This is a genomic window from Pseudoalteromonas sp. R3, from assembly GCF_004014715.1.
Lineage (GTDB): Bacteria > Pseudomonadota > Gammaproteobacteria > Enterobacterales > Alteromonadaceae > Pseudoalteromonas.
This window is the reverse complement of sequence record NZ_CP034835.1, coordinates 2,710,561-2,768,231: the sequence shown is the minus strand read 5'-3', so window position 1 is coordinate 2,768,231 and position 57,671 is coordinate 2,710,561. Positions and strand designations below refer to the sequence as shown.

The 57,671-nt window shown below is 46.1% G+C and carries 46 protein-coding genes, 5 tRNA genes, 3 rRNA genes and 4 pseudogenes; 39 read left to right on the top strand and 19 right to left on the bottom strand.

Going from position 1 to position 57,671, the window contains the following annotated elements; all coding sequences use genetic code 11:
* Positions 1 to 86: 86 nt before the first annotated feature.
* The 4 genes and pseudogenes from ELR70_RS17055 (at position 87) to ELR70_RS17040 (ending at position 5,534) form a co-directional block, all read left to right on the top strand.
* Complete coding sequence (locus tag ELR70_RS17055; protein ID WP_054017033.1) at positions 87 to 569, top strand: GNAT family N-acetyltransferase; 483 nt, start codon at positions 87 to 89, stop codon at positions 567 to 569.
* A gap of 141 nt (positions 570 to 710) precedes the next feature.
* The gene (locus ELR70_RS17050; protein ID WP_128064647.1) at positions 711 to 1,031 is read left to right on the top strand and encodes a hypothetical protein; all 321 of its coding nucleotides are present in this window, start codon (positions 711 to 713) and stop codon (positions 1,029 to 1,031) included.
* Between the two features lie 194 nt (positions 1,032 to 1,225).
* Complete coding sequence (locus ELR70_RS17045) at positions 1,226 to 2,395, top strand: efflux RND transporter periplasmic adaptor subunit (RefSeq protein WP_054017031.1); 1,170 nt, start codon at positions 1,226 to 1,228, stop codon at positions 2,393 to 2,395.
* 11 nt (positions 2,396 to 2,406) lie between these two features.
* Positions 2,407 to 5,534: pseudogene (locus ELR70_RS17040) on the top strand (CusA/CzcA family heavy metal efflux RND transporter).
* 70 nt (positions 5,535 to 5,604) lie between these two features.
* Here ELR70_RS17040 and ELR70_RS17035 read toward each other — a convergent pair.
* Positions 5,605 to 6,522 (bottom strand): DMT family transporter, encoded by a 918-nt coding sequence (locus ELR70_RS17035; RefSeq protein ID WP_054017029.1) that lies wholly within the window; start codon positions 6,520 to 6,522, stop codon positions 5,605 to 5,607.
* A 229-nt stretch (positions 6,523 to 6,751) separates the two neighbouring features.
* Here ELR70_RS17035 and ELR70_RS17030 point away from each other — a divergent pair, with 229 nt between their 5' ends.
* From ELR70_RS17030 to rrf, 7 genes are all read left to right on the top strand, one after another.
* Positions 6,752 to 7,216, top strand: coding sequence for a nuclear transport factor 2 family protein (locus ELR70_RS17030; protein WP_054017028.1), 465 nt, complete (start codon positions 6,752 to 6,754; stop codon positions 7,214 to 7,216).
* Positions 7,217 to 7,403: 187 nt separating this feature from the next.
* On the top strand, positions 7,404 to 7,646 hold the full coding sequence (locus tag ELR70_RS17025) for a hypothetical protein (RefSeq protein ID WP_128064646.1): 243 nt from the start codon (positions 7,404 to 7,406) through the stop codon (positions 7,644 to 7,646).
* A gap of 679 nt (positions 7,647 to 8,325) precedes the next feature.
* Positions 8,326 to 9,858: ribosomal RNA gene (locus tag ELR70_RS17020) — 16S ribosomal RNA — on the top strand.
* A gap of 76 nt (positions 9,859 to 9,934) precedes the next feature.
* Positions 9,935 to 10,011 (top strand) — tRNA-Ile (locus ELR70_RS17015).
* A gap of 114 nt (positions 10,012 to 10,125) precedes the next feature.
* A tRNA-Ala gene (locus tag ELR70_RS17010) sits at positions 10,126 to 10,201 on the top strand.
* A gap of 294 nt (positions 10,202 to 10,495) precedes the next feature.
* Positions 10,496 to 13,378: ribosomal RNA gene (locus ELR70_RS17005) — 23S ribosomal RNA — on the top strand.
* Positions 13,379 to 13,494: 116 nt separating this feature from the next.
* A 5S ribosomal RNA gene (gene rrf, locus ELR70_RS17000) occupies positions 13,495 to 13,609 on the top strand.
* Together the 16S, 23S and 5S rRNA genes with 2 tRNA genes alongside form the textbook arrangement of a ribosomal RNA operon.
* 1,084 nt (positions 13,610 to 14,693) lie before the next feature.
* Here the strand turns inward: rrf and ELR70_RS16995 are convergent.
* Positions 14,694 to 15,614 (bottom strand): S41 family peptidase, encoded by a 921-nt coding sequence (locus ELR70_RS16995; RefSeq protein WP_054016748.1) that lies wholly within the window; start codon positions 15,612 to 15,614, stop codon positions 14,694 to 14,696.
* A 1,079-nt stretch (positions 15,615 to 16,693) separates the two neighbouring features.
* Between ELR70_RS16995 and ELR70_RS16990 the strand changes: the two genes are divergently transcribed.
* Complete coding sequence (locus ELR70_RS16990; protein ID WP_054016749.1) at positions 16,694 to 18,553, top strand: S8 family peptidase; 1,860 nt, start codon at positions 16,694 to 16,696, stop codon at positions 18,551 to 18,553.
* Between the two features lie 63 nt (positions 18,554 to 18,616).
* Here ELR70_RS16990 and ELR70_RS16985 read toward each other — a convergent pair whose 3' ends face one another.
* Positions 18,617 to 19,807 (bottom strand): class I SAM-dependent methyltransferase, encoded by a 1,191-nt coding sequence (locus ELR70_RS16985; RefSeq protein WP_054016750.1) that lies wholly within the window; start codon positions 19,805 to 19,807, stop codon positions 18,617 to 18,619.
* 83 nt (positions 19,808 to 19,890) lie between these two features.
* Between ELR70_RS16985 and ELR70_RS16980 the strand changes: the two genes are divergently transcribed.
* Positions 19,891 to 20,538: an HD domain-containing protein gene (locus tag ELR70_RS16980; RefSeq protein ID WP_054016751.1), complete on the top strand. Its 648-nt coding sequence runs from the start codon at positions 19,891 to 19,893 to the stop codon at positions 20,536 to 20,538.
* Here the strand turns inward: ELR70_RS16980 and ELR70_RS16975 are convergent.
* Complete coding sequence (locus ELR70_RS16975) at positions 20,535 to 21,515, bottom strand: ion channel (protein WP_054016752.1); 981 nt, start codon at positions 21,513 to 21,515, stop codon at positions 20,535 to 20,537. The two genes, ELR70_RS16980 and ELR70_RS16975, sit on opposite strands and share 4 nt — an antisense overlap.
* Positions 21,516 to 21,587: 72 nt before the next feature.
* On the opposite strand from ELR70_RS16975, the gene ELR70_RS16970 reads away from it, so the two are divergent.
* Positions 21,588 to 22,073, top strand: a complete 486-nt coding sequence (locus tag ELR70_RS16970; RefSeq protein ID WP_128064645.1) for a YgjP-like metallopeptidase domain-containing protein — start codon at positions 21,588 to 21,590, stop codon at positions 22,071 to 22,073.
* A gap of 378 nt (positions 22,074 to 22,451) precedes the next feature.
* On the opposite strand, the gene ELR70_RS16960 is transcribed toward ELR70_RS16970, so the two are convergent.
* The 3 genes from ELR70_RS16960 to ELR70_RS16950 form a co-directional block, all read right to left on the bottom strand.
* A tRNA-Tyr gene (locus ELR70_RS16960) sits at positions 22,452 to 22,536 on the bottom strand.
* Between the two features lie 23 nt (positions 22,537 to 22,559).
* Positions 22,560 to 22,644, bottom strand: a tRNA-Tyr gene (locus tag ELR70_RS16955).
* Positions 22,645 to 22,666: 22 nt separating this feature from the next.
* Positions 22,667 to 22,751, bottom strand: a tRNA-Tyr gene (locus ELR70_RS16950).
* A 112-nt stretch (positions 22,752 to 22,863) separates the two neighbouring features.
* Here ELR70_RS16950 and ELR70_RS16945 point away from each other — a divergent pair.
* Positions 22,864 to 23,385, top strand: a complete 522-nt coding sequence (locus tag ELR70_RS16945) for a VC2046/SO_2500 family protein (RefSeq protein WP_054016754.1) — start codon at positions 22,864 to 22,866, stop codon at positions 23,383 to 23,385.
* A 263-nt stretch (positions 23,386 to 23,648) separates the two neighbouring features.
* Here ELR70_RS16945 and ELR70_RS16940 read toward each other — a convergent pair whose 3' ends face one another.
* From ELR70_RS16940 to ELR70_RS16930, 3 genes are all read right to left on the bottom strand, one after another.
* Positions 23,649 to 24,104: a YchJ family metal-binding protein gene (locus ELR70_RS16940; protein ID WP_082353291.1), complete on the bottom strand. Its 456-nt coding sequence runs from the start codon at positions 24,102 to 24,104 to the stop codon at positions 23,649 to 23,651.
* A gap of 16 nt (positions 24,105 to 24,120) precedes the next feature.
* Positions 24,121 to 24,546: a SulA-like leucine-rich domain-containing protein gene (locus ELR70_RS16935; protein WP_054016755.1), complete on the bottom strand. Its 426-nt coding sequence runs from the start codon at positions 24,544 to 24,546 to the stop codon at positions 24,121 to 24,123.
* 117 nt (positions 24,547 to 24,663) lie between these two features.
* Entirely contained in the window at positions 24,664 to 25,128 is a 465-nt protein-coding gene (locus ELR70_RS16930) for an SEL1-like repeat protein (RefSeq protein ID WP_054016756.1), read from the bottom strand.
* Positions 25,129 to 25,246: 118 nt separating this feature from the next.
* Between ELR70_RS16930 and ELR70_RS16925 the strand changes: the two are divergent.
* Positions 25,247 to 26,532 (top strand): annotated as a pseudogene (locus ELR70_RS16925) (NCS2 family permease).
* A gap of 6 nt (positions 26,533 to 26,538) precedes the next feature.
* Here ELR70_RS16925 and ELR70_RS16920 read toward each other — a convergent pair.
* Positions 26,539 to 27,300 carry a hypothetical protein gene (locus ELR70_RS16920; protein ID WP_054016758.1) on the bottom strand — a complete coding sequence of 254 codons (762 nt, stop codon included), beginning with the start codon at positions 27,298 to 27,300 and terminating at the stop codon, positions 26,539 to 26,541.
* Between the two features lie 276 nt (positions 27,301 to 27,576).
* Between ELR70_RS16920 and cysB the strand changes: the two genes are divergently transcribed.
* Positions 27,577 to 28,554, top strand: coding sequence for an HTH-type transcriptional regulator CysB (gene cysB / locus ELR70_RS16915; RefSeq protein ID WP_054016759.1), 978 nt, complete (start codon positions 27,577 to 27,579; stop codon positions 28,552 to 28,554).
* A gap of 57 nt (positions 28,555 to 28,611) precedes the next feature.
* Here cysB and ELR70_RS16910 read toward each other — a convergent pair.
* From ELR70_RS16910 to pabB, 3 genes and pseudogenes are all read right to left on the bottom strand, one after another.
* A pseudogene (locus ELR70_RS16910) lies at positions 28,612 to 29,986 on the bottom strand (L-serine ammonia-lyase).
* A 195-nt stretch (positions 29,987 to 30,181) separates the two neighbouring features.
* Positions 30,182 to 30,739 carry a CoA pyrophosphatase gene (locus ELR70_RS16905; protein WP_054016761.1) on the bottom strand — a complete coding sequence of 186 codons (558 nt, stop codon included), beginning with the start codon at positions 30,737 to 30,739 and terminating at the stop codon, positions 30,182 to 30,184.
* Positions 30,736 to 32,075: pseudogene (gene pabB / locus ELR70_RS16900) on the bottom strand (aminodeoxychorismate synthase component I). Before pabB ends, ELR70_RS16905 begins: the two are co-directional and overlap by 4 nt.
* Positions 32,076 to 32,300: 225 nt before the next feature.
* On the opposite strand from pabB, the gene ELR70_RS16895 reads away from it, so the two are divergent.
* The 10 genes from ELR70_RS16895 to ELR70_RS16850 all read left to right on the top strand — a co-directional run bounded on the left by ELR70_RS16895 (position 32,301) and on the right by ELR70_RS16850 (position 42,565).
* On the top strand, positions 32,301 to 33,827 hold the full coding sequence (locus ELR70_RS16895; RefSeq protein ID WP_054016763.1) for a fumarate hydratase: 1,527 nt from the start codon (positions 32,301 to 32,303) through the stop codon (positions 33,825 to 33,827).
* Positions 33,828 to 34,235: 408 nt separating this feature from the next.
* On the top strand, positions 34,236 to 35,276 hold the full coding sequence (locus ELR70_RS16890) for a Glu/Leu/Phe/Val dehydrogenase (RefSeq protein WP_054016764.1): 1,041 nt from the start codon (positions 34,236 to 34,238) through the stop codon (positions 35,274 to 35,276).
* 53 nt (positions 35,277 to 35,329) lie between these two features.
* Positions 35,330 to 35,977, top strand: a complete 648-nt coding sequence (locus ELR70_RS16885; RefSeq protein ID WP_054016765.1) for a CatA-like O-acetyltransferase — start codon at positions 35,330 to 35,332, stop codon at positions 35,975 to 35,977.
* Between the two features lie 393 nt (positions 35,978 to 36,370).
* Positions 36,371 to 37,141, top strand: coding sequence for a DUF3450 domain-containing protein (locus ELR70_RS16880; RefSeq protein WP_054016766.1), 771 nt, complete (start codon positions 36,371 to 36,373; stop codon positions 37,139 to 37,141).
* A 6-nt stretch (positions 37,142 to 37,147) separates the two neighbouring features.
* Positions 37,148 to 38,512 carry a MotA/TolQ/ExbB proton channel family protein gene (locus ELR70_RS16875; protein ID WP_054016767.1) on the top strand — a complete coding sequence of 455 codons (1,365 nt, stop codon included), beginning with the start codon at positions 37,148 to 37,150 and terminating at the stop codon, positions 38,510 to 38,512.
* Positions 38,512 to 39,036, top strand: coding sequence for a MotA/TolQ/ExbB proton channel family protein (locus ELR70_RS16870; RefSeq protein ID WP_010381817.1), 525 nt, complete (start codon positions 38,512 to 38,514; stop codon positions 39,034 to 39,036). Before ELR70_RS16875 ends, ELR70_RS16870 begins: the two co-directional genes overlap by 1 nt.
* Positions 39,037 to 39,050: 14 nt before the next feature.
* Positions 39,051 to 39,455 (top strand): biopolymer transporter ExbD, encoded by a 405-nt coding sequence (locus ELR70_RS16865; RefSeq protein ID WP_010381814.1) that lies wholly within the window; start codon positions 39,051 to 39,053, stop codon positions 39,453 to 39,455.
* Positions 39,455 to 40,069 carry a TonB family protein gene (locus ELR70_RS16860; protein WP_021032687.1) on the top strand — a complete coding sequence of 205 codons (615 nt, stop codon included), beginning with the start codon at positions 39,455 to 39,457 and terminating at the stop codon, positions 40,067 to 40,069. The genes ELR70_RS16865 and ELR70_RS16860 overlap by 1 nt, the downstream gene beginning before the upstream one ends.
* A 12-nt stretch (positions 40,070 to 40,081) precedes the next feature.
* A complete protein-coding gene (locus ELR70_RS16855; protein WP_054016768.1) occupies positions 40,082 to 41,344 on the top strand; it encodes a tetratricopeptide repeat protein in 1,263 nt (420 codons plus the stop codon).
* A gap of 201 nt (positions 41,345 to 41,545) precedes the next feature.
* The gene (locus ELR70_RS16850; protein ID WP_128064644.1) at positions 41,546 to 42,565 is read left to right on the top strand and encodes a hypothetical protein; all 1,020 of its coding nucleotides are present in this window, start codon (positions 41,546 to 41,548) and stop codon (positions 42,563 to 42,565) included.
* On the opposite strand, the gene ELR70_RS16845 is transcribed toward ELR70_RS16850, so the two are convergent.
* Positions 42,552 to 42,905 (bottom strand): TraR/DksA C4-type zinc finger protein, encoded by a 354-nt coding sequence (locus ELR70_RS16845; protein ID WP_054016770.1) that lies wholly within the window; start codon positions 42,903 to 42,905, stop codon positions 42,552 to 42,554. The genes ELR70_RS16850 and ELR70_RS16845 overlap by 14 nt on opposite strands.
* A gap of 35 nt (positions 42,906 to 42,940) precedes the next feature.
* Positions 42,941 to 43,933: a tRNA-dihydrouridine synthase gene (locus ELR70_RS16840; RefSeq protein ID WP_054016771.1), complete on the bottom strand. Its 993-nt coding sequence runs from the start codon at positions 43,931 to 43,933 to the stop codon at positions 42,941 to 42,943.
* A 165-nt stretch (positions 43,934 to 44,098) separates the two neighbouring features.
* Here ELR70_RS16840 and ELR70_RS16835 point away from each other — a divergent pair, with 165 nt between their 5' ends.
* The 10 genes from ELR70_RS16835 to ELR70_RS16795 all read left to right on the top strand — a co-directional run bounded on the left by ELR70_RS16835 (position 44,099) and on the right by ELR70_RS16795 (position 52,103).
* Positions 44,099 to 44,572, top strand: coding sequence for a hypothetical protein (locus ELR70_RS16835; RefSeq protein ID WP_054016772.1), 474 nt, complete (start codon positions 44,099 to 44,101; stop codon positions 44,570 to 44,572).
* A gap of 25 nt (positions 44,573 to 44,597) precedes the next feature.
* Positions 44,598 to 45,434 (top strand): DUF692 domain-containing protein, encoded by an 837-nt coding sequence (locus ELR70_RS16830; protein WP_054016773.1) that lies wholly within the window; start codon positions 44,598 to 44,600, stop codon positions 45,432 to 45,434.
* The gene (locus ELR70_RS16825) at positions 45,434 to 46,180 is read left to right on the top strand and encodes a putative DNA-binding domain-containing protein (protein ID WP_054016774.1); all 747 of its coding nucleotides are present in this window, start codon (positions 45,434 to 45,436) and stop codon (positions 46,178 to 46,180) included. The genes ELR70_RS16830 and ELR70_RS16825 overlap by 1 nt, the downstream gene beginning before the upstream one ends.
* A 148-nt stretch (positions 46,181 to 46,328) precedes the next feature.
* Positions 46,329 to 46,451 carry a hypothetical protein gene (locus ELR70_RS25725; RefSeq protein ID WP_268795172.1) on the top strand — a complete coding sequence of 41 codons (123 nt, stop codon included), beginning with the start codon at positions 46,329 to 46,331 and terminating at the stop codon, positions 46,449 to 46,451.
* Between the two features lie 176 nt (positions 46,452 to 46,627).
* The gene (apt, locus tag ELR70_RS16820; RefSeq protein WP_054016775.1) at positions 46,628 to 47,173 is read left to right on the top strand and encodes an adenine phosphoribosyltransferase; all 546 of its coding nucleotides are present in this window, start codon (positions 46,628 to 46,630) and stop codon (positions 47,171 to 47,173) included.
* Positions 47,174 to 47,179: 6 nt separating this feature from the next.
* Positions 47,180 to 49,669 carry a DNA polymerase III subunit gamma/tau gene (dnaX, locus tag ELR70_RS16815; protein WP_054016776.1) on the top strand — a complete coding sequence of 830 codons (2,490 nt, stop codon included), beginning with the start codon at positions 47,180 to 47,182 and terminating at the stop codon, positions 49,667 to 49,669.
* 67 nt (positions 49,670 to 49,736) lie between these two features.
* The gene (locus ELR70_RS16810) at positions 49,737 to 50,063 is read left to right on the top strand and encodes a YbaB/EbfC family nucleoid-associated protein (RefSeq protein ID WP_054016777.1); all 327 of its coding nucleotides are present in this window, start codon (positions 49,737 to 49,739) and stop codon (positions 50,061 to 50,063) included.
* An 87-nt stretch (positions 50,064 to 50,150) separates the two neighbouring features.
* On the top strand, positions 50,151 to 50,732 hold the full coding sequence (locus tag ELR70_RS16805) for a rhomboid family intramembrane serine protease (protein WP_054016778.1): 582 nt from the start codon (positions 50,151 to 50,153) through the stop codon (positions 50,730 to 50,732).
* A gap of 249 nt (positions 50,733 to 50,981) precedes the next feature.
* Positions 50,982 to 51,785: an alpha/beta hydrolase-fold protein gene (locus ELR70_RS16800; protein WP_235577133.1), complete on the top strand. Its 804-nt coding sequence runs from the start codon at positions 50,982 to 50,984 to the stop codon at positions 51,783 to 51,785.
* A gap of 15 nt (positions 51,786 to 51,800) precedes the next feature.
* On the top strand, positions 51,801 to 52,103 hold the full coding sequence (locus tag ELR70_RS16795) for a DUF1330 domain-containing protein (protein WP_054016779.1): 303 nt from the start codon (positions 51,801 to 51,803) through the stop codon (positions 52,101 to 52,103).
* 299 nt (positions 52,104 to 52,402) lie between these two features.
* Here the strand turns inward: ELR70_RS16795 and ELR70_RS16790 are convergent, their stop codons facing one another.
* Positions 52,403 to 52,633 carry a hypothetical protein gene (locus ELR70_RS16790; RefSeq protein ID WP_054016780.1) on the bottom strand — a complete coding sequence of 77 codons (231 nt, stop codon included), beginning with the start codon at positions 52,631 to 52,633 and terminating at the stop codon, positions 52,403 to 52,405.
* 377 nt (positions 52,634 to 53,010) lie between these two features.
* Here ELR70_RS16790 and ELR70_RS16785 point away from each other — a divergent pair, with 377 nt between their 5' ends.
* The gene (locus tag ELR70_RS16785) at positions 53,011 to 53,616 is read left to right on the top strand and encodes a DUF998 domain-containing protein (protein ID WP_054016781.1); all 606 of its coding nucleotides are present in this window, start codon (positions 53,011 to 53,013) and stop codon (positions 53,614 to 53,616) included.
* 41 nt (positions 53,617 to 53,657) lie between these two features.
* Here the strand turns inward: ELR70_RS16785 and ELR70_RS16780 are convergent, their stop codons facing one another.
* Positions 53,658 to 54,242: a class I SAM-dependent methyltransferase gene (locus tag ELR70_RS16780; RefSeq protein WP_054016782.1), complete on the bottom strand. Its 585-nt coding sequence runs from the start codon at positions 54,240 to 54,242 to the stop codon at positions 53,658 to 53,660.
* 216 nt (positions 54,243 to 54,458) lie between these two features.
* Between ELR70_RS16780 and ELR70_RS16775 the strand changes: the two genes are divergently transcribed.
* A complete protein-coding gene (locus ELR70_RS16775; protein WP_054016783.1) occupies positions 54,459 to 55,298 on the top strand; it encodes a DUF6279 family lipoprotein in 840 nt (279 codons plus the stop codon).
* Positions 55,299 to 55,346: 48 nt separating this feature from the next.
* Here the strand turns inward: ELR70_RS16775 and ELR70_RS16770 are convergent, their stop codons facing one another.
* The gene (locus ELR70_RS16770) at positions 55,347 to 57,524 is read right to left on the bottom strand and encodes a DUF6359 domain-containing protein (protein ID WP_054016784.1); all 2,178 of its coding nucleotides are present in this window, start codon (positions 57,522 to 57,524) and stop codon (positions 55,347 to 55,349) included.
* Positions 57,525 to 57,671 lie beyond the last annotated feature (147 nt).

The following is a 57,671-nucleotide window of genomic DNA, read 5'->3' as shown; positions in this document are numbered from 1 at the left end:
ACGCAAGTTCGGGTAGTTAAGATCACAAAGCCTGATCCCATCCATGCAATTACCCAAGTGCGCCAGCACACCAAACAGGAGAGAATATGATAAGAAAAATGACACAAAGCGATTTTCAACAATTCTGGCCAACCTTCAAGACGGTGATTGAGCAGCAGGAGACTTACGCTTTTGACCCTGACATGTCGCAACAAGCAGCTTATGCGCTATGGTGCGAAAAAGTAGACTGCGCTTATGTTATGGTTGAAGAAGGTGAGATACTGGGAAGCTACTATTTGAAACCCAATGCGATGGGTCCGAGTAATCATATTTGTAACTGTGGTTATATGGTTGCGACCCGGGCAAGAGGCAAAGGGGTTGCCCGGACTTTGTGTGAACACTCGCAAAATGAGGCTAAAGCACGAGGCTACCTGGCTATGCAGTTCAATTCTGTGGTTGCGAGTAATCAGGTAGCGGTACAGTTGTGGCAGCGCCTGGGGTTTAAAATAATTGGCACAATTCCAAAGGCTTACCGCCATCCTGACCTGGGTTTCATTGATAGCCATATCATGTATAAATGGCTCGACTAAAAATAATAATGTTATTTCATATCAACATGATAGGGTAACAAGAGGCATTGACATCGCCTCCTGGCCAGCCTATATTGCTGGCAACTTAATAAACCGTGAGAAGGTAAGTTGCGTTTACTACAGGGTCTGCTCAGCATAATTATGATGTTACTGATTGGCGTGCAATCGGTGACTGCTGCTGTCGATCCCGGCAACTTTCATCAACCTGATCAGGAACACCTGCAAACTAAACATGTTCATGATGACGCCTATTCTGCTTCAGACAGGCTTATTTTTGATGAGCAGGGACATGTGATCTCCGATTGTCACCATTGTGGCCATTGTAGTGGCAGCCATACTATCTGGATGTCAGCCAGGCTTGCTATGGTGTCCGGTCTCATCAATTCCGACCCTGCCTTTTTACCCAGCGACACTCAGGTTCGCCGACGAATTGAATCTCAGTTTAGACCTCCCATCGCATAACTCTGTTTCTCTCTGATCGTATTCAGATCAGCCTTATTTTTTGTCGTTTGACGGATTGCTTCCGTGTGCCTGTTGCTATGTGACAACGGGGCGGTGCAATGAGTCAGTCTCACTTTTGCCTGAAACAGACAGGCTGTGGCTTGCAGGCAGTTTCAGATGCGTGACAAGCCACGCGTTAAGAGGTTTAGATAACCATGAACAAACGTATTTTTAGCTATGCAGCTGGATTACTATTGATATCACTGAGGGTCAATGCTGGATTAAGCGCCGATCCGGACCACAACCATGCCGAACAACACCGGCCTGCCGGCACTGCTGATGCTGCGCAGCCTCATGCACAAAGTGTGATGCTTAATCAGGCCCAGCAGACAAAGATCAACCTTAAGCTGGAGACAATCCAGCCAGCGTATGAACACATTCCACTTTATGCGCCGGGCGAGCTCAAAGCCAACAGTTACACCAGCTACGTGGTGACACCGCGGATTGACTCCGTGATTGAGCGCCGTCATGCCGTGTTGGGTCAGATAGTTGAACCGGGCGATAAGCTGGTTACCTTATTTAGCCAGGATATGGCACAGGCGCAGGCTGACTACCTGATAGCAGCCAGTGAGTGGCAACGGGTAGCGCGTTTGACCAGTGCGAGTCTGAGCGAAAGCCAGCAGGTTGTCGCGAAGGCCCAGTTTAAGGCCACGCAGGGCAAGTTGCTGGCGATGGGGATGAGCCTGTCTGATATCAGCCGGTTACAAGAGACTGAGGCTCACTCACTGGGTATCTATACCTTGTCCGCACAGCGCAGCGGGATTGTCCTGGCGGATAACTTTGAGCAGGGCCAACGCTTTGAGCCGGGCGAGGCCATCATGCAGCTCGCCGATGAATCAACTTTATGGGTTGAAGTCAGGTTAGCAGCCACACAGCAGGACCCGATCAATACCCATACGCGTGTTGAGATTGAACACAATCTTCGTCGCTACCCGGCAAAGGTGATCCAGCAAGGGCATACACTGGATCCACTTACGCGTACTCGAATTGTTCGCCTGCAAGTAGACAATCCGGACGATACGTTACATGCAGGGATGTTTGTCAGTGCATTTTTTATGTTTAACACTGCCAGCCCAGTTATTACTGTGCCTGAATCAGCTCTGGTGCGCGACACTGCGGGCAAGTGGCAGGTGTTTGTGGAGCATGAGGCAGGTGAGTTTGTTGCTACTCCTGTTGTACGTGGCGAGTTGATCGAGGGTAGGGTGATAATTGAACCTGCGTTGCCCTCGCAAGCGATTGAGGCGGGCACACGGGTGGTTATTGAAGGTGCATTCTTTGTTGCCTCCGAATTGGCAAAAAGTGGCTTTGACCCACATAACCACTAAGGACGCACAAGATGTTAGACAAGCTAATAAAAGGTGCAATTATACACCGTGCCCTGGTGCTATTTTTAGCACTCATTATTCTGACTGGGGCGCTTTGGCAAATACCTCGCCTGAATCTGGATGCTTTTCCGGATGTAACCAATGTTCAGGTAACCGTAAACACTGAAGCGCCAGGGTTGGCGGCACAGGAAGTTGAGCAGCTGATCACTTACCCTATTGAAGCCGTAATGTATGCGCTGCCGGATGTTGAACAGGTACGCTCAGTGTCGAAAACCGGATTGTCTGGAGTGACAGTGGTCTTTAAAGAAGGGACTGATATTTACTTTGCCAGGCAGTTGGTGTTTGAACGGCTGCAGGCCGCCCGTTCACTGATCCCTGACTCTGTGGGTATCCCAGATATGGGCCCGAATACCTCTGGCTTGGGTCAGGTTTATCAATATCTGCTGGTGGCTGAACCCGATTCAGGCCTTGATGAAATGGCGCTGCGTGGAATCAACGATTGGGTGGTTAAACTTTTACTGATGCCGGTAGAAGGGGTGACAGACGTGCTGTCATTTGGAGGGCAGGTTAAACAATATCAGGTGGATCTGGACCCTGCGCGCTTGTTGGCATATGAGTTAACTCAGGCTCAGGTGCAGCAAGCCTTAATGGACAATAATCGCAATGTAGGTGGCTGGTATCTCGACCGAGGTCAGGAGCAACTGGTGATCCGTGGAGTTGGTTGGTTTGCAAGTGGCGAGCCAGGCTTGGCACAAATTCGGCAGGTCCCCGTCAAGACAGAGCATGGGACTGTGGTTCGAGTAAGTGACGTTGCACAGGTCAAATTGGGGGTGAGATCCGTCAGGGAGCGGTGACCATGACACAGCGTGATCATACAGGTAAGCAACAGCCCCTGGGTGAAGTAGTCAGTGGTATTGTGCTTAAACGTATCGGGGCCAATACCAAAGCGACAATTGATGGGATCAACAAAAAAGTAGTGCAGATCAACCGAGTGCTGCCTCCGGGTGTGAAATTTGTGCCTTTTTACGATCAGAGTATGTTGATCGAAAAGGCTGTTAGCACAGTAACCCAGGCGCTTTTGCTGGCATTTGTGTTTATTGCAGCGGTGTTAATCTTATTTCTACTTAATCTGCGCGCGGCAATCCTGGTGATACTCTCGGTGCCTGCGGCAATTGTTCTGGCGCTAGGGCTTATGTCTGTGCTGGGAATGTCGGCAAACTTGATGTCGTTGGGTGGGCTGGCAGTAGCCATTGGTATGCTGGTGGATGGCTCAGTGGTTATGGTCGAGCGCATTTTGCAACGACATTCCTGCCAGTTGGCACCCTCCGGTGGGGAGAACAGGTCGTTTCATGAACTGGTGACCTTAGCTGCAATGGATGTCGCCAGACCTATCTTTTTTGCTTCCTCGATTATCCTGCTGGTTTTTTTGCCTTTGTTTTCCTTCGAGGGCGTTGAAGCCAAGCTCTTCGTACCCATGGCTATCAGCATTATGCTGGCCATGGTTTGTGCCGTTGTGATTGCTCTGCTGGTGGTGCCGCCTTTAGCCTGCTATTTGTTGCAAAGCCGCAAACCGGGACGGCACAATGTGATGTTAGCAAAAGTGGAAGGGCACTATCGACAGTTACTGACACAAGCACAGCGAAACGGAAAAGCATTGCTTATGGCCACCTCGGCTCTATTTATATTTGCAGTATATACATTGGGACAAATTGGCACTGAGTTTGTTCCTGAGCTGGAAGAAGGGACCTTGAATTTACGTGTAACGCTGGCACCGTCTGCCAGTCTGGAAACGGCTTTGTCTGTTGCGCCTAAACTGGAGCAAACGTTATTAGAGTTTGAAGAAGTCACTTATGCATTGAGCCGAATTGGTCGTGCGGAGGTCGGTGGCGATCCCGAGCCGGTCAACAACATTGAAATCTATGTTGGGCTCAGGCCTGTTGAACAGTGGAAAAATGCGCACACAAGGACTGCTCTACAAGAAAAAATGGCAGCAGCACTTGCCGTTCACCCTGGTTTGCTTTTCAACTTCTCTCAGCCGATAGCAACTCGCGTTGATGAGTTGCTATCGGGCGTTAAAGCTCAGCTAGCTATTAAACTGCTCGGTCCGGATTTAACCGTGTTGATGCAAAAAGGAGAGGAGCTTGAACATTTAGTTCAGGGCGTAACTGGCACAGTGGATGTTGCGTTGGAGCAGCTAAGTGGAGAGGCTCAATTAGTGATCACACCAAACAGGCAAGCTTTGTCGCGTTTTGGACTCTCTGTCAGAGATGTAATGGAGTTGGTCAGCAGTGGCTTAGGGGGTAATACGGCGGGTCAGGTTGTAAAAGGGAATGAAAGATATGATATTTACGTCAGACTGACTGAACCTGCCAGACGCAATCCTGCTGTAATAGAATCTTTGAGACTTCTGTCCCCCTCAGGTGCCTGGGTCAGCCTAAAAGAAGTGGCAAATGTAGAGTTTGCGTCAGGCCCGGTACAGATCCGCCGCGATGATGTGCAGCGCAGAATAGTTGTGCAGGCCAATGTGTCTGGCAGGGATATGGGCAGCGTTGTCGAAGATATCAGAGCAAAGATTGACGGTGCGTTATCACTTCCTCCAGGTTACAGTATTGAGTTTGGCGGTCAGTTTGAAAGTCAGCAACGTGCCCAAAAAAGGTTAGCGCTCGTTATTCCCTGTGCCCTGTTGTTAATGGCCCTGTTGCTGTTCGTGACCTTTAATTCCGCAGGTCAGGCTGCTCTTGTAATGATGAGCATTCCGTTGGGCGTGATTGGTGGTGTCTTTTCTTTATATTGGTCAGGGCAATACTTATCCGTACCGGCTTCTGTAGGGTTTATTACTTTGTTTGGTGTGGCAGTATTAAACGCGGTGGTACTCGTGGAGAGCATTAATCGGCGCATTGCCTCAGGAGAGGACCTATCTACTGCAATACAAGAAGGTGCCGTGTCTCGATTACGCCCGGTACTGATGACTGCGCTCACCTCTGCATTGGGATTAATGCCAATTCTGTTGTCCACGGGGGTAGGCTCAGAAGTTCAGAAACCTTTAGCTAGCGTTGTTATCGGTGGCCTGTTTACTTCAACCTTGCTCACGTTGTTTGTATTACCCATCTTATTTGAACGATTCAGTACCAAACCGTAACGAGTGAGGCTGACTAAGGTTAGTCATGGTTAGAAAGCCGATACAGAGGGTCGGCTTTCCTTATAACGTTCTAGCTTGACGCTTTTTTATTGAGCAAATAAACGGCACACAAAGCACACGCACCGCCCACTGCAACGCCTACGCTGAGCCGTTCACCAAAGTACCAGGCAGACAGTCCCATTGCAGTGACGGGTACCACGAAGACGAAAGAGCTCGAACGGTTGGGACCAAGCTTTTGTGTTGCCAGAAAGAATACACTGGTGGCGATGCTTACTACGACAATCGATAAAAACAGCAAGTGATGCCAGTAATACGCCGGAAACTTTGCTGCACCGATGAAAGGGTCATGTTTATAAGCAAAGGTATAGCTTAATAACGAAGCCCAAAAATACATGAGCGTACTAAATGTAATGAAGTCAGCATATCGGGTTCCGCGTTGGCTGATCAGGGTCAAAAAGGCCCAGGTGAGTGATGCAAGGATAAAGTACAGATTACCTGCAGAAAGTATCTGATCAAGGTCGAAATGCCACACTTCAATCATCATTAGTCCACCGCCCAGGCCCAGAGCCAACCCAATTCCCTGGCGCCGATTGATGGCTTGCCCCAATAATATGGCACTCAAAATAAAGGTAAACACGGGATTGGAGGTGGTGACCAGCATGCCACCCTTACCTGGCAATCCATCGGCCAGGCCAAGAAAAAACAACTGATTGTAAAAAGCGAGAAAAAAGCCTGCTGGCAGTGACCAAGCCAAAGCATGTTTGTTAAATCTTAGGTTTAGTAGGTTGAATTTTTTCATAGCCCACATAATAGGCAACATACTGATGGCTGCCAGAAACAGTCGGTAAAACACGGTGACCTGAGCGGGGGCGATATCAGCAATAATCTTTCCTGAGATCCAACTCATCCCCCAAAATAACATGGCTGAAACCAGAGCAAATACAATCGCTGAATCGTTGGGTTGGTCGTTGCACGTTGTGGTCGACATGGCAGTCCTTTGTGGTTTTATCGTTTCGCGAAGGTGCTAGCGTAGCAAATCTTGACAAAAGTGGGGAGAGGATTAATCAATCTACCTATTTGAAATAAACAGTTTTAATTATTCAAACTGTTGGATCAGAAAACCTTAAGTTGTGTGGCTGAGCTAATTCTTTAACTTTGGTAGCACGGATGCCGTATCTGGCTACCGGTATGACAACAGTTTTGAGAAGGAGCCAATAATGGCGATATATATTCAACTTATTCTTGCTTGTTTTGTTTTGGTGTCGGGGTGCAGTAATGCAACAACAGACATTGAGAAGAAAGCGATAGAGACAGCTGCAAAGAGCTATTTGATTGCGCAGATTGAAGCGCGGCCTGAATTGATGGAAAAAGTGACAGATGATGAACTGATAAAGCGAACTTACTGGCAGGATCAGCAAGGTAAGGAGTTCGTCATGGCGATGGACAAGCAAGGTTTGATTAAGCTAGCTGCGGAATACAACCTCTCGGGTACTCGCTTTTCAGCGCAACCGAAAATTGAACTAAGGATCTTAGATGTCGATAAACGGGTAGCCACAGTGAAACTGATCACTGACGAGTGGATAGACTATATGCATTTATATAAAACTGCGTCTGGTGAATGGCGGATCCTAAATGTGTTGTGGCAGTTTCATCAGATACAAAAGCATAAGAGCGTGAGGTAATATGCAAGACGCAAGACTGTAATGGCCCGTAATTGCTTTTATCTGTCAGAAATCTATAGTTTGCACATAGATTATTCAGTCAGAGAATGCCACTGTGATTACAAATATTGCTGTTACATACGAGAACAAAACATCCAAGCCAATTTTTGCATTTCTATGTCAAAAAGGAGATATCAAAGCGCTTACCTTGACGCAGATTTTTCCAGGCTCTTGTTACAAGCTATCTGCCGAGTTCGAGGATTTACAAGATTTAGAAGTTGGCTTTGGTGATTCCTGGTCCAACCCTAAGTTAGTAATGCCTTTGAGTGCGTCTGCAGGACACAGTGAATTCCATGTTTGCCTTGACGACAACAATATGATGGAAGTTGAGCAGTCGGGTACTTCGGTAAAAAAGCACAAGCGATACTTTTATGACGCAGTTTGTATCTAAACAAATAGGTGTTCTTTAATATAGCAATTTGGCTCATTACCTATAGTGTCTATAGTTGGCGTTCTCTAGTTGACACAGGCTATTACTTCCAGGCTGAAATAAAATGAGCATAATAAAAAAGGTTTCCAAGTACAGCTGGAAACCTTTTTTATTTGGATGAAATTTAGCCTCAAACTAAAAGTATTTGGACTTTTTGTGTGTTATTTGTTCGAATGAGTCGGTTTGAGTATTTTTCTTTAAAAAAAGGGGTTGCGCTGAGTTTTGATTTCCCTATAATGCGCATCCACCGACACGGGGGCAACGCTGAAAAGCAACGAGCCAACGAGTTGGAAGTCAAATAAAACTTGATTCTGAAAATTTCAAAATTAAGTGTTGACATAAAGTGGGAAGTGATTAGAATTCACGACCCTCAGCGCTAACAGCGCGGCGACATTAAGTCGCACCGGGTAACCGGATTATGTTCTTTAAAAATATGAAGCAATCATCTGTGTGGGCACTCGTGCAGATTGAGTCCTAACAGCAGATTCTAGTTCGCTAGATGACGCAAACAAATTTAGAGTCTCAATTGAACTGAGTGACCAACGGAATAAACATAGTTTATTCAGCGCAGTCAATTCGATACCGACAGGTATCAAAATCAGAATTCAATGAGCACGAAACTTCGGTTTCAAAAAACTTTTAATTGAAGAGTTTGATCATGGCTCAGATTGAACGCTGGCGGCAGGCCTAACACATGCAAGTCGAGCGGTAACATTTCTAGCTTGCTAGAAGATGACGAGCGGCGGACGGGTGAGTAATGCTTGGGAACATGCCTTTAGGTGGGGGACAACCATTGGAAACGATGGCTAATACCGCATAATGTCTACGGACCAAAGGGGGCTTCGGCTCTCGCCTTTAGATTGGCCCAAGTGGGATTAGCTAGTTGGTGAGGTAACGGCTCACCAAGGCGACGATCCCTAGCTGGTTTGAGAGGATGATCAGCCACACTGGAACTGAGACACGGTCCAGACTCCTACGGGAGGCAGCAGTGGGGAATATTGCACAATGGGCGCAAGCCTGATGCAGCCATGCCGCGTGTGTGAAGAAGGCCTTCGGGTTGTAAAGCACTTTCAGTCAGGAGGAAAGGTTAGTAGTTAATACCTGCTAGCTGTGACGTTACTGACAGAAGAAGCACCGGCTAACTCCGTGCCAGCAGCCGCGGTAATACGGAGGGTGCGAGCGTTAATCGGAATTACTGGGCGTAAAGCGTACGCAGGCGGTTGATTAAGCGAGATGTGAAAGCCCCGGGCTTAACCTGGGAACTGCATTTCGAACTGGTCAACTAGAGTGTGATAGAGGGTGGTAGAATTTCAGGTGTAGCGGTGAAATGCGTAGAGATCTGAAGGAATACCTATGGCGAAGGCAGCCACCTGGGTCAACACTGACGCTCATGTACGAAAGCGTGGGGAGCAAACAGGATTAGATACCCTGGTAGTCCACGCCGTAAACGATGTCTACTAGGAGCTGGGGTCTTCGGACAACTTTTCCAAAGCTAACGCATTAAGTAGACCGCCTGGGGAGTACGGCCGCAAGGTTAAAACTCAAATGAATTGACGGGGGCCCGCACAAGCGGTGGAGCATGTGGTTTAATTCGATGCAACGCGAAGAACCTTACCTACACTTGACATACAGAGAACTTGCCAGAGATGGTTTGGTGCCTTCGGGAACTCTGATACAGGTGCTGCATGGCTGTCGTCAGCTCGTGTTGTGAGATGTTGGGTTAAGTCCCGCAACGAGCGCAACCCTTATCCTTAGTTGCCAGCGATTCGGTCGGGAACTCTAAGGAGACTGCCGGTGATAAACCGGAGGAAGGTGGGGACGACGTCAAGTCATCATGGCCCTTACGTGTAGGGCTACACACGTGCTACAATGGCATATACAGAGTGCTGCGAACTAGCGATAGTAAGCGAATCACTTAAAGTATGTCGTAGTCCGGATTGGAGTCTGCAACTCGACTCCATGAAGTCGGAATCGCTAGTAATCGCGGATCAGAATGCCGCGGTGAATACGTTCCCGGGCCTTGTACACACCGCCCGTCACACCATGGGAGTGGGTTGCTCCAGAAGTGGATAGCTTAACCTTCGGGAGGGCGTTCACCACGGAGTGATTCATGACTGGGGTGAAGTCGTAACAAGGTAGCCCTAGGGGAACCTGGGGCTGGATCACCTCCTTATCGACTTAGAACTGATTTGTTCGAAGTGTCCACACAGATGATTGTTGATTAGAATTAGAGAACAAAAACATTGTTTGGGTCTGTAGCTCAGCTGGTTAGAGCGCACGCCTGATAAGCGTGAGGTCGGTAGTTCAAGTCTACTCAGACCCACCACTTCTTCCCGATGCTGCGTTATTAAGCTCGTCGTTTAGAAAACACTAAACGTCCTCACTTAATGCCTGGCCTCGAAAAGAAGCTTGGTTCAGAACAATGTTATCCTAGTAATGTGGGGCTATAGCTCAGCTGGGAGAGCGCCTGCCTTGCACGCAGGAGGTCAGCAGTTCGATCCTGCTTAGCTCCACCACTTTACTACCTACTCCTCATAGATAAACACTCTTAAGACAGTGACTTTAGATAAGAAACTGAGAGTTTTTAACTCTGAGAAGTAATTCTCTTGCTCTTTAAAAATTTGGAAAGCTGATATTAAATTCTCGGAATGACAATGAAAATTGTTGTTCTATAGAGTTTTCGAAAGAAAAATGCCGATTAATCATTCTTTGATTAATTAGCGTCTACTTTAGTATTACTTAACTTCTGGCGAAGTTAAAACTGTCTTTGACACATACACCTCAAAGTAATAAACCACTTCGGGTTGTATGGTTAAGTGACTAAGCGTACACGGTGGATGCCTTGGCAGTTGGAGGCGATGAAGGACGTACTAACTTGCGATAAGCCTAGTCAAGCCAGTAAGAGGCGCTTGAGACTAGGATTTCCGAATGGGGAAACCCGGCCCTTTGGGTCATCGTTAACTGAATACATAGGTTAACGAAGCGAACGCGGAGAACTGAAACATCTAAGTACCCGTAGGAAAAGAAATCAACCGAGATTCCGAAAGTAGCGGCGAGCGAAATCGGATTAGCCCTTAAGCTTTAATGTAGTTAGTGGAACATTCTGGAAAGTATGACGATACAGGGTGACAGTCCCGTACACGACAACTTATTTAAAGTGAAATCGAGTAGGTCGGAGCACGTGAAACTTTGACTGAATATGGGGGGACCATCCTCCAAGGCTAAATACTCCCAACTGACCGATAGTGAACCAGTACCGTGAGGGAAAGGCGAAAAGAACCCCTGTGAGGGGAGTGAAATAGAACCTGAAACCGTGTACGTACAAGCAGTAGGAGCATACTTGTTATGTGACTGCGTACCTTTTGTATAATGGGTCAGCGACTTATATTCTGTAGCGAGGTTAACCATTTAGGGGAGCCGTAGCGAAAGCGAGTCTTAACTGGGCGCTTAAGTTGCAGGGTATAGACCCGAAACCCGGTGATCTAGCCATGGGCAGGTTGAAGGTCAGGTAACACTGACTGGAGGACCGAACCCACTAACGTTGAAAAGTTAGGGGATGACCTGTGGCTAGGAGTGAAAGGCTAATCAAACCGGGAGATAGCTGGTTCTCCCCGAAATCTATTTAGGTAGAGCCTCGGACGAATACTTACGGGGGTAGAGCACTGTTAAGGCTAGGGGGTCATCCCGACTTACCAACCCTTTGCAAACTCCGAATACCGTAAAGTACTATCCGGGAGACACACGGTGGGTGCTAACGTCCATCGTGGAGAGGGAAACAACCCAGACCGTCAGCTAAGGTCCCAAAGTGTATGTTAAGTGGGAAACGATGTGGGAAGGCTAAAACAGCTAGGAGGTTGGCTTAGAAGCAGCCATCCTTTAAAGAAAGCGTAATAGCTCACTAGTCGAGTCGGCCTGCGCGGAAGATGTAACGGGGCTAAACATACCACCGAAGCTACGGCTGCGAACTTATGTTCGCGGGGTAGGGGAGCGTTCTGTAAGCGGCTGAAGGTGAACTGTAAGGTTTGCTGGACGTATCAGAAGTGCGAATGCTGACATGAGTAACGATAATGCGGGTGAAAAACCCGCACGCCGGAAGACCAAGGGTTCCTATCCCATGTTAATCAGGGTAGGGTGAGTCGACCCCTAAGGCGAGGCTGAAGAGCGTAGTCGATGGGAAACGGGTTAATATTCCCGTACTTGGTATAAATGCGATGGGGGGACGGAGCAGGCTAGGCAAGCATGGCGTTGGTTGTCCATGTGAAAGGCTGTAGGCTGGTGACTTAGGAAAATCCGGGTCGCTAAGGCTGAGAGTCGAGACGAGCCACTACGGTGGTGAAGTTGTTGATGCCCTACTTCCAGGAAAAGCCTCTAAGCTTCAGTTTATATCGAATCGTACCCTAAACCGACACAGGTGGTCAGGTAGAGAATACTAAGGCGCTTGAGAGAACTCGGGTGAAGGAACTAGGCAAAATTGTACCGTAACTTCGGGAGAAGGTACGCTCTTGTTTGTGAAGGACTTGCTCCGTAAGCAGACGAGAGCCGCAGTGACCAGGTGGCTGGGACTGTTTATTAAAAACACAGCACTGTGCAAAATCGTAAGATGACGTATACGGTGTGACACCTGCCCGGTGCCGGAAGGTTAATTGATGGGGTTAGCTTAGGCGAAGCTCTTGATCGAAGCCCCGGTAAACGGCGGCCGTAACTATAACGGTCCTAAGGTAGCGAAATTCCTTGTCGGGTAAGTTCCGACCTGCACGAATGGTGTAACCATGGCCACGCTGTCTCCACCCGAGACTCAGTGAAATTGAAATCGCAGTGAAGATGCTGTGTACCCGCGGCTAGACGGAAAGACCCCGTGAACCTTTACTACAGCTTGGCACTGAACATTGACCCTACATGTGTAGGATAGGTGGGAGGCTTTGAAGCAGGAACGCTAGTTTCTGTGGAGCCGACCTTGAAATACCACCCTTGTAGTGTTGATGTTCTAACTTAGGCCCCTAATCGGGGTTGAGGACAGTGCCTGGTGGGTAGTTTGACTGGGGCGGTCTCCTCCCAAAGAGTAACGGAGGAGCACGAAGGTTGGCTAAGTACGGTCGGACATCGTACGGTTAGTGTAATGGTAGAAGCCAGCTTAACTGCGAGACAGACACGTCGAGCAGGTACGAAAGTAGGTCATAGTGATCCGGTGGTTCTGAATGGAAGGGCCATCGCTCAACGGATAAAAGGTACTCCGGGGATAACAGGCTGATACCGCCCAAGAGTTCATATCGACGGCGGTGTTTGGCACCTCGATGTCGGCTCATCACATCCTGGGGCTGAAGTCGGTCCCAAGGGTATGGCTGTTCGCCATTTAAAGTGGTACGCGAGCTGGGTTTAGAACGTCGTGAGACAGTTCGGTCCCTATCTGCCGTGGGCGTTTGAGAATTGAGAGGGGCTGCTCCTAGTACGAGAGGACCGGAGTGGACGAACCGCTGGTGTTCGGGTTGTCATGCCAATGGCATTGCCCGGTAGCTACGTTCGGAATCGATAACCGCTGAAAGCATCTAAGCGGGAAGCGAGCCTCGAGATGAGTTCTCACTTTAACTTAGAGTTAACTAAAGGGCCGTTGAAGACTACAACGTTGATAGGCGAGATGTGGAAGTGGTGTGAGCCATTGAGCTAACTCGTACTAATTACCCGTGAGGCTTAACCATACAACGCCAAAGTGGTTTTGTTTGTTAGAAGTTAAGAAATAAAGTAGACGAAGAATTTAATACGCTTTTCCAGATTTTAGTGAGATGTTGAGAGACGTCTTGCGCAACAGTTTATGCTTGGTAACCATAGCGTTTTGGAACCACCTGACTCCATGCCGAACTCAGTAGTGAAACGAAATAGCGCCGATGATAGTGTGGGGTTTCCCATGTGAAAGTAGGACATTGCCAAGCTCCTAATTAGAGGTCGACGAAAGACATTCATCCATGAATATCATCGACATTCGTACCTCCTTGTACATCAAAGCCCGATTCGAAAGAGTCGGGCGTTTTTGCGTTTGGACTTAAAAATATTTAAGTTGAGAACGCTGGCATTTCTCTATTCAAGCAGGTCTACACTACCGCCATCCCGCACTTGATGCGGGCTCTATCAACAGACCACGCCGTACGTATGACAAATGCGTCGGAACAAACGTACTCAGCACCGAGAGAAAGGTTTGAACAGATCCCGCATCGAGTGCGGGATGACAACGGAGTTGTTGAGGGCGGAGCAGAACTGGACCAATATTGAGTCGCTGCTGGAATGGGTTAAAAGTACTGTTTGTTCAGATTCTTTATAGACCGAGTGCTTTTTGAAGAAGTCGCTTATATTGCGATTCTTACAGCCCACACTACCGTCATCCCGCACTTGATGCGGGATCTTCTAACAGGCCACACCGTGAGCATGAGCTGCACTGAGATCCGACAATCATTACTAGGCTCCAAACAATAAAAGCTCGAATCGAACGAGTTAGGCTTTTTTGCGTTTTGAGTAAAGTACTTCCATGTAGTATCTCCCCTTTGCGCATCTCGATAATTGCTCCTGCATTATTCTACTTCCTATCATCCATGTGGGTCCTTGCGCTCATTTCCTCGAACTGCGAAGCGTTGCTTCGGTTCCTCGTCACCCTCGCGTTCATTGCGCAAAGTAAATGTACTCGCGTTGCCCGCTGTCATTGTACTTTACACTTAATACAATTTTGCTTAATTAAGTGTTCTATTTTGAGGCGAAAATATCGTCGATAACACCGCTCACGCGTCCAGCTATCGCTGGGGACCTATGTCCATATAGGCGAGGCAAAAACTTGCGAACTTTTACCTTAGGTAAAGTGAAATTGGTATAAACGACTGTGCCGATATAGCGTCCACCTTCTTTGACTATTTAGTGGTTCGCGTCAAACCACACAAAAGAATAAATGGCTTCAAGTGAGCGTTGTAGCCACTATCGCACTGATGGTCTCTACGTTTCCAATATACTGACGACACTCCAAGATGTGTCTTACAACTGGTTTTTGACGCCGGACAAATACTCCAGGGCCGCTGAAAGAGCTGGATCTTGGCCCTGCCTAATGTCTTCCCAAATTAGATATCTAAATTCCTTATCTGCAGGAATCCCGCGGCTTTCATAATGAACACCACTCGAGTCTAGGTATTGTTCATTTGAGAGCGCGAAAATCCAGCCATTTGGGAGTTGTTTAACAAGTGTATCGCTAAATGAACCATTTGTAGACTCACCGAATAACTTTACATGGTCACGTGCTTTTAGTCCGAGAACAAATACTTCTGCCGCACTGATGGTCAGCGGACTGGTTAATACGACAATAGGTCCTAAGTACGGCTGTTCGTGACTTGGTTTTACTGTAATTGTGTTCTCAGGCAAAAAGCCAGAATAGGTCTTTGTTCGTTTGGAGCCTATCGATAAAGGCTGATTAATTAAGTGGGAGAGCAAGTGTAAGCCTAGCTGGTCTTTGCCTCCTGCATTCCATCGAAGGTCTATTATGAGCCCATCAGCTTGCCTTAGCCGTGGTAGAAAAGCCGCCATTACTTCATCGACTACACCTAAGTCATCTTCTAACGTGTTCCCATCTGAAAATTCACTGAGATGATCTATGCTGAGATATTGGATGTTGTTAGATAGTGGGGCGCTTAAAAAAGCGTCATGCATTTGTTTTGAAGCATCGAGAAACTGTTGCTCGATGACCCTTCGGTGTAAATGGGTTAGATATTGGTGAAAGGACTTAGGGCTTTCAATCTTTGGAAGTGCGGTAGATGCTAAGTATGTTTTGTATGGTATTTCTATGCGTTCGGTTCTGAATGTATTCCATTTATGTCCGTACGCGGCCAGAATCTCACCGTCATCATTTGCGATATAGGCATGCCCATCTTGTAGTGTGGCGATTAAATCGGTTAGTACAGGCAATAGGTCTTCACTACTACTGTTCTTTTCAAGCTTATTACGCCATTCAGAGTATTGTGTTTTTCAATCCCACTGTGTTTCCTGGCTAAACGCAAAGTGTTCGGCAAATGTATGCCAAAACACATCGAAATTATCGAGTACATTTGTTGTCATGCCATTGCTAAGGCAAATATTTGGTAAGTTGTCTAAAGGTCTAAGGTTGACTGGATGCAACGTTTCCCAGTGAAGTTCAGCCCCCTGTGCTACTTGGATTAAATTGGCAGGCTCATAGTCCCCAGACTCTTCTTGGTTATAAAGGCAGTGAGATCTTGTAACGTCCTAGAATGTCAACTCTGTAAGAGACTTTTTAATGACGTAACCGTACCCCTCTGACTCCCAATACGTTATGTCAGTAGCAGGGGAGGCGCTCTTTGCGTAAACAAATAGGCAAAATAAATAAGCAATAACAGCTTGATAAGGTTTGTTCATTTAAATCCTTTAATTAAAAGTGTCAAGACGAATAAAGTTCAAAGTACGGGAGTTTTAAAATAAGGCTGATTTCGGTGTGTGACTATGTACTCAAAACCAGCTCTGCTGAAGTCGCATAAGCTATAACTCTATAACATCGTACCTCATTTGGATATTACGGATAAGTCATTTCTGAAGGGGCGTTTCGCAAGTGATATGGTTAACCGAGTTGTTACTTATGCGTTTGAGTAAATTGAAAATTACGCTATGAGCGCATCACAAACTCCTTATGATAAAAAATGACAGATCGAGAAAATAGAAATTTGTCCAAAGGTGTAATGTTCAATTGAGAGCTGGTAATCGGGAGTGGATGATCAATTCTCATTTAGCATAAAATAAAAACTTTGAGATGAAATTTCTTTCATTCTATCAAGGCTATTAGACTTGGATTTCGCTTAATATATAATAATCAAAGCCTTACGATGAAGGGGTGAAATTGAAAAAAATACATGTAAAATAAAGCTTACAAAAAATGTAAAGATAGTTAAATAAATGTTCCATTTTGTTGTTTATTTTCTCTGCAATTGAGCTACATTTTGATTGGAAATTAACCAAACAACAAAAAAGGAACAAGTATGCGTAAACTAAACACACTCGCTTTTGCCATTCTGGCGGGCATTTCTGGACAGTCGATGGCTCAGGCTGAGTTACTGACTGCAGACCAGAGTAAGGCCATTCCAGGCAAATATATCGTCGTGTTTAAAACGCCAACTGTACTTAATACACAAAGTGCAATGGCTATCTCAGACTATGCTACAACGCAGGCACAGGCATTAAGCAATGCTTATAATGTAAACGTTGCTAAAAGCTTCAATGGTGTGCTTAACGGTGTTGTGGTAAACGCGTCTGAAGGTGATGTAAAAGCAATGCTGAAAGACCCTAACATTGCTTATATTGAGCAAGATCAAATAGTCACAGTGACACCCCAAGCGTCAGGCGATCAGAGCAACGCGATTTGGGGCCTTGACCGTGTGGATCAGCGCGCATTGCCTCTGAATTCAAACTATCACTATGACTTTGATGGTTCAGGCGTAACGGCTTATGTTATTGATACTGGTGTTCGTATTTCGCATAGTGAATTCGGTAACCGCGCAAGCCACGGTTATGACTTTGTAGATAATGATGCAGACTCTTCTGACTGTAACGGTCATGGTACACACGTTGCTGGTACCATCGGCGGTTCACAGTATGGCGTTGCGAAAAATGTCAATGTCGTCGGTGTTCGTGTATTAGGCTGTAATGGCTCTGGTTCATATTCTGGTGTGATTTCAGGTATTGATTGGGTTAAAAACAACGCTTCAGGTCCATCTGTTGCGAACATGAGCTTAGGTGGTGGTGTATCTCAGGCAGTTGATGATGCCGTTAATGCGGCCGTTGCTTCTGGTGTTACCTTCGTTGTAGCTGCAGGTAATGATAATAGCGATGCTTGTAACTACTCTCCAGCTCGAGCTGCCGACGCGATAACTGTTGGCTCGACAACTAGCAGCGATGGCCGTTCAAGCTTCTCAAACTATGGGTCTTGTCTTGATATCTATGCGCCAGGCTCTAGCATCAAGTCTGCATGGTATAATTCCGACAGTGCAACCAACACAATCAGTGGTACCTCGATGGCTGCACCTCATGTTGCTGGTGCAGTAGCATTGTATCTAGACCAGGACCCAACGCTTACTCCAGCGCAGATAGATTCATTGCTCAGTAGTAGAAGTACTAAAGGTGCGGTATCCGATGCCAAAGCAAGTTCACCGAATGAACTGCTTTATACTCTTGAAGGTGATGCGCCGCCTCCACCACCACCCCCAGGCCCAACTGAGCTAGTTTCTGGTGTCGGTGTTGATGCATCTGGTGCAGCAGGCTCTGAGACTTACTATAAGCTGTCTGTTCCTGCTGGAGCTGCGTCAGTTTCATTCACGCTTGCTGGCGGTTCAGGCGATGCTGACCTTTATGTTCAGCAAGGCTCTCAGCCTACGCAGAGCAGCTATGCATGTCGCCCGTATAAAAATGGCAACAACGAATCTTGTGAATTCTCGAACCCAGCTGCAGGTGACTGGTATGTCATGCTACATGGTTATAGCCAATATGCCGGTGCGACGTTGACTGGTACATTTGGAGATTCGTCAGGTTGTGGCGCTAACTGCCTAGAAAATGGCGTGCCAGTAACAGGGTTGTCTGGCGGGACAAATACAGACACACGTTACACAATCGAAGTGCCAGCAAATGTTACGTTGAATGTGAGCATCTCTGGTGGCTCAGGTGATGCTGACCTGTATGTACGTAAAGGGACTCAGCCCACGACAAACAACTATGATTGTCGTCCATACCGTTCTGGCAACAATGAAACTTGTACTCTGAGTTCAGGTACGGATGGTGGTACATACCACATCATGGTTCGAGGCTACAGCAGCTATTCAGGCCTTACGCTGCAAGGCAGTTTCTAACTTAATACTTAGAAATATGAGAAAGGCCGGTCTAAACCGGCCTTTCTACTTCATTGAGCTCGATTAATACACTTTACAGATCAGGCCTTTCAGGTAAAACCCCTCAGGGTAACAGCCTGCAATAGGGTGATCTGCTGCCTGATTAAGGCGCTCCATAATTAACAAGTCTTTACCTGCGTCCAAAGCTGCATCTGCCACTACTTTTTGGAACAAGTTCTGTTCCATCAGACCCGAACAAGAGAAGGTTAGCAAAGTACCACCTGGCTTAAGTAATTGCATAGCCAGCATATTAATGTCTTTATAGCCACGGCAGGCACCATTAAGCTGTGCTTTACTCTCGGCAAATTTAGGCGGATCCATGACAATGGTGTCAAACTGACGGCCTTCCTCGCGGTACTGCCTTAGCAACTTGAACACATCCTGCTTTACAAACTGAGCCCGCGACAAATCTAGTTCATTGTGTTCTACATTACGCTTAGCTGTATCCAGCGCGGGCTGAGAGACGTCGACATTGATTACTTCTTCACACTCACCACGGAGCGCATACAGACCGAACGTGCCTGTATAGCAAAAGCAGTTAAGCACTGACTTACCTTTTGAGAAACGCTCGAGTGCCGCACGGCTGTCTCTTTGGTCCAGGTAGAAGCCGGTTTTGTGACCAGATTTAATATCGACTTCAATTTTCAAGCCGTTTTCCATGATCACAACTGGCGCTTCAGGTTCGTCTCCCCACAGTACACCGGTGGTTTTCTCAAGTCCTTCCTTTTTTCGTACATCTACATCGGATCGCTCATAGATATGACATTCGGGAAAAAGAGTTCTGAGTGCTTGCACGATTTCGCCTTTGTGGCGCTCTGCACCGGCACTTAACAGCTGACAAACCAAATAGTTGTCAAACTTATCAATCGTTATGCCGGGCAAACCATCTGACTCGGCAGCACATAGCCTGAAGCCGGTTAACTGTCCTTCTTCAATGACCTGTTCACGTGCTGCGAGTGCTCGCGCTAGTCGTCGTTCAAAAAATGACTGATCGATTTGTTCAGACTGATCAAAGCTCCAGATCCGCGCTCGGATCTGAGAGTCTGGACTATATGCGGCTGTGGCCAGGTATTGACCGTCGTGACTATAAATAATCACTGTATCGCCAAGTGCAGGCTTACCTTTGACTTTTTTAATCGCCTTAGAAAAGATCCAAGGGTGCTTTCTTTTTAAAGATTTTTCACGGCCAGGTTGTAAATACAGCGCGCAAGACATATAAATTCCTTACAGTAGATTATGGTGACATTTTAGTGAAGCCAATAACAACATACAATCAGAACCACGAGGTTAAGGGATAAATGACATTAAATACGATGGAATTTGAGGCAGCATGTAGAGATTTTATGCTAACAACTGAGTTTGCCGATACTGCTCACGATTTATCGCACATATTGCGGGTAGTCAAAACCGCTAAGCAACTGTGTGAGGTAGAAGGTGCTGACCTCGAAGTCGTCTTGCCAGCAGCCTGGCTGCACGACTGTGTGGCAGTGGCTAAAAACCATCCGGATAGGCCAATTGCTTCAAAACTGGCTGCTGACAGGGCTGTTGCCTTTTTATCAACGCTAGACTATCCAAATGACAAGTTACCCTTAGTACACCATGCAATTGTTGCACACAGCTTTAGTGCCAATGTGACCCCAGATACTTTGGAAGCTAAGGTTGTTCAGGATGCTGATCGTATGGACGCGTTAGGGGCAATAGGGGTTAGTCGCTGTATGAAGGTTGGCGGAGCGATAGCAAGGCATATGTATCATATCGGTGACCCTTTCTGTCAGGAGCGCGATCCGGATGATAAGAAATATACTTTAGATCATTTTTACATTAAGTTGCTAAATATTGCAGAGCAAATGCATACCCAGTCAGCAAAACAAGAAGCGCAGAGACGCACAGAATTTATGCGCGGATTTTTGCAAGAGTTGGGGAGAGAGATTGGTACCTCTGATTAGCGGGTCATGCGCTTTACAAATACGACAACGAACAAGGCCAGCGAAAAGCTGCCGGTAAATGCCTCAACTGTTGCGATTAATCGTGTGATGCCGGTAGGCGTTATGTCGCCATATCCTAGTGTTGTAAAGGTGACCACACTAAAATAAATACAATTAAGCAATGTGCTAAGGTTTTCCGACCAGGTGGCTTGGCTGGAAAATTGAATAAGCCCATCATTGTAATTGATACCGAACAAGAAATAACAGATTGCGCAGGCGATGATCATACCCAAACTGAAACGGATGACATTTTCGGGTTTTTCGCCATAGCCACACAACATATCAACAAAAGAGGATACCAAACGGCGTTTGGAAAACTTGGGATACTGAGCGTGGCGCATGCGCAGCTCGTTGTAGGTATATTTCCCGGCCATCTCAAACAGACCTTGCTGCTCAGCGCCTTTTCTCAGTAATCGGTAGATTTCTTCGGACTGCAAAAACAAGTCATTTGCTTCATCCAAATCTTGCTGCCTAAGAGCTTCATTGGCTTGCTTTTCCTGCAAAAGCTTGTCGCCGAGATAGAGGTTATCGATGCGTGTCTTATCGAGTTTCATGCCTAACAGGTTTGTATCTTCAAGCTTGCAACAGTGCAGATTGGCGTCTCGCAAGTCTGCTTTCATCAAAGAAGCATTTTTGATTGTACTATTGAATAAATGAGCACCTTGTAAGTTTGCACGATAAAAGTTGCTGTATGACAAGTCATAGCCTTCGTGGTTATCAAACTTGACCAGGTTGAGGCCTTCGAGATTTGCTCGCTTTAACTCTAACCCCTGAAGGAGTCCACCTCGTTTAGCATATCGTTCCAGCTTTTGTGTTAACTCCAGACCGCTCTTGTCAAATTTGCTATCATGCCAAAAGCAATAGCCTGAACCCATATCTATTTCTTGGCATTTTTGGCCATCGGGTGACTCATATTGGCAAAGAGGTTTGTTGTTCATAGTGTGCCAGATCAATCCTTCTTATAAGTAATGGTAGCAGTATTTTTTCAGGGTTAATAAAAAATTGTATCTATGTCATTTGATTATCAGTTAAGCATCAGTAAGCGCAGACAGAGTGTTGCGATTAAAGTTACAGCCGAGGGGGTGAAAGTATTTGCGCCTTACGGCATCGATCAACACTGGCTCGATACCTGGTTAAAAAGCAAGTCACACTGGGTTGAAAATAAAAAGTTGGCGATGTCCGTCCAACAACAGCGGATCCAGACGCCTTTTATTAGTAAGAAAATTCAGATATTTGGCGAGCAGTATAAGTTTGAGTTATCACCAAGCAGCTCTTACATTGATCACGATGCGAAATGCATTGGTCTTCAAACTCGTGCTAAACCCGGCTCTGAAGGGGCGCGAAAAGCGCTGTTTGGATATTTAAACCAGGTGTTACTTAGTTATGTGATGCCGGTACTGGCAGAATATTCAAGCCTTATGGGAAGCCAGTATGATGAACTTAAGATCAGGGAATACAAACGTCGTTGGGCAGTTTGTCATCAAGCGGTACACTAGCACTCAATAGTCTATTGATTGGCGCTCCTAAGTGGGTCATTGATTATGTTATTGTGCATGAATTGGCACATTTCCATGTGATGGCACACAATCAAGCTTTTTGGAAAATAGTGGCGCATCATTATCCTGAATACAAAAATGCAAAAGCTTATTTGAGCCAAAACGCAGTGGCGTTACAGATAGAAAAGTAATAGTGCGAAGACTTTATCGAAGTGAATGATCGAGATAGGCCGTTGCCAGTAATATTCAGACACGCAAACTGCGCTTCTAAAGTAAGAGGTGAGTTTTCGTTCGATACCAGATGTTTTGGCCTGAATGTTTTATTTTGACAGTAGTAAAATCTATGAAGTAATTTTCAAAAAATACTTAGTAGAAAAGTGGTGGAGGGGGCTGGATTCGAACCAGCGAAGGCAGTGCCGTCAGATTTACAGTCTGATCCCTTTGGCCGCTCGGGAACCCCTCCTGAGAGAAAAACAAATTGTAAGATGGTGGAGGGGGCTGGATTCGAACCAGCGAAGGCAGTGCCGTCAGATTTACAGTCTGATCCCTTTGGCCGCTCGGGAACCCCTCCTAAGAGAATACAAGTTGTTATGTGGTGGAGGGGGCTGGATTCGAACCAGCGAAGGCAGTGCCGTCAGATTTACAGTCTGATCCCTTTGGCCGCTCGGGAACCCCTCCTCAACATGGGCGCTGATAATATCAAAGTTTTTAGTGAAGTAAAGAAATGTTCTAAAGAAAATTGAAAAAATGCCGATAAATTTTCATATTCACTAAATTGTGGCGATTTTACATGCAGATAGACGGTATTTTATGCAAAGAGGCTCAGCTTGGTAGTGCGCTTAATCACAGCGTTCATGAAGCCAGGCGTGGTGACTTTGCGTTGCTTTTATCTTTGCTGTCTCAGGACGCGTTAGATTTTAGCCAGTTTGACCTGCCTCATACGTCACCAGAAGAGCCCGATAAATCTGAAGCTGCATTAAAAAAGGCGTTACAGCTTGGTCCACAGAAGCCACTTGCGCCGGAACAGTTCAATATGTTGATAGGCCAGGACAATGGATTCCTGGTTCAGGAAGGGGATCTGGCAAGTCTTCGTCTAAAGGAGTGCTTACAACCAGAGCCTTATGCTGTGCGTAATGATAAAAAACATATTCCTCTACATATTGTCGATAATCTTGAACCGGCAGTAAGACAGAGGCTAGAAAAAACCAGAACCCCTCAAATGATTGTTGATAATAAAGACATCGATGCTGCAGGGTTTTATGATCAGATAGCCGGGGGGGAAATGCAATCTATGTTGCAGGTTGCTGTTTAAAGAAGCACACCGACGGCATGGGAATACAAAAGATGCTTTGGATAGGGTTATATATTTGTATGCACCAAATACAAATCTAAATGAGGAGAACATTTAGTTTTTGCTGAGTATCACTCTACGGGGACTCATCCCGTTTTACAGGGCGCTGCTTTGGCACCCTTAAAAACGCAGCAACAAAAAATTAAAAGTAATATTCAAGCGCGAGAACATTACACTTTATGGGTTATTGCGTATTCAATAACCCAAAAGTTTAGCCAGCCAACCTAGCCGTGGCACTTTTTGAACTTCTTCCCACTTTGGCAGGGACAAGGATCATTCCTGCTAATTTTTCTCTCAGGGCAGGCAAACAGGTCGCCATCTAGATAACGCCACAGCCCTGCTTCTTTTAAAAAGCGAGACCGTTCATGCATTGTGACGCACACGCCGCCATCAAGGTACATCGCTTTAAACTCCACAAAGTGATAATCAGTAGACTCACTGCACTGGATAATCTCTAACCCGACAAAGGTGACCTGTTCGGCAAATGCAAGGATACTGGCTTCACTGTTTTCTGCCCGCATGCTTTGTGCGTACGTATTATAAATATATCCTGCGTTTTTTAGGCAGTAAGCTGTATATCGAGAGCGCATTAGCTGCTGAGCGCTTTCAGGATGTCTACGACCTTCTAAAAAAGGCAGGCAGCACACTTGTGCTTCAGTTTCAGAACCGCAATAACACATATTTTCTCATTTGAACTTAATGCGCAACGACAGATGTTCCATGGCCAGAAGTGCGAGTAAAGCAAAATAACTCAGTATCACTCTCTATCAACTTAAACCGAGCAAGCTGCTGCTCAGATACAATGTCCGTCCAGGTAACCACCGCTGCAAAGTTGCCTTTGCATAAAGCGCTGTTAATAACATACTCCAAGTTTATCAAATGTCTCTGGCGCAGCACTAGTAACTTACTGCTGTCAATTGAGCTGTTATCCAGTAGTGCTTTGCTGGGTATATTGTCTGGTGCAATGAGCAGTGTCCATTTATGTAATGAGTTACACCGATACAGAATTTTTAATAGTTCCAAACTACTTACTATGTCATCTTCCGCATACACCAGCTGATAACGTTTATCGGCTGTGTTAGTTTGGGATAAAGAAATATTTTGCACTTGAGTATGTAACATAAGCAGGTCACTGGTTTTCTATACAGTGTTTATACAGTATTTCATACAGTGCTATTTGGCAAGTAAAATATCGCGTGTTTTTTGTCCTTTCTATTAGTATGTTGATTCCGTTTACTTTTATTGTGGGGTCGTGTCCTGATTAAAGTGCATCATCTGGTGGATTTGCTCATACAGAGTTGCAGCATAACATTGGGCATCGATGAATCGTTTTGCAGTCAGGTGTGTACGCACTTGTTCAAGTGTACCAGCCGCTGCCTGGTTTCCCTGACTTTGGGCGAGTGACAGCCAGGCAATACCATGAAAAACACTTTTCGGCACGCCCTGACCTTTGATAAACAGCATACCAAGATAAAATTGTGCTTTGTTGTCACCTGACATTGCAGCCAGTCGTAACCATTTCGCTGCGAGCGGATACTGTTTATTTTTCAGATAATAAAGCCCTTTTTTATAGGCTGCTTTGCTATCCGTGTCTGAGGGCCAGCGGTTTTCAGAGTCAGGCGTTGCGGTAACAAACTCCAAAACATTGAGAAGCTGTTGTTCCAAGTCATTGCCATTTGCAACTGCTAATTGGTTCTTTTTCATACTGATTTCACTTAATACGACCTAGATCAGAGTGTAGCTGATTTTTAACTATTTTGTCCGATTACACCAGAGATTTGTGATAAAATCCGGCTTTCGTTTCTATATAAAATACAAAGACATGCTGGAAAAATTATTTTCGCTCCGTGCACAGCAGAGCACAGTTAAAACCGAGTTTATTGCCGGTCTGACAACATTTGTCACTATGGTTTACATTGTATTTGTAAATCCGGCAATGTTGGCTGAAGCGGGCATTGATCATGGGGCTGCGTTTGTCGCCACCTGTTTAGCGGCAGCCATAGGCTGTTTCATCATGGGCCTGTGGGCCAACTATCCCCTAGCTTTGGCTCCGGGGATGGATTAAACGCCTTTTTCACCTATGGCGTTGTGCTTGGTATGGGCCACACCTGGCAAAGCGCTTTGGGGCGGTATTTTTATCAGGCTGCCTGTTCTTACTCCTAAGTGTTTTTAAAGTCAGGGAATGGTGATTCAGGCAATTCCTTTGGTACTGAAACAAGCAATAGCAACGGGTATTGGCGCTTTTCTGGCACTGATAGCCTTGAAAAACGCGCAGATCATTGTCGCCAGCCCCGCAACTTTTGTCCAATTAGGTGACATCACCAGCCCCGGTCCTTTGTTGGCCATTCTGAGCTTTTTGTGATTGCAGCTCTGATGTATCGGGATATGAAAAGTGGTGTGTTACTGAGTATTTTATTGGTAACGGTTTTGGCTTGGGCTCTTGGCTTGGTTGAATACACAGGTATTGTGTCGGCACCGCCAAGCATTGCACCCACTCTGGCGCAGCTGGATATTGCCAGCGCATTGGAAATTTCAATGCTGAGTGTCGTATTTGCATTTTTGTTTGTTGATTTGTTCGATACCAGCGGTACTTTGGTTGCGGTTACGCAAAAAGCGGGGATTGCTGACCAGGAGGGGCGTATGCCACGCCTGGGCAGAGCGCTATCTGCAGACAGCTCGGCGACCATTGCCGGCTCTTTCCTTGGTACGTCTACAACTACCTCATATATCGAGTCTGTGTCGGGTGTATCCGTGGGTGGCCGAACAGGTTTAACTGCCGTGGTAGTTGGACTGTGTTTCCTGCTCATGATGTTCTTCGCGCCATTGGCCCAGATGGTACCAGCTTATGCTACAGCAGGAGCCATATTGTACGTTGCTGTTTTGATGTTACAAAATCTGAAGCTAGTTAACTGGGATGATATGAGCGATGCGATACCGGTAAGCGTTGTATTGTTAATGACGCCGTTGACTTTTTCCATTGCTCACGGCATCGCACTTGGCTTTATTTCTTACACAGCGGTTAAACTGGCCTGTAATAGGCGAGAGGAAATTTCAATCAGTGTCTGGGTATTAACCGTGCTGTTTATTGTGAAGTTTGCGATCAGCTGAGGCTGATCACCACTTTTTCTTGGGAGCGAAAAGGACATCGAGATCGTCCTTTTCTTTCTCGGCTTTCTTTTTCACGGCCGACGCGTTAGAGGCTTTCAGCTCCGTGCTGATCTCACTCAGATATCCTTCCAGCAATGTTTTCTTTTCATTAATGTAGTCATCTGAATAAGAAACACCGCAAATGATTGCATAGGCTTTTTCAAAGTACTGTCGAGCTGAGCCTACCATGTTGGCGCTCTTAGCGGACAGCCCGCGTTTGATTTGGCTTTCAACGTTGATCCTAAGTTGTAACCGTTCCATTTTGCGGTCTTCTTGCACAAATACCTGTGTGTCTACCTTGCCTTTACTATGCTCTGAACGCAGCAGGTGGCGTAACTTTTTTATCCCCTGAACCAGCGCGATGAGTTGTTTGTCATTATCGGGCAGGACCACTTTGTCAGATTCGTTGGCATTTGGGGGCTCATTATTCATACGCTCCTGCGACTCGTGCATACGGCTTTTCAGCTCACGAGAGGTAGGAGACAATTCAACCATAGCTACAAGTGCATCATGCACTCGGCGTTGAATGATGCGGATCATCGCGCCCGACATAGGAATATTGCTGCTGTTGAGGATCACGTCTTCGGCTTCTTCTATGATCCGCTTTTGTTTGGCCAGCTCTTTACGGCGCTCCGCTTCTTGTTTTTCTCTGTGTTGTTGAATAGCACTAACCCACACAGCAATAACAATGAGTGCTACAATCAACAAAATTATTACGGTAACAAACATACCCGGATCTCTTCGTAAATCATACAGCTGATAGTTTTTTTATATTACATCAAATAATTGCGGATTGAACAGTGTTAATAACAAGAGACTTGAAAATCCAGCAATTCCATCATTTTTTAGTATAGCTTAATGGATGGAAGCTGGCTCTAATAGGCTCGGGAAAGTATTGTCCTATCGGATAGACTATAATTATGCTAGGCTGAAACATTATTGGCAGTATCTAATGATAAACGGCCTAGTCGTACACCAGATAACAATTAAAACAAATGCTTAGTTATGAAATTACAACAACTGAAATATATAGTTGAAGTTCTGAATCACAACCTCAATGTGTCTGCAACCGCAGAAAGCTTGTATACTTCCCAGCCGGGAATTTCCAAGCAAGTGCGTATGCTGGAAGACGAGCTTGGTGTACAGATCTTTGGCCGCAGTGGTAAGCATCTTACCCATGTTACCAGTGCCGGCAATGAAATAATCAATATTGCCCGTGAGATACTGTCAAAGGTGGAGGGCATTAAGGCCGTTGCCAATGAACATACTCTACCAGATCAGGGTAAGTTAAATATCGCAACCACGCATACGCAGGCGCGATATGCCTTGCCGAATGTGATCCAAGGTTTTATGCAAAAGTACCCGGCGGTTTCTTTGCATATGCATCAGGGAACGCCGCAGCAAATATCAGATGCTGCAGCCCGGGGCGATGCAGACTTTGCTATTGCGACGGAAGCACTGCATTTGTACGGCGACTTAATCATGTTGCCTTGCTATCACTGGAATCGCAGTATTGTAGTCACCAAAGACCATCCGCTGGCTAAAAAGGGCAGCAATATCACGGTACAGGATGTTGCAAAATATCCTTTGATTACTTATGTATTCGGTTTTACCGGGCGCTCAGAATTGGATAAAGCTTTTAATGCACATGGTTTGTCTCCGCATATAGTGTTCACAGCGACCGATGCAGATGTGATTAAAACCTATGTTCGACTGGGGCTTGGCGTCGGCGTGCTGGCAACTATGGCAGTGGATGAAGTGACAGATAAAGACTTGGTGTGTATCGATGCCAGTCATTTATTCGAGGCCAGTACCACCAAAATTGGTTTCAGAAAGGGGAGTTTCCTGCGTGGCTATATGTATGATTTCATTGAACGCTTTGCCCCTCATTTGACTAAAGATCTGGTCGAACGGGCCAGCCTGATGCGCAACCAGGAAGACGTAGACGCGTTATTTGAACATACTGAGTTACCAGTCAAATAATTGTTTAGTGGACAAAAAAGCCGCAATTGCGGCTTTTTTACTTGCAGAGCTTGCTGGTTAACATTCGATAATATTAACGCCAGTCCACCACGTGCTGTTTCTTTATATTTGGTTTTCATGTCATTGCCCGTATCTAGCATGGTCTTGATAACCTTATCTAGAGATACTTTCTGCTCACCGCTGCCACGCATTGCAAGGCGCGAAGCGTTGATGGCTTTCACCGCTCCCATGGCATTTCGTTCAATACACGGCACCTGTACTAACCCTCCAACCGGATCACACGTCAGACCCAGGTTATGCTCCATGCCAATTTCGGCGGCATTTTCTACGTGTACAACATTACCACCCATGATTTCGGTCAGGGCTCCTGCGGCCATAGAGCAGGCCACCCCCACTTCTCCCTGACAGCCCACTTCTGCACCAGAGATAGAAGCATTCTTCTTATAGAGAATACCAATCGCGGCAGCTGTTAGCAGGTAGCGTGTTGCAATTTCAGCATCCACCTCTTTGATGAAGGTATGATAATACATCAGTACAGCGGGTAGAATTCCTGCTGCGCCATTGGTTGGTGCTGTTACCACCCGACCACCCGCCGCATTTTCCTCATTAACTGCAAGCGCGAAAAGATCCACCCAATCCATAGCACGCAGGGGATCGTTACTATTTTCTACGTTCAGTTTTAAATACAAACTTGGTGCGCGCCGTTTTACTTTCAATCCACCAGGCAATATACCTTCAGTGCGCATACCTCGTTCAATACAGGCTTTCATCACTTCCCAAATGTGGAATAGTTCTGTTTTAATATCCTGTTCGCTGCGCAAAGTCTTTTCATTGTGCATCATCAACGAAGACACACTCAGGCCCGTCTCTTTACACATCTCCAGCAGCTGTTGGGCATTTTCGAAAGGATAGGGTGCCGGGTTCTGTTCACGTACATCCAATGCCGCTTGCTTCTCGGTGTCAAACTGTTCTTCAGTAACAATAAATCCACCACCGATTGAATAGTAACTTGGCTATGTACTAGCTCGGAACCAGAGAAAGCTTGCAATTCCATCGCATTAGAGTGCTTTGGCAAGGTTTTACGACGGTGGAAGACAATCGCCCCTTGTTTAGGGAAAGCGGCTTTATGAGCCTTGTCCAGATAAATTACTTGTTCGCGCTCAATGGTATCCAAAATCTCTGGGACTTTATCTGCGTCTACTGATTCGGGGTCGTATCCAGCTAAGCCCAGGATCACTGCTTTACCTGAGCCATGGCCTATGCCAGTTTGGCCCAGCGAGCCAAAGAGCTCTACTTTCACTGATGTGATCTGATCTATTATATTGTTGTCCTGCAGGTCTTTTACAAACAGGCGCGAAGCGCGCATAGGTCCGACAGTATGAGAAGATGACGGCCCAATACCAATACTGAACATATCAAATGCACTAATCATAAATTTTACTCAACATTGCCTCTGAACGGGCGCACATCATAACGTTAATTATTGCATAAGTAACCCATTTCACAGCAAAATTGTATACAGTTTTGGTTTCGTTAGAAGGGAATGTAGTCAATTAGCGGTCAAAAGTACTCAAAAGTGCCCAAACTCAATTGTTAGAGAGCAAGTTGATGGCAATTTTTAAACAGGTCAGGCCACTCTGGCAAGTAACTGCTGAACTATTTTGGCAGTCGCCCCCCAGAGCAAACCGTGTTCTGTCATCAAGCCTCGAAAGATCACGGTCTTGCCCCTTAATTGGGTCTGAACTGGTTGCCATGCACGCTGTTGCGCGAGCAGAGATAGTGGCAGGGTGAACACTTGCTCTACTTCGGCGCTGTGTGTTTCCCAGGTTGCATTGTCATCTAAAACTGCCAGGACAGGCGTAATACGAAAGCCTGTTAGTGTAGTGTGTAAAGGCAATACGCCAACTGGGTTAACTTGCTGCGGATCAAGGGCGATTTCTTCGTGGCTCTCACGCAGTGCCGTGGTGATCACTGAGGTGTCCTGTAATTCAACTTTGCCACCCGGAAAACAAAGCTGACTGGGGTGGCTGCGCAGTTGAGCACTGCGCTTACAAATTAGCACGGAGGCTTCTCCGTTCACCTCAAGCAGCGGCACTAAAACCGCACTTTCCTGACCTTGTCCTAAAACAGGCGTCTGGTTTGAGTCGCTTAAACTGAAGCGACTTATGACGTGTTGTAGATTCATAGAATGGGGAGTATCTTATTCACCTTGTGGTATGTCTCCTGATACTCTAACTCACAGTCCGAGTCTGCGACAATCCCTCCACCGGCCCAGCAGTAAATTTTTTGCTGGTGACACACCAATGTACGGATAGTGATCGAGGTATCCATCGCCCCACAGGCACTAAGATAACCAATCGAGCCGCAATAGGCGCTGCGTCTGTGTGGCTCCAGTTCTTCAATGATTTCCATTGCGCGGATCTTAGGGGCACCGGTAATAGACCCTCCGGGAAATGCGGCTTTGAGCTGGTCGACCGCGGTTTTACCTTCTGCCAGCTGAGCGGTTACCGTACTGACCAGATGGTGTACAGCCGGGAAGCTCTCAATTTCAAATAGCTTAGGAACTTGTACACTGCCGGGTTTGGCGACTTTGCCAAGATCGTTGCGCAGTAGGTCGACAATCATTACGTTTTCTGCGCGATCTTTGTACTGCGTTGCAGAGTGGCAGCCTGATGTGCATCTGCCTGCTGGTCTTGTAACCTGGGTAAAGTTCCTTTAATGGGCTTGGTCTCAATCTGGCCGTCTCGCACTGAGATAAAGCGCTCTGGTGATACCGACACTATTGCATCGTCTCCAAGGTTTATATAAGCGGAGAAAGGCGCCTGGTTTTTGGAGCGTAAGGTCTTATATGCTTGCCAGGGGGAACCCTGATAATCGGCACTAAACCTTTGTGCCAGATTTATCTGGTAACAATCGCCACTTTTCAAATAATCATGGATACGGGCAAACTTGGCAGCATATTCTGTCTGAGTCATATTCGCCTGCCAGTCGCTGATCAGTGAAAATGTACCGTTTGTAACAGGTTTTTTTTCTATGAACTGGCGATAAGTATTAAGTCGGTTATAGCCTGGCTGAGTAACAAAGTACCACCGGCTATGCAGGTTATCGTGGATCAATGCATCCGGATAAAGGCCGGCCACCATATCTGGTATTGCAATGTCCTGTGCTGCACTTTGAGGCATGCTTTCTATATATCTGCCAAGGTCATAACCAAAATAGCCGAGCCAGCCACCGCAAAAAGGCACATCTGAATGTGAAATGGCTTCCAGTTCAGCGAGTTTCTCTTGCATGATGGTGAATCCATCTCGCTCAACGCATGTACCATCAAGAAAAAATTGTCCTTCTCTGGCTTCTAGTACGCACACCGGGTTGATACTCATGATATCAAACCGGCTATTTTCGTGTTTGGCGTCGCTGGAATCGAGCAGTATCGCCAGCGGCGCAGAGGCAAGGGTGTCGAACACCTCAATGGTGGACAAAGAAATGTCTAGTTCAATGTAGTTACTACCTGGATTTATCATTAACTGAACCCGAATGCTAGCCCGAAACGGGCGAGGAGGGTATCATAATTGTCATTGAATCCATAGCGTGTTTGATTGCATTCCAGCTTGTGAATTTGGATAAGCACAGGACTTTAGTCGCTAATCTGTGATTGCGATACTCACTTTTCGCAAGATGGTATATAATCGCGCCTCTCAATAAACACCGGTTTACCTCGTCACAGGCCGGAGAATAAAGGAACCGTCATGAGTACTATTCGTCAGCAAGACTTTATTGACAGCATCGAAGATGCGTTACAATACATTTCTTACTATCACCCGTTGGATTTTGTTCAGGCTTTAGAAAAAGCGTACGACAAAGAACAAAGTAAAGCAGCTAAAGATGCGATTGCACAAATCTTGATTAACTCTCGTATGTCCGCAGAGGGCAAGCGTCCGTTATGTCAGGATACGGGGATCGTGACCTGTTTTGTAAAGGTCGGTATGGATGTTAAATGGGACAAGACGGACCTGACTGTACAGCAAATGGTGGACGAAGGTACACGTCGTGCTTACACCAATCCAGATAATCCGTTGCGTGCTTCCATAGTTGCAGACCCTGCTGGTGCGCGCAAAAACACCAAAGACAATACGCCTTCTGTTGTGCACATCGATATGGTACCGGGCGCTGAGGTTGAGGTGATGATCGCAGCCAAAGGTGGTGGCTCAGAGAACAAGACTAAAATGGTGATGCTGAACCCATCAGACGATGTTGCTGCCTGGGTAGAGAAAACGTTACCGACTATGGGTGCAGGTTGGTGTCCACCAGGTATGCTGGGAATAGGTATCGGTGGTACTGCTGAAAAAGCAGCTGTACTGGCAAAAGAGTCTCTGATGGATCCGGTTGATATCCATGAACTTATGGAGCGTGGCGCTGAAACGGCCGAAGAAAAACTACGCCTGGAAATTTTCGAACGTGCAAATAAGCTTGGTATTGGTGCTCAGGGTCTCGGCGGTTTAACTACCGTTGTAGACGTTAAAATCAAGTCTGCACCAACACACGCTGCCTCTAAACCAGTGGTTATGATCCCTAACTGTGCTGCAACGCGCCACGTACATTTCACATTAGACGGTTCGGGTCCTGCTGATCTTAAAGCGCCGAAACTTGAAGACTGGCCTGAAGTGACTTGGGAAGTGGGTGAAGATACTCGCCGTGTTAACCTGGATGAGATCACCAAAGATGATATCCAAGACTGGAAAATGGGCGAAACAGTGCTGTTATCCGGTAAGATCCTGACGGGTCGTGATGCTGCACATAAACGTTTGCAGGATATGATTAACTCAGGCGAGGGGCTGCCAGAGGGGGTTGACCTGACTAACAAGTTTATTTACTACGTGGGCCCTGTTGACGCTGTGGGTGATGAGGTGGTAGGTCCAGCTGGCCCAACAACATCGACTCGTATGGATAAGTTCACTGAATTGATGTTAGAAAAGACCGGACTTATTGGCATGATCGGTAAGGCTGAGCGTGGTCCAGCTACGGTTGAATCTATCAAAGAAAACAAAGCCGTCTATCTGATGGCCGTAGGTGGCGCAGCTTATCTGGTAGCCAAAGCAATTAAGAAAGCCAGAGTGGTTGCGTTTGAAGATCTCGGTATGGAAGCAATCTACGAATTTGAAGTAGAAGACATGCCTGTGACTGTTGCAGTTGACAGTGATGGTGTGAACGCCCATACGCAGGGACCAGCTATCTGGAAAGCCAAAATTGAAGAACTGGATAGCAAACTTAAGTAAGCGTATATCCATTCAGAATTAAAAAGAGGGCACGGCCCTCTTTTTTGATCTCGCAGTGTTGGGCCTGGCTACAGACATCGCGCACCTCAGGACATTGGCTACCTATCACCTAATCTCATCTGACCTGCTCATATCGTAAAAATAATAATACGCAAACACGCCTGTTGACGTTTACGTAAAGATTAACCACCAGGAATTGTAAAAATAACGAAGAATTAAACTCATATAGTCCATCATTGTGCATAATCAAGTTAATGTATGGCTAATTAATGTATCATGCAGGCAGCTTTAACGCTTTTGGAGTCAATATCAACTCATATTGTGGATTGGATAGAGAGTTAGTGATACAGTTCGATGAATTTCAGCGCTATCTGACTCAAAGTCAGTCTATAACGGAGAACAAACAAAGTGGCTGTATTTAACCAAGTTGAATTTGATAACCACGAACAGGTGGTTTTTTGTTCTGATGAGGCTTCAGGCCTGAAGGCAATCATTGCTGTTCACAACACCAAACTGGGTCCGGCCGTGGGCGGTTGTCGGCTATGGGACTATGCAGATGATGCAGATGCTGTGTACGACGTACTGCGCCTTTCAAAGGGGATGACCTACAAGAACGCAGTTGCACGTTTGCCTTTCGGTGGCGGTAAATCTGTGATCATTGGTGATGCCAAAAAAATCAAATCTGAAGCGTTATTCAGAGCATTTGGCAGACACCTTGAGCGCCTTGGTGGCAGCTACTATTCAGCCGAAGACGTAAACATCACAACGGGTGATGTGATGACAATGCATAAAGAGACCAACTATGTTATGGGTCTTGAGGGCAAAAGTGGTAACCCGTCGCCGTTCACTGCGCTGGGCACTTTTTTGGGTATTAAGGCTGCTTATCAGCACAAACATGGTCATCAGGACTTGTCTGGTGTAAAAGTCTCAGTACAAGGTCTTGGTGCTGTTGCATATACTTTGTGTAAGCATCTGCATGAAGCGGGTGCTGAGCTGTTCGTGACCGATATCAATCAGGCATCGATTGACAGAGTCGTGAATGACTTTGGTGCGACTGCTGTAAGCATTGACGAAATCTATGATCTGGATGTTGATGTATACGCTCCATGTGCATTGGGTGCAACAGTCAACGATGAGACGATCCCTCGCATCAAAGCCAGCATAATTGCGGGTTGCGCGAACAACCAGCTTGCTGAATCAAGACACGGCGAAATCCTGCGTGAAAAAGGCGTACTTTATGCTCCTGATTACGTTATCAATGCCGGTGGTATCATTAACGTGTACTACGAGACAAAGCCGGAAGGTTATAGTGAAGAAGCGGCAACTAAACATGTTGAAGGCATCTATGATACCTTGACTGAAATCTTCGCTCGCTCTGATGCTGAACAAAAGTCAACTCACCTGATTGCTGATGAGCTTGCACAGGAGATCATCGCAAACGGTTTGTAATCACCGGGCGATGCTATCAATATAGGGGGTTATTACTCCCTCTATATTGAATTATGAAACAAATCAAACCTTCAGATTGGCCCAGAGCCGAACACTTCGATTTCTATCAAAGCTTTGAACAGCCTTATTTCAACATAACGACTCGCCTTAAAACAGGCAAACTCCATACCTTGTGTAAGCAGCACCAGCTTTCATTTACTTTTAGTTATTTATACTGCTTAAGTAAGGCTTGCCAGAATTATGCGCCTATTCGCTATCGTATTGTCGACAAGCACCCCTGCGTTGTTGATCAAGTCGACATGAGCTGCGTATTTTTGCGCGAAGACAAGAGCTTTCGATTTGTGCCTCTAGTTGCTAGTAAAGATATCCACGACTACATTAAAGAGAATAACGAACAAAAAAAGGCGTTTTTGGAGCGGCCTTTGGTTAGTGAACACTTTTTGGAAACTTGTGAGGATCCTCAGCAACTTTATTTATCAATTTTGCCTTGGCTTGACTTTAGCAGCTTTAGTCACGCTCGCAGTGCAAAAGATAACCTGGGCATTCCTAAGTGTGTCTTCGGGCGCTTGGATAAACAAACAGGGGAACTGCCATTCTCCGTTGAGGTGCACCATGGTTTGATGGATGGTTTGCATGTAGCAGAGTTTATCCAGGAAATAGAAACACAATGCAAATTACTGTGTGAACAATTATTAGGCTGAGCTTCCTGTATCCTTGGAACTATTGTTGCTAAAAAGTGGATGAAAAACGTCTGTTGTTACGTTAGTTCATTGATATTTAAAGCGAAATTAAACGCTAAATTGTTTAAGTGAAAGGCGGTGTAGGGGCGCTAAATAGCTGTAATAAAATGTAAATAAAGTTGCTTTGTGTATGAAATATAAGTGCTTAAGGTTTTTATTCTTGGTTTCCTTGTTAATACAATGTTTTTTTCAATTTATTTCATCGCGACAAGCAAAAATTGTTTTAAACATGAAGTTGACATGGGCAATAGCATTTAGCATTATTGCACGGTTGATACTGCTAAAAGTATCCGGGGTACTCTCTAAGAGAGTGCAAAAATTATAAAAGTAACATTACTTAATTGGTTGGGAACTATGTCTGTTAAAATCAGAAAGAGCCTTGTAGCTTCAGCGCTTTTTGGCGCAGCGGCAATTGCAAGCAGCAATGTGATGGCAGATCCTTTGAATGACATACAAAAAGTAGGTCAGCAAACTCAAACGGCTGCTAAAAAGTCTCAAGACAAGATTGATGGTATCTACGGTCAAACTATCGAAATGGTAGCTGAGTACCGTGGAATTGTTGACGAAACAGAACTTCTGAAAGTTTACAACGACCACGTAGCACGTTTGGTTGCAGACCAAAATGCAAATATCGAATCTCTAGAACGTCAGATCGCGACGGTTGATAAAACTAAGCAAGACGTTGTGCCTTTGATGTATCGCATGATTGATACACTCGAGCAATTCATCAAAGCGGACGTGCCGTTTGATACTGAAAAGCGTCTAGAGCGCATCGAAAGACTACGTGAAACGCTTACTAACGCAAAAGTAACGACGTCTGAAAAATACCGTCAGGTACTTGAAGCATACAGCATTGAAACTAACTACGGTTCAGCAATGGTTGCTTCTCAAGGTTCACTTGAAATCAACGGTAAAAACATCAATGTTGACTTCGCCCGTCTGGGCCGTATCGCATTCGTAGCTCAGTCTTTCGACCAGAAGCACGCGTGGGTTTGGAACACCAGCAGCAAGAAGTGGGATGAACTAGGTGAAGAATATCTGAAGCCTATCAAAGACATGATCCGTATCGCACGTGGTCAGGCTGCCCCAGAACTAGTTAAACTACCTATTTTCGGCGCGGAGTAATAAAACATGAAGAAACTATTTAAAGGTTTTGCCGTTGCTGCAGCATTAACAGTTTCTGCTGGTGGCGCGTTGAACGCACATGCAAATACTGATTCTCTGGATAAGATTCTGGAGCAGGTAAAGCAGAACCGTATCTCTGAAGGTAAAATTAACAAAGCTCGCGAACAAGAGTTCCTGTCAGATCGTGCTGACAAGCAAGCTTTGCTAAACAAAGCTAAGCGCGACCTGGCTGCTGAAAAAGCACGTGGTGAGCGTCTTAACAAGCAGTTCAAACAGAACGAAGTTACACTAGCAGAGAAAGAAACTGAGCTACTTAACGCTCAGGGTACTCTGGGTGAAATGTTCGGTGTGGTACGTCGTAACGCTGCTGAAGCTATCGGTTCTATCGAAGCATCAATCATCAGTGCTGAAAAACCAGGACGTTCAGAAGTTCTTCGTTCTCTGGCAGCAGCTAAAGAACTACCAACTACTCGTGAGCTGGAAGAACTTTGGATTGCTTTCCAAACTGAAATGACTGAATCAGCTAAGATCTCTACTTTCGAATCAGAAGTAGCAGAGCTAAGCGGTGACATCAATGTTAAGCAAGTAACACGTGTTGGTAACTTCAACCTGGTAACTAAAGACGGTTACGTTGTTTACGATGCAGAAAACAAGCAAATCGTACCACTTGGTAAGCAGCCTTCTTCAGACGTTCTGGCAACTGTTGCTGATCTTCTGAGCACATCTGCTGACCAGTACACACCTTTCGTTGTTGACCCAACGCGTGGTGCTATCCTACGTCTGAACACTCAGCGTGCAACTGTTGAAGAACGTTGGCACCAGGGTGACACTGTAGGTTACATCATCACTGCATTGCTGGCACTAGGTGCGTTGATCGCTGTTGTTCGTTTCCTAGACCTAATGCTGGTTGGTGCGAAGATCAAGTCGCAAATCAAGAACGCTAATAACCCAAGTGACAACAACCCACTGGGCCGCATCTTGAAAGTGTACCACGATAACAAGAACCAAGACGTTGAAAACCTTGAGCTTAAACTTGACGAAGCAATTCTACGTGAAACGCCTCGCATCGAAGCTGGTATCAACATCATCAAGATCCTTGCAGCTATCGCACCTCTACTAGGTCTACTAGGTACGGTTGTTGGTATGATCCTGACGTTCGAATCAATCACACTATTTGGTACTGGTGATCCTAAGATCATGGCAGGTAACATCTCTCTAGCTCTTGTTACTACTGCGCTTGGTCTAATTGCTGCGCTACCGTTAATCCTACTTCACGCTATCGTTGCGGGTCGTAGTAAATCTATCCTACACATTCTTGACGAGCAAAGCGCGGGTATCGTTGCTGCGCACGCGGAGAAGGAGAGAGCATAATGCTAGTCCTGGTGGAGACGTGGGAATCTATCAGGGATTTTGTTGCTACAGGCGGCGATGTATTATACGTGGTCGCGATAGCACTCTTTCTAATGTGGGTATTAATGATTGAGCGCTATTGGTTCCTATTGGCTGAATTTCCTAAAATTAAAAAGGGAATAGTAAGCAGATGGGATGCCCGCCAAGATACTACATCTTGGTACGCACACAGAATCCGCGATGCATGGATTTCTGAAGCGTCTGAAAAATTAGATGAGCGCATGTTGATTATCAAAACATTGGTTGCAATGTGTCCGTTAATCGGTCTACTAGGTACAGTGACAGGTATGATTTCGGTATTCGAAACCATGGCTACACAAGGTACTGGTAACCCTCGATTGATGGCCTCAGGCATCTCAATGGCAACGATACCAACAATGGCTGGAATGGTTGCGGCACTATCAGGTGTATTCTTTAGTACCCGTCTGGAAGCGAGAGCTAAGATGGCTAAAGAAAAACTAATTGATAGCTTGCCACATCACTAGAGAGAGATTTTATTATGGCACGTAAACAACGTTTTCGTGAGGAAGAAGAAGCAGCAGTAGACATGACCCCGATGCTAGACATCGTATTCATCATGTTGATCTTCTTCATCGTTACCACCTCTTTTGTTAAAGAGGCCGGTATTGAAGTTAAAAAGCCAAAAGCTGCACAGGCACAACAAACTAAGAATGCGAACATCTTTATCGCTATCCGTGAAAACGGTGAGATCTGGATGGACAAGCGTCAGGTTGATGTTGAGCGTGTAAGTGCGAACCTTGAAAATCTGTTAGCTGAGCAACAAACTGAGACCGTTATTATCCAGGCGGATAAAGGCGCGAAACACGGCGTAGTTGTTAAGGTAATGGACCAGATTAAGGCAACTGACGACGCCTTGAAGATTTCAATAGCTGGAGCTAAGTGATGATTCGATTTCTGTTTTCACTTCTTGCAGGTGGGGCAGTAACCTTCGGCTTATTCTTCTTTATGTCCTATCTTATCTCAGGAGGAGCGGATAGGGCTGATAATAAGAAGGAAGAGATCATAGTCGAGATTATGTCGAATCCGCCTGAATCAGATGTGCAGGAGAGGAAGCGTGTACCGCCTCCACCTCCTCCACCGCCAAAGCAGCCGCCTAAACCGCAGCCGCCTCAGCCTGAGAATGCTAACCCGAATGCAGGTGCAATTGGTTTTAACATGCCTAGCATCGATATCGGTGGCACAGCTGGTGGTTTAAGTGGTCCTGGTGATTTCGGTCGTGACGGTGAAGCAACACCTATCGTTCGTATCGAACCTAAGTATCCGCCTCAAGCAGCGCGTGATGGTAAAGAAGGCTGGGTACAGCTGCGCTTCACTATCAATGAGCTGGGCGGTGTAGATGACATTGAGATCATCGATGCTGAACCAAAGCGTATTTTCAACCGTGAAGCAAAACGAGCGCTTCGCAAGTGGAAATACAGACCTAAAATTGTTGATGGTAAGCCGCAAAAGCAACCTGGTATTACTGTACAACTTGACTTTAAACTTAACCAAGACTAAGGGGAGTAAGGTATGAAGCAAATGTCTAAAGCAACAGCTCTTGCTCTGATGATGTCTTTGGCTGGCGGTGCGCTTAGCACCGCAGCATTTGCCGCTCCGGATCCTGCAAAGATTGAAGCGCGCAAAAACGCCAAAACCAAGGTTATGGGCGAGCGAGTTGGTAAAAAGGTAATCAAAGCGTTTGACCTGTACAATGAAGACAAAGTCGACGAAGCAATCGCATTATTGCTTGAAATCGATGCTTCTGATGACTTCGACCGCGCTACGGTAAACCGTTATCTGGGTAACTTATATGCTCAAAAAGAAGAGTATCAAACAGCGATTAAGTACATCCGTCAGGCGATTGCGCCAGACGTATTGAACTTTAAAGATCAGGGCGACTTGATTAAGCTGTTGGGTGACCTTCTGATTGGTACTGAGCAATATGAAGGCGCCAAGAAAGCTTACTATGACTGGATGGACTTTACTGGCGAGCAAGATGCGAAAGTGTACGGTCGTATCGCTCAAGCCAACTATGAACTGAAGAAGTTCAGAGATGTGATTGAGCCAGCAGATCAAGCTATCGCGTTAAACAAAGAAGAACCAAATAAGTCATTCTATATGCTTAAGATTGGTTCTTACTTTGAGCTGAAGCAGTTCAAAAACGCCGTTAAGGTGGCTGAAGAACTGGTTAAGTTATTCCCAGAAGATCCTAAAATGTGGACTCAGTTGGGCTCCTTCTACATGCAAACGGAAGACTATAAAAAAGGTCAAACCGTTATGGAAGTGGCTTACGCGAATGGTTATTTTGAGAAAGAGAACCATTATAAAATACTGAGCAGCTACTACTCATTGAATGAAATTCCATACAAAGCCGCTAAGGTAATGGAAAAGTCAGTCAAAGAGGAGAAGGTCAAGCGAACTAAGCAAAATGTCACGGCAATTGCCAGCTACTATCATCAGGCTAAGCACATCAGTGATGCTGCTAAGTACTATGAAGAAGCAGCAAAGTTTGATGAAGATGCTGAGTTATACCGTAAAGCAGGTAGTTTGCTACTTCAGGACCAGCAGTATAGTGCAGCCGTAGTTCGTTTGAACAAGGCACTAGAGTTGGGGTCTAAGAAGCAGGGTACAATCTACTCTGACCTAGCGGAAGCTTACCTCTATCAGGAAAAGTATAAGCAAGCATATACTGCGATTGTTAAGGCTCAGGAAGATCCTAGAACGCGCAAATTCGCTCGCAGCTGGGCCTCTTTCATCAAAGAGAAAGCACAGCGTAAAGGCATCAGCCTTTAATTAGAAAGCCCGAAAGGGGCTTTTTGCTGTTTATTTCCAACCAAATTAAATCAATATCTATTTTCTTTACCCGTCAAGAGTTCTAGTAGAACTTTGATTTAAATAATAAAACCTCCTATCAATTTTGGTATAATCAAATTACATTTGGACCCGAGTATTGGGCGTACGTCCGCATAGTTGAACAAGATTGGATAAACGTAAATGAAAATCTCCCGGCGTAATATATTTTCAGCGCTAGTAGCACTAACGATGACAGCTGGTTGTGTAGAGCCACAGGTTCAAATCTCATATGAAAACCTGTCAAAACAGCTGAAAGAGCTTCATTGGTTTGCTTATCAAAGTAGCTCAGTGCAGACAGACCAGCTTCTGGAGTTGCCTTTTACAGAGCGTTATCTCGAACTTAGGCATGACCTGCTAGCAAGTGCTGATCTGGAAAGCTTCACCGAGTCTGCACAGCAGGAATTACAATACCTGTCGATACAACAGCGATATCCTGAGCGATTCTTGCCCTGGCCAGCCCATCTAAATATCGCAAAAATAGCGCAGCAACGGCTTAACTCAGAGCAGTTAGATAATTGGTACAAGTATGTCGAGTTACGTTTAAAAGAAGCTCGGGAAAGTAAAATCGTACTTAACCGGATAGAAAAGCAACAGCTAATTGATTATCTAACACCTGACGTAAGCAGACTCACAAACGCGGGACAGCAGCTTGTAACTTATTTGGAAAGCTATCGGGTCAGATCGTCATTAGGGATGTATCAGTTGCCTAACGGAAAAGAGTGGTATCAAAGCAAATTAAATTTTTATAGTGGCTCTGTTCGGGCGCCGGAAGCTTTGTTTAGCGAATTGCAATCTGTGGCAGCTGAAGCGACTAGCACGCCAATCAAAATTAGCACAGGTGTACATGATCCAATTGCACTTCAGTTGCTGGAAGCTTGTAATAAAGTTCCCGGGTTAAACTGGAGAGACGGGTTTATTTCTTTGCGACAAACAGCTGAACAATGTCAAAAGGTACTGACAAAAAGCGAAACTCAATTCGCATTGTCGATGATGGAAGTTGATTTGGGTATACACTACTTTGCCTGGTCGCAGAAACAAGCTCTGTTGGCACTGCAATCAAGGTTAGCGCTGAATGAAGACCAGGCCTTCGTCGTGCTTAAGAATATCCTTTTCTTTCCTGCAACCAGTTTTGTATTGCTAGACTCTGTTACTTCTGCTTAGCGACACATTCCAGGCACCTTTGCGCAGCAGGGTCTGTGGCAAGCAAGGTGTCTTCTATTTTCTTTTCACAATCGCAGCAATAGCCGAATTGACCAATGTCCATCTGGCAAATTGCGGCCTCAACTTTTACCAGACGCTCAAAATTAGGAAACTGTCCGGGACAGATGCGATCGGTTGCGATATCAACCCACTCATGTGGCGGTGATGATTGTAAGGTATCGATCAACGCCTCGGTTACGTGATTACTAGCTTGCTTCAGGTCCGCAAGGAACTCGTGCCGGATCTGGTCGAGCTCAGTCTGCAACTTTACCTGATAGTGGTTTTTTAAATTCTCATTCATGGCGCTCTTCTCCTTTTCTGAGCATCCATTATCTATTAGGCAGCAGGCTCATTGTTATGATTTGAATCAAGCGCTGGAGACTTTGCGTATTTATCCAGCACAGATACCACGTCATCTTTACTTTTCAGGCGCTTTATTTCGTCAAATAAAGTATGGGCCTGAGGGTACTGTAACTTTAAGTAACCAAGCCACTGTTTGGTGCGAGATGAGAAATATTTTTCGCCGACTTCGGGATCCTGGTGCATTGAAGAGTGCAAAATATGATAAACCACCTCCTGCCATTCAAGTGGTCGGTAATCACGACCTTCCACATGCGCTTTGATCTTTGCAGCCAGATCCGGCGTCGCCAGGGCACCGCGTCCCAGCATCAGGTTGTCGCAGGCACTACGTTTTTGGCAACGCATGGCGTCTTCTACCTGCCAAATTTCGCCATTGGCAACCACAGGAATAGTCAGTCGTTGCAACAGCGGAGGGATTTTTTCCCAATAGGCCGGTGGTTTATAACCATCGCGTTTAGTTCGGGCATGGATCACCAAACTTGATGCTCCTGCGCTTTGAACAGCATCGACGATTTCTGTGCTGTTTGCGTCGTCATCAAACCCAAGACGAATTTTCGCACTGACCTCATGTTCCTGAGGGACAGCCTCACGTACAGCACGTATAATCTGATAGATTTGTTCCGGTTCTTTGAGCAATACTGCACCGCCTTTACTCTTGTTGACGGTTTTTGCTGGACAGCCAAAGTTAAGATCAACGCCATGAGAACCTAATTTTACGGCCTTTCTGGCATTGGCTGCCAGTGCATGAGGTACCTGACCGAGCAGCTGAATGCGCACCGGTGTACCGGCTCGTGTCAGGCCGCCATTAAGCAGTTCTGGGCAATAACGAACAAACACACGACGAGGTAAGGTTAAATCTACCACGCGGATAAACTCAGTGACACACATATCGAACCCACCCAGGTCCGTGAGTAGTTCACGCATTTTGAAGTCGACAACGCCCTCCATCGGGGCTAAAAATAGTTTCATTATTACCGCACCAGAAAAAATTCGCGCTATTCTATACGAGAGAAGGTGATTTATTAATAGGGAAATGGAGATAAAAATTTCTCAAACACTGAAATAAATATCTTCGGTCCGTGGTCTACTATGCGAATCATTCATTTTTATTGCTACCGATTGAGAGAGAACAACATGAAATCAGTAAAGAAAACTAACACACTTGCAATGACACTGGGCGCGGCTGTAGTGACTGCCGCAACATTTAGCGCTCCTGAAGCGGCGGCGAATCCGTTTAGCTTTGAGCAAATGACGGCGGGTTACCAGTTAGACGCCGCAGAAGGAAAATGTGGAGAAGGTAAATGCGGCGGTGATGCTAAAGGCAAAAAAGAAGGAAAATGCGGAGAAGGTAAATGCGGCGGTGACGCGAAAGGCAAAAAAGAGGGAAAATGCGGAGAAGGTAAATGCGGCGGCGACGCGAAAGGTAAAAAAGAGGGCAAGTGCGGCGAAGGCAAGTGTGGCGGCAAAGCTAAAAAAGAAGGCAAATGCGGCGAAGGTAAATGTGGCGGTAAAGCTAAAAAAGAAGGCAAATGCGGCGAAGGTAAATGTGGCGGTAAAGCTAAAAAAGAAGGCAAGTGCGGCGAAGGTAAGTGCGGCGGTCACGCTTAACAGCTAACCTGGCTAAGGAGTGATAATGAATAAACCGTTTGGCAGGGTTGGCATGGGCCTTAGGCGAGAAATGTTAGATGATATTTTGGCTACTCCCCCTCAGCAGGTCGATTTTTACGAGGTCGCGCCCGAAAACTGGATGACGCTCGGTGGCAAATTCGCTGCTCAGTTTTCGGAGTTGACTGCGAGACACCCATTTGTTTGCCATGGATTGTCATTATCACTCGGTTCACCTGCACCATTAGATATTGAGTTTGTAAGCGACCTGAAAACCTTTTTCTCGACACATAACATTCGTTGCTACAGCGAACACTTAAGTTATTGTTCCGGGGATGGTCATATGTACGACCTTATGCCTATTCCCTTCACAGAGGAGGCGGTAAAGCACACTGCTGCAAGGATCAAAGAAGTGCAAGACAGACTGGAGCGTCGTATAGCTGTGGAGAATGTCTCTTATTATGCTGCGCCTGGTCAGCAGTTATCTGAGCAGGATTTTACCTTAGCAGTGCTCGAAGAAGCTGACTGTGATCTGCTCTTAGATGTGAATAACATCTACGTCAATTCAATTAATCATGGTTATGATGCCGGTGCATTTTTAGCGGCGATGCCCAGTGAGCGTATCGCTTATGGTCATATCGCCGGGCATTATGTTGAGGCAGAAGATTTGCTTGTAGATACCCATGGCGATGCGGTGTGCGACCCTGTTTGGCAATTATTGCAAGAAGCCTACCGCCTACATGGTGTGTTTCCAACCTTGTTGGAACGCGATTTTAATATTCCTCCATTACCTCAACTACTTGAGGAAGTTGACCAGATCCATACTGTGCAGAGTATTGATAAGCTCAAAAGGGGGATCGCCTGATGTCGTTTCAGCAAATTCAGGCTGAGTTCATGGCTCATATTAAAAATCCAGATGTCCATTCAGCGCCTGAGGGCATTGAAGATCGTCGTATGCAGATTTACAGGGAATTGTTTTTTAATAACATTGAGGGGTTTGTTGCTTCGACTTTTCCCGTATTAAAGAGTCTATATGAGGAGCAAACCTGGTTAACTTTGGTGCGCGAATTTTTCAGTCAGCATGATTGCCAGTCTCCTTATTTTTTAGATATAAGTCGCGAGTTTTTGTTCTTTTTGCAACAAGAGTATACAGCAACTCAGTCTGATCCTCCCTTCATGCTTGAACTGGCTCACTATGAATGGACGGAGCTGGAAGTAGCCATTGCTCAGGAAGCAACGGAAGAGGCACCTATACCACTGCCTTTGTCAGAATTGTCAGGGTTGCATCTTGCTCAGAGCGCACGTAGTGTTAGTTACCAGTATCCGGTACATCAGATAAGCATTGACCATCAACCCAATGAACCGTCAGGACCCCATTGCTTTATTGTTTATCGGGACCGGACATTTGAAGTACAATTCATCGAAACAAATCCAATGACCGCGCTTTTGATTCAAAATATTGTTGTTAATCCTGGAATAACCATAGGGGCGCTGGCTAAGCAACTGGCCGAACAGTTTAGCCAGTTTGACGAGCAAACCCTGATTAATGGGGCAGTCCAAACCCTGAGCCAGTTTGTTCGCCTCGGCATATTGGTCGATAAAAAAGCATAATACCCCTTTATCAGGCATCTAAGTTCGATTATTATGAGCGCCGTTTTGTCGTGCTTATGCTGAGTGGCAGACAAGCGGCGGATACTGATGAGCCAAACCTCAGACTAAGCTGCTTGCGCACCCAGCGCTTAAAAATAAAGGTATTAATATGTCTAAAGGTGATTTCAAAGATCCGTTTAACGCTAAGTATTTCCTGGCTTTTGTTGCTGTATTTGCTGGCATCGGTTGCCTGAATGCAATTCTGGGCTGGGCGACGGCACTTAGCGCTTAATCGCCGGTAATAACCTTCTGGTCATACAGAGTTAAAAAGCCACCCACACCCAGGGTGGTTTTTTTCTATCCGAACATCACTAATTTATTGTGAAATCTGCCTCGCTAGCATTTCATGTGGTTGCTTTCTTGTTATAATCGAGCTCTTTGATATTTAAACTTATTAAGCAATCGATTATGACACAAGCAAATTTGTCACTGATTAAAGACAGCATCGCCACGGTTCCTAACTATCCTAAAGAAGGGATCATGTTTCGCGATGTGACTACCTTGCTAGCTAACCCTGCAGCCTTTAAAGCAACTATGGATTGTCTGGTTGAAGCCTATAAAGAGCAGGGCTTCACAAAAATTATTGGTACAGAGTCACGTGGTTTTATCTTTGGTGCACCACTTGCCTATGAGCTGGGCTTACCATTTATTCCAGTTCGTAAGCCAGGTAAATTACCACGTGAAGTGATTAGCCAGTCTTATCAACTTGAGTATGGAGAAGATGTGCTGGAGCTGCATGTTGATGCCATCGAAGAGGGTGATAAAGTCTTATTGGTTGACGACTTATTGGCAACCGGCGGCACTATTGAAGCAACCGCAAAGCTGGTAGAGCGCCTCGGCGGCAAAGCTACCGATGCTGCTTTCGTGATTTCACTGCCTGAGTTAGGCGGTGAAAAGCGTGTCGCAGACATGGGTATCAAAGTATTAAAACTGGTCGAATTCGACGGCGAGTAACCGACTATGAGTTATCAGGTTCTGGCGCGTAAATGGCGTCCACAGTCGTTCCACGAGATGATGGGACAGGAGCATGTCAAGCAGGCACTCATCAATGCTCTGAATGAGCAACGTCTGCATCATGCCTATCTGTTCACTGGTACTCGGGGAGTGGGCAAAACTACTATTGCCAGGATCTTCGCCAAGAGCCTGAACTGTGAGGTGGGGATCACCTCCACCCCGTGCGGTCAATGTAGTGCGTGTGAAGAGATCGAAGCTGGCAAATTCATTGATCTGATTGAGATTGATGCTGCATCTCGTACTAAGGTTGAAGATACCAGAGAAATTCTGGACAATGTGCAATATGCCCCAACGCGCGGTCGCTACAAGGTCTACCTGATAGACGAAGTGCATATGCTGTCCAAGCACAGCTTCAATGCATTGTTAAAAACTCTGGAAGAGCCGCCTGAGCATGTTAAGTTTCTGCTGGCGACGACAGATCCACAAAAATTACCGATCACGATTTTATCGCGCTGTTTGCAGTTTAATCTCAATGCCATGGCACAGAGCCAAATAGTGGCTCAATTGTCGCAGATCTTGCCTCAAGAATCTGTCAATTTTGAAGAGACTGCATTGGAAGTTCTGGCCAAGGCGGCAGACGGCAGTATGCGTGACGCACTGAGTCTTACCGATCAGGCCATTGCACAGACCAATGGTGAGCTGACCTTACCAGCCGTACAGCAGATGCTTGGCTTGATGGATAGCAGTCACGCTGTTTTGCTGATGGCTGCGGTGTTGGCACAAGAGGGCGAAACCCTGCTGGCAGAAGTCGCCGACATCGCCCTGAAAAATGGTAACTTCTCGAGTGTGCTGGATGATCTCATTAGCCTGTTACACCTGGTGCAATTAACCCAACTGGTGCCACAGGCAGCTAATTTTGGTCAGTTTGAGGCCGAGCAAGTAAAAGCGCTGGCTCAGCAGTTGTCGCCCCAAGACACCCAGTTTATGTATCAGCTACTGCTTACTGGTAAGAAAGATCTCAGTTGGGCACCTGAGCCTAAGCTGGGCTTCGAAATGATTATGTTGCGGTTGCTGGCATTTGAGCAAGCTGATTTCAGTCAAGCCTCCGGCCCGTCGCCTGCGGCAGCTGCAAAGAATCCGGATAAGGTTGGAAAACTCAGAGATATGCTGAGTATAAAACAGCGTGGCCCGCAAGCTCAGACGAGCGCGGCAGCACCAGAACGCCAGCCACAAACCACGCACAATCAGACCGTTTCACCTGAACCCCAATCTGTGCCTGTTCAACAGAACACGCCTGTGGTTACCCCAGTGCAGAGTAGGGCGCCTTCTCAACAGGGGGAGCCTATGGAGCAAGCCCCGGCTCAGAGTACAGCTCAGCAGGCAACGAGCCCTGTGCAGCAAATACCAGAATCGCGGCTCGCAACGCAAACATCTGCACCTCCTGCACAACATGCAGAAGCGGCTTCGCAGCCGCCTTCTCCTTCAGCCTCTCAACCATCACCTGAGGATGTCTCGATTGAACAACAGTATCAGGACATTATGGCGCAGGCTGAGTCACAAGGGTATGAGCAACACCATAACGAGCCGGAGTCTCAGGCTATGCCACCTCAACATGGTGAGGCGCCCCATCAGGGCGAGCAAACACATACACCGGTTCAACAGTTGGTGCAAAAGCAACAGCAAGCGCAGTCGGCTATTGCCCGAATTTTGCAAAACCGACAAATCTCAGGTGCTGGAAAGCTGCTTGCAGGAGATGATGAAGCAAAAAAGTCTGAGCCGCAGCAGGGTAGAGGTGCTGCACCTAGCGCTGTTGCGTCAGGCAGAACTTTTCCGCCAGTCTCGCAGCCGGCTAATAGCCAGACTAGTGAAGCAAATGAAGCCCAAGGGCATGCGCAAATGCCTCATGTACAGCAAGCTGCCCAGCCTGCTACACCGCAGCGTAAAGCCAAAAAGCCAGATATGGCTGAGCGCTTTAAAAAAGATGAGAGCAAACTTGCCCCAGAATTATTGGAGCAGTTAGCACCTCAGGTTACGGGCGAGCAGCAGGGTCATGAAAGTACAGTCATTATTCCTGCCCCAGAGAATTTCGTTAGCCCTATCAGCGATATTAAATACGCGCATCAAAAAGATGATTGGGCGCAGATGATTGAAAAAATGCAGCTGGGCGGTCGGGTAAGGCAGTTTGCGCTGCACGCCATGTTCAATCGTCAGGGCCAGCAATGTACTTTGCAGGTTGAGCAGAGCCAGCAGCATCTGGATTCAAATATGCTGAGAGAAAAACTACACGAGAGCCTGATTGAAAGCTTAAGCGAATCGGTTGAGCTCAATATTGAATTTGTTGATGCAGTGACTAATACGCCGTTTCTTATCCAGCAGGATATAGATCAGCAAAGATATCTTCAGGCGGTCGAAGCGGTTAATAACGACCCCGTAATCCAGGCCTTTGCTCGCGAGTTTGAGGCCTCAGTAGATGAAAAATCGGTAAGGGCATTGTAATTAGGCAAGTAAGCCCTTATCTTGTATCCCATAGAGTTTTAATTTTTGAAGTGTAAGAGAGCAGACTATGTTTAAAGGTGGAATGGGCAATATCATGAAGCAGGCGCAGCAAATGCAAGAGCGCATGGAAAAAGCCCAGGAAGAGATTAAAAGCCTCGAAGTCGTTGGTGAAGCAGGCGCAGGTCTGGTTAAAGTCACTATGCTGGGTAGCCACAATGTGCGCCGCGTAGAGATCGACGAAAGCCTCATGGAAGACGACAAAGACATGATCGAAGACTTGCTCGCAGCGGCAGTGAATGATGCTGTACGTCGTGTAGGTGAAGAATCACAAAAGCGTATGGCAGATGTCACAGGTGGTATGCAGATGCCCCCGGGCTTCAAGATGCCTTTCTAATTGAAAATTAAAGAAAAATAGCGCCATTTGGCGCTATTTTTTTGCTTAAAATATGACAACTTTCAACAGAAAGTCATAGGGAAATATATGAGTACGCGTGCGCTGGTTTTTCCACCCAATTTTAAGCTGGTTTTATATGCAATGGCAGTGATGGTTTTAGTACAGCTGTTGGGGAGCTTGGTTGGTTTGCCGGTGGGTCGATTTGGCATCATCCCACATAATGAATACTATCTGAGTGGTATCATCACCGCTCCTTTTGTGCATGGCAGCTGGGGTCACTTAATAAGCAATTTGCTGGGCCTGGCTATAAGTGGCTATCTGGCGGCAAGAATGCCCAAGTTCAAAAGGGCAAGCGTGTTAATTATTGTTGCCACGGGGGCACTCGTCTGGCTGTTTGCCGGCTCAGGCAATCACATTGGCGCATCCGGTCTGGTCATGGGATATTTTGGTCTGTTGCTTGGTGCCGCATTGTTTAATCGCAACGTACTGGCCGTGCTCAGTTTTATTGCCTTACTGGTGCTCACCTATTATGCCAACATCAGCTTTTTAGCGACTTTGTTCGATTTCTCTGCTCAGACCAGCAGCTCGAGCCATATCTTTGGTTTTATCAGCGGGCTGGGCGCGGCTTATTTGACCAGGGCTAGTCGCAAGAGTGTGCTGAAAAAGTAGAGATACGGTTTATTGGCCGCGCTTTGAGTTACAAAATAGCCAGATTGCAGTGACGGCGACAATCCCTGATTTACCCATAAGTACGGCAAACTTGGTATCGTAAGTACCATAACAACTTGTAACGCATGAAAAAAGTGGCTCTAATAGATTTTTAAAAGCAGTTCAGGCCGAGAGTGAGTAGTGTTTCGGCTCGAATTAAAAGTTTAGATTATGTGTTGTGACGGAACTCAGTCGCAAAAGGAGTTTTATATGTTGAGAGTGAGTATTGTCATACTGCTTGTTTTAATGTCATCTGTGACTAATGCCGCTAGTTTTAACGCTATGGAAATGCCCAAGTCGAAGTACCTTGTGGAAGCACCTAAGATCACGGTTGCATTACCCGCTTCATATTCCTCACATCCGAGCAAAAGATATCCCGTGCTTTACTTGCTTGATGGTGAACTGAATGGTGAATTAGTACACGGCATGATGCAAAGGCTGCACGCATCAAATGGATCTCACGAACACATAATTGTTGGTATAACCAGTCAAAATCGCTTGAGGGATTTTGCACCAACTGTGAATCATGACCCGAGAGGACCTGTTGGTGAAGGTGGGGGGGGAGATGCTTTTTTAGACTTCATTGAAAAAGAGCTCATGCCAGCTATCGCTAAAAAATACCGCACGGATCAATTCAACTCGCTTGCCGGACACTCTATCGCGGGCCTATTGGTGATCCATAGCTTTCACTCTCGACCAGCACTATTTCAAAGCTATTTTGCATTTAGTCCCGCTGTTTGGTGGGGAGCTCGTGAAACAGCTGAAGCAACAAAGAAATATGTTTCTTCAAAAAGACGGGTGCAAAGTTATCTCTATATGAGCATAGGAAGTGAAGGCGGTGAAATGCGTGAGGTCTATGACTCTCTGGCACAAGCAATACTAAGAAATCGTCATTTAGACTCACGACTGCAGTTAGATGAGTTTGATGATGAGCCGCACGATTTTACACTGGCTGTGGGCTTATATAATGCGTTAAAAGGCTTGTATCAGTACCAACAGCAGAAACGCTTATGAACAAGGAATATGATTATGTATGAATATTTGGTCGGGTTAGAAGTATCTGATGATGAGGTTTACAGCCAGTACCGTGCTGCGATGATGCCTATTCTAGTCAGATATCGGGGAGGGTTTGGATTCGATTTTATCGTCAGTGAAGTACTTAAGTCAGAGACAGATAAACCTATCAACAGAGTTTTTACCATTTACTTTCCAAGCAAAGAAGTCGCGGATGAGTTTTTCTCTGACCCGGATTATCTAGAAGTAAAGGCACGGTATTTTGAGGCATCTGTTGCGCATACCAGCATTATTTCTGGTTATGAGAAGCATAATTGAAGCGTGTATGTTATTAACCACAAGAATAAATGAATAATAAGAGTAATATGATGTTCAGGCTAATAGTGAAAAAGACCCTGCTCGGTGCTCTCTGACGGCTCTTAGCTTCAGTGTGGGCAGTGTCATTTTGACTATCGTCGCGGCGCATAGCATAGTGCCTTAAAAATGTTGATTCAGAGCGCAGTTACGATAAAAAAGTCGACGGTGAGACGCCTGCTCCAAAGAAGCGTAATGCTGAAAATGGCCACTAGAGTGGCCATACTTATCATTACTAATTGATCAGTTCGTGATGTGTTTGTCTACCAGAACACTTTTGTAACTTTGAGTCTGCCACCATCGTTTTCACAGGCAGCACTAAGTGTTGGATCGTAAGTCTGTGAAATTTTGAACCACAGTTGAACTTGATTGCTGTCAAGACATTGAAAGTGGTAGTAGCGGAAGTCTCCCGGGTTGCTGCCACGGGCATGGGTTGTTGTACTGAGTGTAAACAAACAGGCTGCAACAGCAGCCAAGGCTATAAGCTTTTTCATTTTAGTTTCCTTCATACATTGTTTTGTTCCTTTCACAGATAACGACATATTTGTCATTTTGTATCGTTAAATGTGAACAAAATTAATAATACGTTACCTGTTTGGTTTTTGTCCACCTACTAATTTTGCTCGCAGCACTTTTTTGAAAGATTTTTTCAAATGCTTGATAATGAATTTTATTTTTGTTCTGTCCTTCAGTTGTAATTTTATGTAATAGAGACGGAAAGTGGCTGAAGACTCAGTTTTTTGCAAAATGATTCGTTTTTAGGTACGTTTAATTAGCACTATTTAAACAAATTAATATTGAATAAGTGCAGAATAATAAAAAAAGCGCATATCTGTCATTTACAGCTTTACCTGGACCAAGGAGGAAGCGGATGTTTGAATTCTTTTCGGCACTATTAGGCCTGGTTGCGACCGTCTGGATTACATTCGGTGTGTACATTGCTGGTCGATTTTACCCTGACTACGATCACTTTAATCAGTTCTGCAGCGAACTGGGTGCATCGGGAAGCCCGACACAAAAGTTGTCTCCCTGGATTAATAACTACCCACTGAGCGTGATGTTTGTGATTTTTGGCTGGCATGTGACTCAACTGCCAGACGCGAGTATCGCGTTTTATATTACGGGCGGATTGATTGTGTTTCACGGTATAGGTACCTGGTTCGCTGGCTATTTCCCCATGGACAAAGACCCCTATACACTTACGCCGAGCCGACATTGTCAAATCCACTCAACGGCCGGTTCAGTCGTGATGTTAACTTTGCTGGTTGCGCCCGTTATTATCACAATCAGTCCCGACTCTGAACTGATCACGCCGTGGTTTCGTGTATTCTCTGTTTCAGTGGTATTAGCATCGATTTTTTTCACTATCAAGTTGGTTAAAGCATATAAAGCCAGGCAAGGGGCAGGTTTGTACCAGCGTTTGTCCTACTGGACTCAACTTATGTGGTTGAGTGTATTTTCTTTGATGTTGGCGTAATGAATGATGGTGCCCGGATAAAACACCGGGCACCTGCTGCTTTAACATTTTAGTGCTTCAACAACCAAAAACTCCCCTTCATGAGTGCTATGTACTGCGTGCGATAGTTGAGAAAAGCCACTGTCTTTGAGCAAGGCTTTGATACCATCGAGGGACTTTAGTTGTGAATGTACCTCCATATCTCCCTCCGCTGGTGCATTGAGATCTTCACATAACCATAGTCGCCCACCTGATTTGAGTGCAGAGAAAACCAGTCCCATTGCGTAACCCGGGTTTTGCCAATGGTGGACGGAAAATGCAGCGATGACTAAGTCTTGCGTATTATCGGAGACATCCAGTGCTTCAGCACCGGCCTCAAAAAATTGTAGCTGAGCAAATGAAAGTCCGGCTTTTTTCTGCCGCGCTTTTGCTAAAGCGATCATTTTAGGTGTTGGATCAAGCGCCGTGACACGCACGTTGTCTGCAGACTGCGCCAGGCACAGGCTCAAAAATCCGCCGCCACAGCCAACCTCTATGATGTTGTAACCGGGTTGCACTTTGGCAAGTTGTGGAATTTGCTGGTGGAACGCCAGCTCCCCCCATTGCTCGTCGTAGCTGATCGCATGTTCGTCATTCCAGTGGCTCATAACTATTCCTCTTGTAATTTGTGGTATGGAGTCAGTATGCAGGCAAGACGCCGGACAGAGCAGAGCGCAGTTTATGTGAAAATCGGCTTATTCTAAGATTTGAGTATCGGGCACAGTTTGTAACGTAAGAAATATTTACAGACACTTTTTTAGTCCACATTTTGACAAATTCCGTATTAACTAAAGAGACTAATAACACGGACTATGGATACGACAATGAGAAAGTTTTTGATGGTGCTGGTATTGCTCACAATGACTGGCTGCTCAACAAAATTTATCTACAAAAATGCGGACTGGCTCAGCTATTGGTATCTGGACGATTATGTGTCTTTAAGTGATGAGCAAGAAGCACAATTTGATGAACGTTTACTCGCCTGGCTGGACTGGCACAAAACCCAGGAGCTGACACGCTACGCTGGGCAGCTGAAGACACTAAAGCAAGACATCCTGAACGACCAGATCACACCGGAGCGGATTGCGTATCACCAGACACTGATGCTGGATCACTGGTATCGTTTACGTGGCAAGGTTGTCCCTGATCTGGTAGAACTGGCCCCTATGCTGACGCAAGCGCAGGTGAATGAATTATTTGACGAGCTTGCTCAGGTACAAGCTGAACGTGCAGAAAAAAGGGCGAAGCGTTCTGAGCAGAAAAAGCATAAGCGTTGGCTCAAAGAACGTAAGACAAACCTTAAACGCTGGATAGGTAAACTCTCTGCTTCGCAGGAACAACGAATTGAACAATTGTACGAGCAACTGGTGAGTACCAATGACCTGTGGTCAGAGTATCGCGGTCGCTACCAGGAAGAACTCAGAGCTCTGTTTGCTCAGCCAGAGCGCGGCGAGATGTTCAAAACAAAGTTGACTACCTTGTTGATGACACCAGAGGAGTTCCGTTCAGAGCAGCTCAACCAGGCCAACGAGCACAACCGAAAAGCCAACCATCAATACTTGCTGGATGTGTATCAAAGCCTCAGCGAAAAACAGAAAAAACGGCTGGTTGCGGAACTGGAAGACTTAATTGACGACATTGAATCTCTTGCCGAGGATGAGTAATCAAATTGGCGACGCATAAAGCGTCGCCTATTTTTCTAACCTACCGGATTAATCCAACAGAGTCAGTTCGGTGACATTGCGTACACCAGGCTGGCTCATGTAGTCATTTTTAACACCAGTTACACGCAGTTTTTTACCCAATAAAGCAGGGTTCAGCTGAGGGCTGTATGTCGCACGCTGTGATGATTCCAGCTTGATGTACAGCTTGTTACCTGGCGCGTTTGGATCGCTCAGCTCCAGGGCGTAAATGTTGTTGATGGCTGAGGTAATGGTGCCAGCCACAACAACGGGTGTACCATTGCTTTTTGCCAGTACTTCGCTAACCGTCATATCCAGGTTAGGATCCGGGTCTGGTGAAGTAGACGACGCCTTGGCTATTTCAGAGACATTACGGATACCAGGCTGACTCATGTACGAGTCGCGCTTACCTGTGATCACCAAAGTCTCATCCAGTATGCTTGGGTTCAGTTGCGGGCTGAACTCGGCGCGCTGGCTGGATTCAAGCTTGATGTTGATAGTCGTGCTGTCGTCAGATAAGTCAGACAGAACCAGAGCATAGATGCTATTGAGTGGCGCTTTGACTTTGCCCGTTAATGTGATGGTTTCGCCCTGTGCTGTTGCCAGTGCCTGAGCAACAGACAATGCGCTGGGCGCAATGACCAAGTCGGTGACATAACGGATCCCAGGCTCACCCATGTAGCTGTTACGCTTGCCCGTTACCAGCAGGGTTTTACCCAGAATTTCAGGGTTCAATTGCGGGTTGAAGTCGGCGCGTTGATTGGACTCTAACTTTACGTTGATGCTGACAGCCGGATTATTTAAGTCTGTCAGTAGCAGGCCATAGATACCATTGACGGCGTCAGTTACTTTACCCTGAACAACTAACTCAGTGCCGGTTGTCGCCGCCAATGCGTCAGCAACAGACACCGCAGTGCCTGGTGTTGGATCCGGGTCAGGATCAGGGTCAACCTGGCCCTGGCCATACGGTGCATTGAAAGAGTTGTCTTTGTAGGTATCAGTATCCCATGGGTTAAAGCCGTTACTTGGATTACTCCAGGGCTGACCATTGTTGGGGTCGAACATTTCTTCTGAGGTCATCGGTACGGGCGTGACACGACCAGGTGTGCGGCCATTGGCACCATCGAAATGGGTGTAGCTTTCAGGTGTAGCCAGCCAGTTGATGATATTGACTGATAAGACAGAGGCGTGACCTGGATCTGTCCAGCCTGGGTAAGTTTTTTTGGTGTTCCCGTTGTCCTGTCTACGATATTTAGGAGTTGCATCTTCGATGGGGGAGGAGTCACCAATGAATGCTGCTTTACCAGCACCAGACTTAGCGATGGCAACGTAAGGGCCTTCGGCCTCGCCACCAAAATACAGGCCAGAGTCTTTGGCATATTTCCATTTAGTTGGATTGTCTGTTTCAGCAAAGTAAACCAGGCCTTTGGCTTTTTGACCATCAACGATGGCCAGAGTCGCACCAGCAGCCATGAGAATGGGTGCGACACCCTGGGTCAGGCCCTCAGTCTGAGATGCCGGCTCAACACCACTGACACCTTGTTTGTAGTCCACGCCGTTAAAGCGAAACCGAATACCAAAGTTTTCTACCAGCCAGCCTTGCTGTGCACTTTTTGGGTTACGCCAGTCTCCATAGGCGCCGCCCAGATTATATTTGCTTAGATCTGAACGGTTGTAGCCGTTGAAGACTTCGGTGGCATCCCAGGTGTTTAGGTTACGGTCTGCGTCATAATGGTCGGCGACAAAGAAGATGCCTTTACCCGCTGCAATAAAGGTTTCTAGTGCTTGTTGCTCTGAAAGGGTAAAGGGACGGTTAGTTTCCGCGAGCACAAAAACATCGGCATGTTTGATGGCATCGTAAGTAATGATGGCTTCGTTTGCCTGAGTTGAGATGTTGCGATCGTCAAAAAAGCGAATTTTGCCGTCATTGTTTAAATCGACGCCGCGATATTCTTCAACACGATAACCTTCAGCGACCAGAGCATCGGCGAAATCAGAAAAGGCGCCGTCAATAACCCAGTCGGCATTACCTTCAACGCCGCCATGTGAGACGTCGAATAATACGGTTTTGCCATTGCTTTGTTGTGCACTCGGTACTTTAACCGGTGCGGTGTTGTTCCAGTTATACGGTGTGGCAGCTTGCAAAGCAGTTGCTGAGAGTGCAAACGCTACACCAAGGCCTAAGACTGTGAGTTTAGATAGTTTCATTATCAATTCCCGTTGTGAATATCAACCTGACCTTCCACCTCTGGCTTATAAGCGCGCTCACTCAGAGAGCTAAATTGTCGCGAACGTCGCTAAACATTTCCATTCTACTCACTAAGTCGCCAAGTCTCCCTGGCAAGCACACAGTCC

Bases quoted from the DNA above. Each gene is read 5' to 3' on its own strand.
- ELR70_RS16870 (WP_010381817.1), top strand. From the start codon at position 38,512: ATGCTAGTCCTGGTGGAGACGTGGGAATCTATCAGGGATTTTGTTGCT.
- dnaX (WP_054016776.1), top strand. From the start codon at position 47,180: ATGAGTTATCAGGTTCTGGCGCGTAAATGGCGTCCACAGTCGTTCCAC.
- ELR70_RS17050 (WP_128064647.1), top strand. From the start codon at position 711: ATGATGTTACTGATTGGCGTGCAATCGGTGACTGCTGCTGTCGATCCC.
- ELR70_RS16780 (WP_054016782.1), bottom strand. From the start codon at position 54,242: ATGAGCCACTGGAATGACGAACATGCGATCAGCTACGACGAGCAATGG.
- ELR70_RS16945 (WP_054016754.1), top strand. From the start codon at position 22,864: ATGCAGATAGACGGTATTTTATGCAAAGAGGCTCAGCTTGGTAGTGCG.
- ELR70_RS16975 (WP_054016752.1), bottom strand. From the start codon at position 21,515: ATGAACAACAAACCTCTTTGCCAATATGAGTCACCCGATGGCCAAAAA.
- ELR70_RS16770 (WP_054016784.1), bottom strand. From the start codon at position 57,524: ATGAAACTATCTAAACTCACAGTCTTAGGCCTTGGTGTAGCGTTTGCA.
- ELR70_RS16935 (WP_054016755.1), bottom strand. From the start codon at position 24,546: ATGTTACATACTCAAGTGCAAAATATTTCTTTATCCCAAACTAACACA.
- ELR70_RS25725 (WP_268795172.1), top strand. From the start codon at position 46,329: ATGTCTAAAGGTGATTTCAAAGATCCGTTTAACGCTAAGTATTTCCTG.
- ELR70_RS16840 (WP_054016771.1), bottom strand. From the start codon at position 43,933: ATGAAACTATTTTTAGCCCCGATGGAGGGCGTTGTCGACTTCAAAATG.
- ELR70_RS16850 (WP_128064644.1), top strand. From the start codon at position 41,546: ATGAAAATCTCCCGGCGTAATATATTTTCAGCGCTAGTAGCACTAACG.
- ELR70_RS16885 (WP_054016765.1), top strand. From the start codon at position 35,330: ATGAAACAAATCAAACCTTCAGATTGGCCCAGAGCCGAACACTTCGAT.
- ELR70_RS16795 (WP_054016779.1), top strand. From the start codon at position 51,801: ATGTATGAATATTTGGTCGGGTTAGAAGTATCTGATGATGAGGTTTAC.
- ELR70_RS16920 (WP_054016758.1), bottom strand. From the start codon at position 27,300: ATGTTTGTTACCGTAATAATTTTGTTGATTGTAGCACTCATTGTTATT.
- ELR70_RS16785 (WP_054016781.1), top strand. From the start codon at position 53,011: ATGTTTGAATTCTTTTCGGCACTATTAGGCCTGGTTGCGACCGTCTGG.
- ELR70_RS16830 (WP_054016773.1), top strand. From the start codon at position 44,598: ATGAATAAACCGTTTGGCAGGGTTGGCATGGGCCTTAGGCGAGAAATG.
- ELR70_RS17045 (WP_054017031.1), top strand. From the start codon at position 1,226: ATGAACAAACGTATTTTTAGCTATGCAGCTGGATTACTATTGATATCA.
- cysB (WP_054016759.1), top strand. From the start codon at position 27,577: ATGAAATTACAACAACTGAAATATATAGTTGAAGTTCTGAATCACAAC.
- ELR70_RS16940 (WP_082353291.1), bottom strand. From the start codon at position 24,104: ATGTGTTATTGCGGTTCTGAAACTGAAGCACAAGTGTGCTGCCTGCCT.
- ELR70_RS16930 (WP_054016756.1), bottom strand. From the start codon at position 25,128: ATGAAAAAGAACCAATTAGCAGTTGCAAATGGCAATGACTTGGAACAA.
- ELR70_RS16905 (WP_054016761.1), bottom strand. From the start codon at position 30,739: ATGAATCTACAACACGTCATAAGTCGCTTCAGTTTAAGCGACTCAAAC.
- ELR70_RS17035 (WP_054017029.1), bottom strand. From the start codon at position 6,522: ATGTCGACCACAACGTGCAACGACCAACCCAACGATTCAGCGATTGTA.
- ELR70_RS16825 (WP_054016774.1), top strand. From the start codon at position 45,434: ATGTCGTTTCAGCAAATTCAGGCTGAGTTCATGGCTCATATTAAAAAT.
- ELR70_RS16810 (WP_054016777.1), top strand. From the start codon at position 49,737: ATGTTTAAAGGTGGAATGGGCAATATCATGAAGCAGGCGCAGCAAATG.
- ELR70_RS16980 (WP_054016751.1), top strand. From the start codon at position 19,891: ATGACATTAAATACGATGGAATTTGAGGCAGCATGTAGAGATTTTATG.
- ELR70_RS16895 (WP_054016763.1), top strand. From the start codon at position 32,301: ATGAGTACTATTCGTCAGCAAGACTTTATTGACAGCATCGAAGATGCG.
- ELR70_RS16835 (WP_054016772.1), top strand. From the start codon at position 44,099: ATGAAATCAGTAAAGAAAACTAACACACTTGCAATGACACTGGGCGCG.
- ELR70_RS17055 (WP_054017033.1), top strand. From the start codon at position 87: ATGATAAGAAAAATGACACAAAGCGATTTTCAACAATTCTGGCCAACC.
- ELR70_RS16875 (WP_054016767.1), top strand. From the start codon at position 37,148: ATGAAGAAACTATTTAAAGGTTTTGCCGTTGCTGCAGCATTAACAGTT.
- ELR70_RS16970 (WP_128064645.1), top strand. From the start codon at position 21,588: ATGTCATTTGATTATCAGTTAAGCATCAGTAAGCGCAGACAGAGTGTT.
- ELR70_RS16865 (WP_010381814.1), top strand. From the start codon at position 39,051: ATGGCACGTAAACAACGTTTTCGTGAGGAAGAAGAAGCAGCAGTAGAC.
- ELR70_RS16880 (WP_054016766.1), top strand. From the start codon at position 36,371: ATGTCTGTTAAAATCAGAAAGAGCCTTGTAGCTTCAGCGCTTTTTGGC.
- ELR70_RS16990 (WP_054016749.1), top strand. From the start codon at position 16,694: ATGCGTAAACTAAACACACTCGCTTTTGCCATTCTGGCGGGCATTTCT.
- ELR70_RS16790 (WP_054016780.1), bottom strand. From the start codon at position 52,633: ATGAAAAAGCTTATAGCCTTGGCTGCTGTTGCAGCCTGTTTGTTTACA.
- ELR70_RS17030 (WP_054017028.1), top strand. From the start codon at position 6,752: ATGGCGATATATATTCAACTTATTCTTGCTTGTTTTGTTTTGGTGTCG.
- ELR70_RS16800 (WP_235577133.1), top strand. From the start codon at position 50,982: ATGTTGAGAGTGAGTATTGTCATACTGCTTGTTTTAATGTCATCTGTG.
- apt (WP_054016775.1), top strand. From the start codon at position 46,628: ATGACACAAGCAAATTTGTCACTGATTAAAGACAGCATCGCCACGGTT.
- ELR70_RS16805 (WP_054016778.1), top strand. From the start codon at position 50,151: ATGAGTACGCGTGCGCTGGTTTTTCCACCCAATTTTAAGCTGGTTTTA.
- ELR70_RS16775 (WP_054016783.1), top strand. From the start codon at position 54,459: ATGAGAAAGTTTTTGATGGTGCTGGTATTGCTCACAATGACTGGCTGC.
- ELR70_RS16985 (WP_054016750.1), bottom strand. From the start codon at position 19,807: ATGTCTTGCGCGCTGTATTTACAACCTGGCCGTGAAAAATCTTTAAAA.
- ELR70_RS16855 (WP_054016768.1), top strand. From the start codon at position 40,082: ATGAAGCAAATGTCTAAAGCAACAGCTCTTGCTCTGATGATGTCTTTG.
- ELR70_RS16860 (WP_021032687.1), top strand. From the start codon at position 39,455: ATGATTCGATTTCTGTTTTCACTTCTTGCAGGTGGGGCAGTAACCTTC.
- ELR70_RS16845 (WP_054016770.1), bottom strand. From the start codon at position 42,905: ATGAATGAGAATTTAAAAAACCACTATCAGGTAAAGTTGCAGACTGAG.